Annotated in this window: 30 protein-coding genes and 1 rRNA gene; 12 read left to right on the top strand and 19 right to left on the bottom strand. The window is 69.5% G+C overall.

Annotated elements, in window-relative coordinates:
• The 3 genes from rrf to ABT304_RS29450 all read left to right on the top strand — a co-directional run.
• A 5S ribosomal RNA gene (gene rrf, locus ABT304_RS29460) occupies positions 1–94 on the top strand; the annotation flags it as partial.
• A 127-nt stretch (positions 95–221) separates the two neighbouring features.
• Positions 222–1,328 (top strand): tetratricopeptide repeat protein, encoded by a 1,107-nt coding sequence (locus tag ABT304_RS29455; RefSeq protein WP_350720810.1) that lies wholly within the window; start codon positions 222–224, stop codon positions 1,326–1,328.
• A 203-nt stretch (positions 1,329–1,531) separates the two neighbouring features.
• Positions 1,532–2,062 (top strand): DUF3145 domain-containing protein, encoded by a 531-nt coding sequence (locus tag ABT304_RS29450; RefSeq protein WP_160028558.1) that lies wholly within the window; start codon positions 1,532–1,534, stop codon positions 2,060–2,062.
• A gap of 112 nt (positions 2,063–2,174) precedes the next feature.
• On the opposite strand, the gene ABT304_RS29445 is transcribed toward ABT304_RS29450, so the two are convergent.
• The 7 genes from ABT304_RS29445 to aceE all read right to left on the bottom strand — a co-directional run bounded on the left by ABT304_RS29445 (position 2,175) and on the right by aceE (position 11,596).
• Positions 2,175–3,623 carry an acyl-CoA carboxylase subunit beta gene (locus tag ABT304_RS29445; RefSeq protein ID WP_350720808.1) on the bottom strand — a complete coding sequence of 483 codons (1,449 nt, stop codon included), beginning with the start codon at positions 3,621–3,623 and terminating at the stop codon, positions 2,175–2,177.
• Positions 3,623–4,891: a beta-ketoacyl-[acyl-carrier-protein] synthase family protein gene (locus tag ABT304_RS29440; protein ID WP_160028562.1), complete on the bottom strand. Its 1,269-nt coding sequence runs from the start codon at positions 4,889–4,891 to the stop codon at positions 3,623–3,625. Before ABT304_RS29440 ends, ABT304_RS29445 begins: the two co-directional genes overlap by 1 nt.
• Before the next feature lie 91 nt (positions 4,892–4,982).
• On the bottom strand, positions 4,983–5,234 hold the full coding sequence (locus ABT304_RS29435; RefSeq protein ID WP_091051955.1) for an acyl carrier protein: 252 nt from the start codon (positions 5,232–5,234) through the stop codon (positions 4,983–4,985).
• A 52-nt stretch (positions 5,235–5,286) separates the two neighbouring features.
• A complete protein-coding gene (locus tag ABT304_RS29430) occupies positions 5,287–6,273 on the bottom strand; it encodes a beta-ketoacyl-ACP synthase III (protein ID WP_350720806.1) in 987 nt (328 codons plus the stop codon).
• Positions 6,270–7,460, bottom strand: a complete 1,191-nt coding sequence (locus tag ABT304_RS29425) for an acyltransferase domain-containing protein (RefSeq protein WP_160028566.1) — start codon at positions 7,458–7,460, stop codon at positions 6,270–6,272. Before ABT304_RS29425 ends, ABT304_RS29430 begins: the two co-directional genes overlap by 4 nt.
• 103 nt (positions 7,461–7,563) lie before the next feature.
• Positions 7,564–8,751 (bottom strand): PucR family transcriptional regulator, encoded by a 1,188-nt coding sequence (locus ABT304_RS29420; RefSeq protein WP_160028568.1) that lies wholly within the window; start codon positions 8,749–8,751, stop codon positions 7,564–7,566.
• Positions 8,752–8,860: 109 nt separating this feature from the next.
• The gene (gene aceE, locus ABT304_RS29415; RefSeq protein WP_502890455.1) at positions 8,861–11,596 is read right to left on the bottom strand and encodes a pyruvate dehydrogenase (acetyl-transferring), homodimeric type; all 2,736 of its coding nucleotides are present in this window, start codon (positions 11,594–11,596) and stop codon (positions 8,861–8,863) included.
• 190 nt (positions 11,597–11,786) lie between these two features.
• Here aceE and ABT304_RS29410 point away from each other — a divergent pair, with 190 nt between their 5' ends.
• A complete protein-coding gene (locus ABT304_RS29410; protein ID WP_350720802.1) occupies positions 11,787–12,680 on the top strand; it encodes a carbohydrate kinase family protein in 894 nt (297 codons plus the stop codon).
• Here ABT304_RS29410 and ABT304_RS29405 read toward each other — a convergent pair.
• The 4 genes from ABT304_RS29405 to ABT304_RS29390 all read right to left on the bottom strand — a co-directional run bounded on the left by ABT304_RS29405 (position 12,677) and on the right by ABT304_RS29390 (position 15,862).
• On the bottom strand, positions 12,677–13,234 hold the full coding sequence (locus ABT304_RS29405; protein WP_160028570.1) for an RNA polymerase sigma factor: 558 nt from the start codon (positions 13,232–13,234) through the stop codon (positions 12,677–12,679). The two genes, ABT304_RS29410 and ABT304_RS29405, sit on opposite strands and share 4 nt — an antisense overlap.
• A 2-nt stretch (positions 13,235–13,236) precedes the next feature.
• Complete coding sequence (locus tag ABT304_RS29400) at positions 13,237–13,692, bottom strand: peroxiredoxin family protein (protein WP_350720800.1); 456 nt, start codon at positions 13,690–13,692, stop codon at positions 13,237–13,239.
• 92 nt (positions 13,693–13,784) lie between these two features.
• Positions 13,785–14,741, bottom strand: coding sequence for an NAD(P)/FAD-dependent oxidoreductase (locus ABT304_RS29395; RefSeq protein WP_350720798.1), 957 nt, complete (start codon positions 14,739–14,741; stop codon positions 13,785–13,787).
• Entirely contained in the window at positions 14,738–15,862 is a 1,125-nt protein-coding gene (locus ABT304_RS29390; protein WP_350720796.1) for a glutamate-cysteine ligase family protein, read from the bottom strand. The genes ABT304_RS29395 and ABT304_RS29390 overlap by 4 nt, the downstream gene beginning before the upstream one ends.
• Positions 15,863–15,942: 80 nt before the next feature.
• On the opposite strand from ABT304_RS29390, the gene ABT304_RS29385 reads away from it, so the two are divergent.
• Positions 15,943–16,707, top strand: coding sequence for a siderophore-interacting protein (locus ABT304_RS29385; protein ID WP_350720794.1), 765 nt, complete (start codon positions 15,943–15,945; stop codon positions 16,705–16,707).
• 40 nt (positions 16,708–16,747) lie between these two features.
• Here the strand turns inward: ABT304_RS29385 and ABT304_RS29380 are convergent, their stop codons facing one another.
• The 8 genes from ABT304_RS29380 to ABT304_RS29345 all read right to left on the bottom strand — a co-directional run bounded on the left by ABT304_RS29380 (position 16,748) and on the right by ABT304_RS29345 (position 28,699).
• Positions 16,748–20,383, bottom strand: a complete 3,636-nt coding sequence (locus tag ABT304_RS29380) for a LamG-like jellyroll fold domain-containing protein (protein WP_350720792.1) — start codon at positions 20,381–20,383, stop codon at positions 16,748–16,750.
• A 23-nt stretch (positions 20,384–20,406) separates the two neighbouring features.
• Positions 20,407–22,125: an amylo-alpha-1,6-glucosidase gene (locus tag ABT304_RS29375; protein ID WP_350720790.1), complete on the bottom strand. Its 1,719-nt coding sequence runs from the start codon at positions 22,123–22,125 to the stop codon at positions 20,407–20,409.
• 14 nt (positions 22,126–22,139) lie between these two features.
• Positions 22,140–22,994: a carbohydrate ABC transporter permease gene (locus ABT304_RS29370; protein WP_350720788.1), complete on the bottom strand. Its 855-nt coding sequence runs from the start codon at positions 22,992–22,994 to the stop codon at positions 22,140–22,142.
• A 1-nt stretch (position 22,995) separates the two neighbouring features.
• On the bottom strand, positions 22,996–23,961 hold the full coding sequence (locus tag ABT304_RS29365; protein WP_350720787.1) for a carbohydrate ABC transporter permease: 966 nt from the start codon (positions 23,959–23,961) through the stop codon (positions 22,996–22,998).
• A gap of 35 nt (positions 23,962–23,996) precedes the next feature.
• Complete coding sequence (locus tag ABT304_RS29360; RefSeq protein WP_350720785.1) at positions 23,997–25,253, bottom strand: ABC transporter substrate-binding protein; 1,257 nt, start codon at positions 25,251–25,253, stop codon at positions 23,997–23,999.
• A gap of 89 nt (positions 25,254–25,342) precedes the next feature.
• Positions 25,343–26,347, bottom strand: coding sequence for a LacI family DNA-binding transcriptional regulator (locus ABT304_RS29355; RefSeq protein WP_160028586.1), 1,005 nt, complete (start codon positions 26,345–26,347; stop codon positions 25,343–25,345).
• 102 nt (positions 26,348–26,449) lie between these two features.
• On the bottom strand, positions 26,450–27,640 hold the full coding sequence (locus tag ABT304_RS29350) for a glycoside hydrolase 5 family protein (protein ID WP_350720783.1): 1,191 nt from the start codon (positions 27,638–27,640) through the stop codon (positions 26,450–26,452).
• Positions 27,641–27,676: 36 nt separating this feature from the next.
• Positions 27,677–28,699 carry a LacI family DNA-binding transcriptional regulator gene (locus ABT304_RS29345; protein WP_350720781.1) on the bottom strand — a complete coding sequence of 341 codons (1,023 nt, stop codon included), beginning with the start codon at positions 28,697–28,699 and terminating at the stop codon, positions 27,677–27,679.
• A gap of 138 nt (positions 28,700–28,837) precedes the next feature.
• Here ABT304_RS29345 and ABT304_RS29340 point away from each other — a divergent pair, with 138 nt between their 5' ends.
• The 7 genes from ABT304_RS29340 to ABT304_RS29310 are packed head-to-tail and all read left to right on the top strand — an operon-like array spanning position 28,838 to position 40,145.
• Positions 28,838–30,109 carry an ABC transporter substrate-binding protein gene (locus ABT304_RS29340; protein WP_350720779.1) on the top strand — a complete coding sequence of 424 codons (1,272 nt, stop codon included), beginning with the start codon at positions 28,838–28,840 and terminating at the stop codon, positions 30,107–30,109.
• A complete protein-coding gene (locus ABT304_RS29335; protein ID WP_350720777.1) occupies positions 30,106–31,023 on the top strand; it encodes a carbohydrate ABC transporter permease in 918 nt (305 codons plus the stop codon). The genes ABT304_RS29340 and ABT304_RS29335 overlap by 4 nt, the downstream gene beginning before the upstream one ends.
• Positions 31,023–31,886 (top strand): carbohydrate ABC transporter permease, encoded by an 864-nt coding sequence (locus tag ABT304_RS29330; RefSeq protein WP_350720775.1) that lies wholly within the window; start codon positions 31,023–31,025, stop codon positions 31,884–31,886. Before ABT304_RS29335 ends, ABT304_RS29330 begins: the two co-directional genes overlap by 1 nt.
• The gene (locus ABT304_RS29325) at positions 31,883–33,121 is read left to right on the top strand and encodes an AGE family epimerase/isomerase (protein WP_350720773.1); all 1,239 of its coding nucleotides are present in this window, start codon (positions 31,883–31,885) and stop codon (positions 33,119–33,121) included. The genes ABT304_RS29330 and ABT304_RS29325 overlap by 4 nt, the downstream gene beginning before the upstream one ends.
• The gene (locus tag ABT304_RS29320; protein WP_350720771.1) at positions 33,118–36,246 is read left to right on the top strand and encodes a GH92 family glycosyl hydrolase; all 3,129 of its coding nucleotides are present in this window, start codon (positions 33,118–33,120) and stop codon (positions 36,244–36,246) included. The genes ABT304_RS29325 and ABT304_RS29320 overlap by 4 nt, the downstream gene beginning before the upstream one ends.
• Complete coding sequence (locus tag ABT304_RS29315; RefSeq protein WP_350720769.1) at positions 36,246–39,221, top strand: alpha-mannosidase; 2,976 nt, start codon at positions 36,246–36,248, stop codon at positions 39,219–39,221. The genes ABT304_RS29320 and ABT304_RS29315 overlap by 1 nt, the downstream gene beginning before the upstream one ends.
• Before the next feature lie 12 nt (positions 39,222–39,233).
• Positions 39,234–40,145 (top strand): endo-beta-N-acetylglucosaminidase H, encoded by a 912-nt coding sequence (locus ABT304_RS29310; protein WP_350720767.1) that lies wholly within the window; start codon positions 39,234–39,236, stop codon positions 40,143–40,145.
• The last annotated feature ends 236 nt before the right edge of the window (positions 40,146–40,381 follow it).

The raw sequence follows: 40,381 nt of genomic DNA, 5'->3' as shown, positions 1-40,381 counted from the left end.
AATACCCGGTCCCATCCCGAACCCGGAAGTCAAGCCCTTCAGCGCCGATGGTACTGCAACCGAGAGGCTGTGGGAGAGTAGGACGCCGCCGGACAAAATTTCAGGTAGAGGCCGCCCTTTGGGGCGGCCTCTACTGCTTTTACTGGCACTGAGTTTGTCAACGCGATGGTCCTCGGATCGTTCGAAGTCGGCTGCGGGAAGCAGCAGTGAGGAAGGCAGCTATGGCTGACGAGCGCCGTAGCAACAGAGGCGGTAAGCCCGCCGGACGCCCCGGGCGTCCGAAGAGCTCGAATTCATCGACCGGTGGCCGTGGCGGCCGATCGGGTGACGGCAAGCCGGGCGCTGGTCGACCGAGCGGTGGTCGGCCCGGCGCTGGACGGAGCAGCGATCGCCGTGATGGCGCCGCTGGCGGTCGCGGAGGCGATCAGCGCCGTGACGGTGGCCGCGGAGGCGACGAGCGTCGCGACGGCAAGCCGTCGACCGGACGCAGCGGCCCCCGCAGCGGCGGCCGCTCGGACGGCCCGAAGCGTGGCGGCAGCAGCGACCGCAAGGGTGGCTACTCCAAGGATCGTGGCGGTAAGCCCGCTGGCAAGCCGCAGCGCCGGTTCGACGAGCCGCGTGAGGAGCGCACGGCGGATCAGCGGATCTACGACGGTCCGGAGCTGCCGGAGGAGGTCACCGGCAAGGAGCTGGACCGTGCGATCTCGGCTCAGCTGCGAGGCCTGCCCGAGAAGCTGGCGGCGCGGATCGCCCGCCACCTGGTTGCTGCCGACATGTTCATCGACTCCGACCCCGAGCTCGCCTACCAGCACGCCAAGGCGGCGAAGTCGCGTACGCAGCGGATCGCTGTGATTCGCGAGGCGTTGGGCGAGGCTGCGTACGCTGCCGGCCACTACTCCGAGGCGCTCGCCGAGCTGCGTGCGGCGAAGCGGATGAACGGCGCGACGGCGTACCTGCCGATCATGGCGGACTGCCACCGCGCGCTCGGCCAGCCCGAACAGGCGATCAAGCTCGCGCACAGCCCGTCTGTGGCGAACTTCGAGGCGCCGGCGAAGGCCGAGATGACGATCGTCGAGGCCGGCGCTCGCCGGGACATGGGCCAGTTCGACGCGGCCCTGCGGATCCTCGAGCAGTCGCCGCTCAACAACAAGAGCCGTGAGGCCTGGGTCGTGCGGCTGCGCTATGCGTACGCAGACACGCTCCAGGACGCGGGCCGGGACAAGGACGCGCTGACCTGGTTCCACCGCACCTACGCGATCGACTCCGACGAGATCACCGACGCCGCGGCGCGCGCCGAGGCCCTCGAGAAGACGGTCGAGAGGGACTGAGGTCCGTCTCAAACGCGCAACCAGTGGCGATCGGCAGCTATGCCGGTCGCCACTGGCCGTTTTGCTCCGATACTGGAGATCCTGGGCGCGGTAGGTAAGAATAGATGTACAACTACATCAGTGTGATCACCGAAAAGTTCCTTCACGCATGATCGAGCCCGCTGGGGAAGGCGTAGCTCGCGCCGCAACGAAGGAGATAATCGGTGACCACTCAGATCAAGGACCCGAGCGCCTCGCGTGGCATCGCACGAGGCGTTGTGTTCGTGCATTCGGCTCCCTCCGCGCTCTGCCCTCACATCGAATGGGCCGTCGCGGGGGTGCTAGGCGCGCCGGTGAACTTCGACTGGACGGCGCAGCCCGCCCAGGCCGGCACTTACCGAGCCGAGCTCTTCTGGTCCGGTGCGGTCGGTTCCGCGGCGGCGATCGCGTCGGCGCTGAAGGGGTGGACCCACCTGCGCTTCGAGGTCACCGAGGACGGGACGTCGACCTCCGAGGGTGCGCGCTACTCCTTCACGCCCGACCTCGGCGTCTTCCACGCCGTCACCGGGATGCACGGTGACATCATGATCCCCGAGGACCGGCTCAAGGCCGCAGTGGTCAAGGCCGCCCTCGGTGACACCACGCTCGAGCTCGAGGTCGACAAGCTCCTCGGCAAGCCGTGGGACGACGAGCTGGAGACGTTCCGTCACGCGGGGGAGGGCGCGCCCGTACGCTGGCTGCACCAGGTCGTCTGAGCGACCGTCGTCGGCCGCAGAGCACGGCCACGAAAACGCCGAGTCGGCGCGTCCTGACGCGCCGACTCGGCGTTGTTTTCGGTCAGGACGCGCCGACTCGGCGTGAATCGGGTCAGAGCGGGATGTTGCCGTGAGCACCGCGGCGTACGCCGACGGTCTGGATCGCTTCCTCGAAGGCGGCCGCGATCGCGCTGCGGGTCGCAGACGGCTCGATGACCTCGTCCACGACACCGATCTCGACAGCCTTGTCGACACCACCGGCGAGACGCTCGTGCTCGGCCGCGAGCTCCGCCTCGACCTGGGCACGGAGGTCGGGCGCGACCTCGGCGAGCTTACGGCGGTGCAGGATGCGGATCGCGGCGACCGGGCCCATGACCGCGACCTCCGCGCCCGGCCAGGCGAAGACCTTGGTCGCACCGAGGGATCGGGCGTTCATGGCGATGTAGGCGCCGCCGTAGGTCTTGCGGGTCACCAGGGTGACCCGAGGGACCACGCACTCGCCGAAGGCGTGCAGGAGCTTGGCGCCACGGCGGACGACGCCGTCCCACTCCTGGCCGACGCCCGGCAGGTAGCCGGGGACGTCGACGACGACGATCAGGGGGACGCCGAGGGCGTCACAGAGGCGTACGAACCGGGATGCCTTCTCCGCGGAGAGGGAGTCGAGGCAGCCGCCTAGCCGCAGCGGGTTGTTGGCGACGACGCCGACGGTGCGGCCGCCGAAGCGACCGAGCGCGGTGACGATGTTGGGGGCCCAGCGAGCGTGCAGCTCCTGTGCGGTGCCCTCGTCGAGGATGTTCTCGACCAGGGGGTGCACGTCGTAGGCGCGCTTCTTCGACTCGGGCAGCTGCTCGGCGAGGTCCTTGTCCTCGACCGCGGCGACGTCGAGGCCACCCTGGGAGCCGAGGAGAGCGGTGACCGTGCGGGCCTTGTCGAGCGCCTCGCGCTCGGACTCGGTGAGGATGTGCACGACGCCGGATCGGCGGCCGTGCGGCTCGGGACCACCGAGGCGGAGCATGTCGACGTCCTCACCGGTGACGGAGCGTACGACGTCCGGACCGGTCACGAAGATGCGGCCCTCGGGGCCGAGGATGACGACGTCGGTGAGGGCGGGACCGTAGGCAGCGCCACCGGCGGCCGGGCCGAGGACGACCGAGATCTGCGGGATCTTGCCGCTGGCCTGCGTCATCGCGTGGAAGATGCGGCCGACCGCGTGCAGGGAGAGTACGCCCTCGGCCAGCCGGGCGCCGCCGGAGTGCCACAGGCCGATGATCGGGATGCCGTCGGTCATCGCGCGGTGGTACGCGTCGACGACCACGCGGCAGCCGAGGTCGCCCATCGCGCCACCCATGACGGTGGCGTCCGAGCAGAAGGCGACCGCCCGGGTGCCGTCCACCTCGCCGACGGCGGCCAGCATGCCGGAGTCGTCGTCGGGGGAGATGAGCTGGACGGTGCCCTCGTCGAAGAGCGCCCGGAGCCGGGTCAGCGGGTTTCGGGGGTCCTGGTCGCGAGGAAGCTTCTGCTGCTTCCTCGCGGCAACAGCCGCGGGGGCTGTGATGGTCATCAGATGCTTCCGTAGACGACCGCTACGTTCGCGCCACCGAAACCGAAGGAGTTGTTGAGGGCCGCGATGTCGCCGACCGGCAGGTCGCGTGCCTTGGTGGCGATGTCGAGCTCGACCGCGGGGTCGAGGTTGTCGAGGTTGATCGTCGGCGGCGACTGGCGGTGGTGGATCGCCAGGACGGTCGCGACTGTCTCGAGGGCGCCGGCGCCACCGAGCAGGTGGCCGGTCATCGACTTGGTCGAGGTGACCACGACGTTCTCGACCTGCTTGCCGAGGGTGGCGTGGAGCATCAGGCCCTCGGCGATGTCGCCCTGAGGGGTCGAGGTCGCGTGGGCGTTGACGTGGACGATGGTGTTCGGGTCGATGTCGCCGTCCTCGAGCGCGCGCTTGATGGCTCGGCTACCGCCGCGACCCTCGGGGTCGGGCTGGGCGATGTCGTGGGCGTCGGCGGTCACGCCGGCGCCGAGGACCTCGGCGTAGATCCGGGCGCCACGGGCCTGGGCGTGCTCGAGCGTCTCGAGCACGACGATGCCGGCGCCCTCACCGAGCACGAAGCCGTCGCGGGCGGTGTCCCAGGGGCGGCTGACCGCGGTCGGGTCGCCACCATCGGGGCCGGAGGCGGTCTTGGACAGTGCCATCATGTTGGCGAACGCGGCCATCGGCAGCGGGTGGATCGCTGCCTCGGTGCCACCGGCGAGGACGACGTCGGCGCGGCCCAGACGGATCTGGTCGGCGGCCAGGGCGATCGCCTCGGAGCCGGAGGCACAGGCAGAGATCGGGGTCTGAGCCGCGGCGCGGGCGCCGTAGATCAACGAGATGTTGGCTGCCGAGGCGTTGGCCATCAGCATCGGGACGGCCAGCGGGCTGACCCGACGCGGCCCCTTGGCCAGAAGCGTGTCGTAGTTGTCGAGCAGGGTGGTGACGCCGCCGATGCCGGTGGCGACAGCGACACCCAGGCGCTCGCCGTCGAGGCCGGCCTCGGTGGCCGTACCCTCGAAGCCGGCGTCCTTCCAGGCCTCGGCCGCGGCGACCACGGCGAACTGCGCGGAGCGGTCCAGGCGTCGCGCCTTGACCCTCTCCAGGACCTCGGACGGCTCGACGGCGACACGGCCGGCGATGCGTACGGGAAGGTCCTGGGCCCACTCCTCGGTGAGCTCGCGGATGCCGGAGCGGCCGGCGATCAAGGCATCCCAGGTGGTGGCTACATCTCCGCCTACCGGGTTGGTGGTGCCCAATCCAGTGACGACGACTCGGGTGCGGCTGCTCATGTGGTCTCCGTGTGAGGTGTTGGCGCGTTGGGTCAGGTGAAGCAGGTCCGGCGGCTCGGCCTGGGAGGGTTGGCCGAGCCGCCGGGGCGCGTCAGGCGTTCGCGGAAGCCTTCTCGATGAAGCTCACCGCGTCGCCAACGGTCTTGAGGTTCTTGACCTGCTCGTCGGGGATGGATACGCCGAACTTCTCCTCGGCAGCGACGACGACCTCGACCATGGACAGCGAGTCGACGTCGAGGTCATCGACGAAGGACTTGTCGAGCTGAACGTCGGCGACATCGATGCCGGCGACCTCGTTGACGATCTCGGCGAGGTCGGAGCGGATCTCTTCGGTGGTGGCCATATGTGGTGCTTCCTCTCGGATTTTGTGTGGTGAAACTCTGGGTGGTGCGAGACTACGGAACGACGACGACCTGGGCTGCGTAGACCAGTCCGGCACCGAACGCGATGAGCAGGGCGGTGTCGCCCGACTCAGCCTGACCCTCCTCGATCATCCGCTCAAGAGCAAGCGGGACCGAGGCGGCCGACGTGTTGCCCATGGTGGCGATGTCGCGGGCGATCTTGACCGACTCCGGAAGCTTCATGGAGCGGGCCAGGGCGTCGACGATGCGCATGTTGGCCTGGTGCGGGACGAAGCAGTCGAGCTCGTCGGCGGTGATGCCGGCCTTCTCGAGCGCCTCCTGACCGACCTTGGCCATGGCGTAGGAGGCCCAGCGGAAGACGGGGTTGCCCTCCATCGTCAGCCAGGGAGTCTCCTTCGCCTCGACCGCGTCGAACCAGTCGGGAGTCTGGATGTGGTCGGCCTTGTCGCCCGAGGAACCCCAGACGACCGGGCCGATCCCGGGCTCGTCGCTCGGGCCGACGACCGCGGCGCCGGCGCCGTCGGCGAAGATGAACGCGGTGCCACGATCGTGCGGGTTGGTGATGTCGGAGAGGCGCTCGACACCGATGACGAGTACGTTGCGGGCGCTGCCGCCGCGGATGAAGTCGCTCGCCATCGCGATGCCGTGACAGAAGCCGGCACAGGCCGCCGAGATGTCGAAGGCGGCCGGGTGGTCGGCACCGAGCTCGTCGGCGATCAGCGCGGCTACTGCGGGCGTCTGGCGCATGTGGCTGACGGTGGCGACGATGACGCAGTCGATCTGGTCGATGCCGATCTTGGCGTGCTCGAGCGCCTTGCGGGAGGCGGTGACCGACATCATCTGTACGGTCTCCTCCTCACCCGCCCAGCGACGCTCGGTGATGCCGGAGCGGGTGCGGATCCACTCGTCGGAGGAGTCGATCAGATCGACGATCTCGCTGTTGGGGACCACCCGGGTGGGGCGATAGCCGCCTACGCCGAGGATGCGGGCGTGCGGGGAACCTGTCGGGGCAGAGATCACGAGTGCTGGACTCCTGTCGGGTGCAGCCGGAGCAGCGGCTGACCGGGGGATACGAGGTCGCCGTCCTCGACGAGCCATTCGATGACCTCGCCGCCGTGGGCGGACGTGATCGCGATCGTGTCGCGGAGGCTGGCGATGGCGCCGATCTCGGCGCCGGCCGGAATCACATCGACCCCGGACACGGTCTCGGAGAGCTTGAAGGTGCCCTTGGACGGGGAGACGACCATGCGCCAGGTCGGCGTGGTCTCGATCGGGTTGGCCTCTCCGTGCTTCTCGACGAACGCGCGGGCGTCGTCGAGCTGGTCGGGAGTCTTCAGGGCGAAGGTCTCGACGCCCTTGAGGGCGCGCTTGGCGATCCCCGTCAGGGTGCCGGCCGGCGGCATCTCCAGGATGCCGGTCACGCCGATGTCGGACATGGTGTCGAGGCAGAGGTCCCAGCGCACCGGGTTGGCGATCTGGCCGACGATCCGGTCCAGCGCCTTGGCGCCGTCGTGGACGATCTGGCCGTCCTTGTTGCTGATCAGGCGCGTACGCGGGTCGTGGGTCGAGACGCTCTGGGCCAGCCGGCGGAGGTGGCCGACGGCGGGCTCCATGTGCTTGGTGTGGAAGGCGCCGGCGACGCTGAGCGGCATCAGCCGGGCCTTGGCGGGAGGATCGGCGGCGAAGGCCTCGAGCTGCTCGAGGGTGCCCGCGGCGACGATCTGGCCGGGGCCGTTGTCGTTGGCGGGGGTGAGGCCGTGCTTCTCGATCGCGGCCAGCACCTCCTCGCGTACGCCGCCGAGGACCGCGGTCATGCCGGTCGGCGTCTTCGCGGCGGCCTCGGCCATGGCCTTGCCCCGCTCGCGGACGAGCACCATCGCCTGCTCGGCGCTAATCGCGCGTGCGCCCGCGGCGGCGGTGATCTCACCGACGCTGTGGCCGGCGACCGCTCCGATCTTGCCGAAGGCGTCCGCGGGCTGCGGGAAGAGCTCGAGCGCCGCGACCAGGCCGGTGGCGACCAGCAGCGGCTGGGCGATCTCGGTGGCGCGGATGGTCTCGGCGTCGGCATTGGTGCCGTAGTCGATCAGGTCGATGCCTGCGACGGTTGAGAGCCACTCCATACGAGCGGCGAAAGCGGGGTCCTCCAGCCACGGGGTGAGGAATCCTGGTGTCTGAGCACCTTGTCCTGGGGCGACAATGACGAGCACGCAAGAATAGTCCCGTCTGGAGGGGTGTCAGTTCACCTTCAGCGGCAACGAATATCCCTCCCGCAATCTTGTAGGGGTTCTACAACTTGCGTCCCTGCCAGCGCTAATGGTCCTGTTGCCGGCCGAGAATCAGGGCGACCTGCAGGGCGAGAGCGTCGCGCGAGTCGGTCGGGAGGAACCCGGTGAGCTCCGCGACCTGCTTGAGCCGGTAGCGCACCGTGTTGGGGTGCACGAACAGTGTGCGCCCGGTGGCCTCGAGGCCGCCTCCGGCGGCGAAGTACGCCGCCAGCGTCTCGATCAGCGTGCTGCGGGCCTCCACCAGCGGCCGGTAGAGATTCTCGATCAGGTAGCGGTGGGCCCACGCGTCGCCGGCCAGGGCACGCTCGGGCAGGAACGACTGGCTGCGTGCGGGGCGAGGCGCATCGGGCCAGCCGGGCGCGGCCCGGTAGGCGGAGAGCGCGGCCCGGGCGGACTCGGCGGCGGTGGCGAGCCCGGCCGCCATCGGTCCGACGACGACGGGCCCGTCGGCGAAGAGGTCGGCGATGCGCTCGGCGGCCTCCAGCGGGTCCTCGATGCCGCCGAGCAGGGCGACGAGGCGGTCACCCTGGACCGCGCACAGGGTGTGCAGGTCGTGGGCGCGGGCGCGGCGGCGTACCTCCTCCATGGCGGCGTCGAGGCGGACGCCGTCGGGGGCGTGGCCCAGCACCGCGCACAGCGGCAGGTCGGCGTCCCAGCCGAGCGCGCTGGCCCGGGAGAGGACGACCTCGTCGGTCTCGGCACGCAGGACCGCGTCGACCACGAGGGCCTCGAGCCGGGCGTCCCAGGCGCCGCGCTGCTCGGCGGCGCGGGCGTAGACCTCGGCGGTGGCGAAGGCGACCTCGCGGGCGTAGCGGCCGATCGCCTCGTGGACGTCGGCGGCGTCCTCGGGCCCGAGCAGGTGGTCGATGTTGGCCTCGACCACCTCGATGGAGAGGCGTACGAGATCCACGGTCTGCTGGAGCGTGATGATGCCGGTCAGCGCACGGGGCGCGACGCCGAACATCGACGCGGCCAGGTCGGGCTTGGCGGTGTCGGCGGAGGCGCCGCCGCCGTACCAGCCGACGAACTCCTTGATTCCGGCCTGCACGATCAGGCCGACGAGGGAGCGGTTCTTCGCGGAGAGGTCCTTGAACCACGGCATCGCGTCGTCCATGCGTGAGGTGGCGGCCGTCGCCAGCCGGCCGGTCGCGCGCCGCAGCGCCTGCGCGGTGCGCCGGCGGGTAGGAGGAATCACTGCGGTCACGTTGTCCATTCTTGCGCTTAGTACATCTGATGACATGCCGAGTCGGCGCATCCGACCCCTCTGGCTCTCTTCGCTTCGCCAGACACGGGGTCAGATGCGCCGACTCGGCGCCACGAGCTCAGGCGTCTCCGCCCTCCTGCATGATGCCCTTCGTCGCCGTCGGGTCGTCGATGCGGTAGGTGTCGAAGGCCTTCTTCACCAACGCGGCGTCGATCTCGCCGGCCTCGGCCAAGGCCTGGAGGGCCTGGACGACGACGGACTGGGCGTCGATCTGGAAGAAGCGACGCGCGGCCGGGCGGGTGTCGGCGAAGCCGAACCCGTCGGCACCGAGGACGCGGTAGTCGTCGGGCACCCAGCGGGCGATCTGCAGCGGGACGGCCCGCATGTAGTCGGAGACCGCGACGACGGGGCCGTTGGACGCCGAGAGCTTCTCGGTGACGTACGGCGTGCGCGGGGTCTCGCCGGGGTGGTTGAGGCTCCACTGCTCGGCCTCGATGGCGTCGCGGGCGAGCTCGTTCCACGAGGTGACCGACCACGTGTCGGCCTTGACGCCCCAGTCCTCCTCGAGGATGCGGGCAGCCTCCTCGATCCACGGGAACCCGACGCCGGAGGCGAGCAGACGGACCTTGGGGCCGTCTCCCTCGGCGGTCGAGACCTGGTGGATGCCTTTCAGGATCCCCTCGAGGTCGACGTTGTCGGGCTCCTTGGGCTGGCTGACCGGCTCGTTGTAGACGGTCAGGTAGAAGATGACGTCCTCGCCGTTCGGGTGCTCCTCGGTCGAGCCGTACATCCGCTCGAGGCCGCTCTGCATGATGTGCGAGACCTCGTAGGCGAACGCGGGGTCGTAGTGCACGACCGCCGGGTTCGTCGCCGCCAGCAGCGGCGAGTGACCGTCGGCGTGCTGGAGACCCTCACCGGTCAGCGTGGTGCGACCGGCGGTGGCGCCGACCAGGAAGCCGCGGCCCATCATGTCGGCCATCGCCCAGATCGAGTCGCCGGTGCGCTGGAACCCGAACATCGAGTAGAAGATGTAGAACGGGATCATCGGCTCGCCGTGAGTGGCGTACGCCGTGCCGGCAGCGGTCGCCGAAGCCAGCGCCCCTGCCTCGGAGATACCCTCGTGCAGGAGCTGGCCCTGCGCGGACTCCTTGTAGGAGAGCAACAACTTCCGGTCGACGCTCTCGTACTGCTGGCCGCCGGGGTTGTAGACCTTCGCGCTCGGGAACATCGCGTCCATGCCGAAGGTGCGGTACTCGTCGGGCGCGATCGGCACGATGCGCTTGCCGATCTCCGGGTCACGCATCCAGTCCTTGAGGAGCCGGACGGTGGCCATCGTGGAGGCGATCTTGTTCTTGCCGGAACCCTGCTTGAGCTCGGCGTAGACCTTCTCGCCCGGCAGGGTGAGCGGCTTGAACTCGACCCGGCGCTGGGGGAGCGGACCACCGAGCTGCTTGCGGCGCTCCATCATGTATTCGATCTCGGCCGACTCGGGACCCGGGTTGAAGAACGGCGCCGCGCCGGTCTGCTCGTAGGTCGCCTCGAGCTCCTTGTCGGAGATCGGCAGGAGCAGACGGTCGCGGAACTTCTTCAGGTCCGCCATGGTCAGCTTCTTCATCTGGTGGGTGGCGTTCTTGCCCTCCAGAGCGTCGATCGTCCAGCCCTTGATGGTGTGGGCCAGGATGACGGTCGGCTGCCCGACGGTCTTGGTGGCCGCGTCGAAGGCCGCGTAGACCTTGCGGTAGTCGTGACCACCGCGCGGAAGCTTGCGGATCTGCTCGTCGCTCATCTGCTCGACCATCTTGCGCAGGCGCGGGTCGGAGCCGAAGAAGTTCTCCCGGACGTAGGCACCGGTCTCGACCGAGTAGGTCTGGAACTGGCCGTCGGGGGTCGAGTTCATCTTGTTGACCAGGGCGCCGTCGACGTCCTTGGCGAGCAGCTGGTCCCACTCGCGGCCCCAGATGACCTTGATGACGTTCCAGCCGGCGCCGCGGAAGTTGGACTCCAGCTCCTGGATGACCTTGCCGTTGCCGGTCACCGGGCCGTCGAGCTGCTGCAGGTTGCAGTTGATCACCCAGACCAGGTTGTCGAGCTCCTCGCGGGCGGCGACCCGGATGGCGCCGAGCGACTCGGGCTCACCCATCTCGCCGTCGCCGAGGAAGGCCCACACGCGCTGGTCGGAGGTGTCCTTGATGCCGCGGTTCTGCAGGTAGCGGTTGAACCGCGCCTGGTAGATCGAGTTGATCCCGGTCAGGCCCATCGAGACCGTCGGGAACTCCCAGAAGTCGGGCATCAGGCGCGGGTGCGGGTAGGAGGAGATGCCCTGGCCGACCCCGTGCTGCACCTCCTGGCGGAAGCGGAAGAGCTGCTCTTCCTTGAGTCGGCCCTCGAGGAAGGCACGCGCGTAGATGCCGGGGGAGGCGTGGCCCTGGATGAAGACCTGGTCGCCGCCGCCGGGGTGGTCCTTGCCGCGGAAGAAGTGGTTGAAGCCGACCTCGTAGAGGCTCGCGGAGGACTGGTAGGTGGCGATGTGGCCGCCCACCTCCAGGCCCTTGCGGTTGGCGGAGGAGACCATGACGGCGGCGTTCCACCGGATGAAGGCCCGGATGCGTCGCTCGATGTCCTCATCGCCCGGGAACCACGGCTCGCGGTCGGAGGGGATGGTGTTGATGTAGTCGGTGCTGCGCAGTGCGGGGACGCCGACGGACTTCTCTCGGGCTCGCTCCAGCAGACGCAGCATCATGTAGCGGGCTCGCTCGCGTCCGCTCGACTCGAGCATCGCGTCGAACGAGCCGAGCCACTCACTGGTCTCTTCGGGATCGATGTCCGGAAGCTGGGTCGGTAGACCCTCGTGGATTACGGTCGGCTGGGCGGGGGTCGGGCCCTGCGGACCACCAGTCGTCTCGGTGGATTGTTCGGTCACATCCTCAATGGTCGCACGCGGTCGAGAGCGGACGCCCACCCGCGGTGGGTTACTGGACAGTAGGCGGTTTCTGCTGGTCAACCCCGGAAAAATCGTTCGTACGCCGAGTTGCTAATCTGCCGCCGTGACTAGCCTGGATCGTGACAATGCCGTTGCCGACGTCTTGGTGGTAGGTGAGGCGCTGGTCGACGTGGTCACGACCGCTGATGGCGTGACCCGGGACCACCCCGGCGGGAGCGGCGCCAACGTCGCCGTGGCGCTCGGCCGGCTCGGCCGACCGGTGCGGTATGCGGCCTCGTTCGCCGATGATGCTCGGGGGCGCTCCTTGGCTGCTCATCTGGCTGATTCGGGTGTGGTGATGGCATGCGACCCGCACGTGCTGGCCCGCACCTCGACCGCGCAGGCCACCATCACGGCCGACGGCTCGGCGACGTACGTCTTCGACCTGGAGTGGAAGCTCGGCGAGATCGCGGTGGGGACGCCGCGGTTCGTCCACGTCGGATCGCTCGCGCCGGTGCTCTCGCCGGGTGCCGAGACGGTCTTCGAGCTGCTCGACGGGCTCCCCGACTCCGTCCGGGTCCTCTACGACATCAACATGCGGCCCACGCTGACCGGAACCGGGCAGGACGTCGTCGCGCGGATCGAGCGGGCGGCGGCGTACGCCGATGTGGTCAAGGCGAGCGACGAGGACCTGGAGACCCTCTACCCCGGGATCGGGCTCGACAAGGCGGCCGCGCGGCTGCTCGAGCTGGGTGCCGGTGCGGTCGCGGTGACCCGCGGCGGCGACGGCGCCAGCTGGATCACCGCGTCCGAGCGGATCGACGTCGAGGCCGAGAAGGTGACGGTCGTGGACACCATCGGCGCCGGTGACACCTTCTCCGCGGGCCTCGTCGACGCGCTCTGGCACGACTTCGAGCGCGACCGTCGCGAGGTGCTCGCCCATGGCGTACGGGCGGCGGCGGTCACCGTCTCGCGTGCCGGTGCCAACCCGCCGACCCGTGCCGAGTTGAACGGCTAGGCCACCTCTTCGAGGCCGGCCCGGAGCGCTGCTCGGGCTCGATGCAGGCGTGACTTCATCGCCGGCAGGCTCAGCCCCAGGTGCCGCGCGACCGATCTGCCGCTGTAGCCGTGCACGTCGCGCAGCAGCAGCACCTGCCGTTGGTCGGCCGGAAGCCTCGCGATGGCCGCGGAGACCTGACGAGCCTCGATCTCCGCCAAGGCGGCTTCCTCCGCCGACGAGCTCGCTCGAAGGGGCAGATCGGTCACCTCGGCGAGGACGTGCCTCCTGCTGATGGTCCAGCGACGAACGCATTCGTTGCGCACGATGGTGAACATCCATGACGCCAACGCTCCGGTCGCTCGCAGCGTCCCGATCTTGCGATAGAGGATGACCAGCGCCTCCTGCGTGGCATCCTCTGCGTCCTGCTCGCTCATGCACAGCGACGTGGCGAACCGCCGCACGTGTGGATGGGCCCCTTCGATGAGCACCGAGATCGAGGCCACGTCGCCGGCCTGCGCCGACCGGATGACGTCCGTGTCTGGCCACGGACGGCGCGTCTGCTGGTTCGGCACGATCACCCCGCGCGTTGAGGCAGGGCGTCGAGCGCGGCGAGTACGTCGCGGTGACGGTAGCCGCCGGTGGGTATCGTGACGATGTCCGCGTACGTGACCCGGCCGGCAGCGTCCATGACGATGGTTCCGGACTGCATCATCGAGCCGAGCAGGCGGCGGGCGAGGCCGAGGTCACCGTGGAGGCCCGGGACGACGGGGAACGGGATCTGCCGCCGGTCCGCCCACGCCTGGGCGGTGGTGGCTTCCTCGGGGACGGCGATCAGGACCCGTACGCCCCGGTCGCGGAAGTCCGTGGCGTTGGACGTGAGGGTGCGTACGTGGGCGTTGCACATCATGCAGGTCGTGGCTCGCATGAAGTAGACGAGCGTGCCCCTGTGGCTCTCCCCGAGGAGATCGGCCGCCGTGCCGTCGCTCAGCCGCACGGAGGTGTCCTCGATCGTGCTTCCTGCCTCGATCACGTGTGTTCCTCTCTGTTCTGCCCGCGGCGCGGGCTATCGCAGACAGGAGTGGTCGAGCGGGCAAAAGGATTCACCTCGGCCGTGGCCGATGATCAGGTGGTCTCGAGCGCGAGCCGCTCGGCGAGCGTACGTCCCAGCCAGGCCGCGGAGCGGATGGCGCTGCCGCAGTTGGCGACGAGAACGCCTGGGCTGGGCTCGTCGACCACCAGCGTCTTCTGTGCGGTGTCGACACCCCAGAGGATGTCGTCGACGCGGGCGTCGCGGAGCCAGGGGAGCGTCGTGGCGAGCCCGCTGTCGAGGATCTCCTTCCAGTGGTCGACGGGGCCCGAGGTGTCCTCGTCCTCGACGATGTCCTCCTGCCCGACGACGACGCGCAGCCGGCCGTCGATGAGCTTCACGAAGACGTAGCCGAAGCCGTCGCCGATCGGCACGATCGTGTGGGGCAGTTGCTCCCGTTCGGGCGGAACCGGGAGGTCGAGCACGAACAGCTGGCGCTTCTCGGCCTCCGCGCTGACCTGCGGGAACACCGAGACGTTCGCCGCGCCCATGGCGCCCAGGACCCGGCGGGCACGGATCGCGCCGCGCGAGGTCTCGACCACATGACCGCTGCCGTCAGGGCGTACGCCGGTGACGAGCGCGTCGACCGACGTCGCCCCCGCTTCCTGCGCCTGGTCGCGGAGCATGCCGACGAGCCCGGTCGCGGAGACGTTGAGCGCCGGGATGTGCTCTCCGGTGTGCAGCAGGTGGTAGGTGTTCTCGATCATGTCCAGCTCCGCGCCGTCCGCGGCGCCGCGGATGAACTGCTCGGTCTGGGTCGTCATCTCCCGCTTGACCGGGTCGGGCCACGTCCACCGGATGCTGCCGCCCGCATAACGGTAGGTCGCGACATGGGCGGGGTCGTCGGCGGGGTCGTGGTCGATGAGGACCACCCGCAGGCCGGGCCGGGCCAGGAAGATGGCCGTCGCGGCGCCGATCGGGCCTGCTCCGCAGATCGCCACGTCGGCCTCTGCGAGATGTCCAGCGGTCAGGTCGGCGGGCAGGTCAGTCAACGAAGTCCTTCCGGGTGGTACATCAGGCCGGTGCGCGAATATGCGTCCAGAAGGCTATCGGCTGGCGTCCGTTCCTGGCTGAGCAACTGGTCCAGACAGGCGAGGTGGCCGACTTCGTGCCGCATGCCAGCACGTTCGGTGAGTGCCCGGCGGGCCGCGGTGAGCACCTCACGGGCACCGGCGGCGATCTCCGGGTCGGTGAACCCCGCGGTCGCGGCCCGCTGGTGGAGGTCGCGACTGGGCTTGTCGGCCAGCCCGGGAAGGTCGTCGGCGAGGCATACGCCGAGCGTCAGTGCCGCGCCGGCGAGCAGCAGGTCGCGGGAGAGGAAGGCGTCGTAGGCCTTGAACTCGATGCGTCCCTCCTCCCGCGGGATCCGCGGCGGCTGGACCATGGTGGGCTCAGCGCCGGCGGGCGGCTCGACGAAGCAGCGCGCCGCCACGCGTCGCCAGGTGCGCTCGTAGGTGCGCTTGCTGGGGCCGCGCCACGCCCGGCCGGCGTGGAAGGGCGAGCTGAAGCTGAACGGCACCATGAAGGGGCTGTAGTGGGTCAGCCGGTGGGTGACCTCGACGACCTGCTCCGCGGAGAACCCGGGAAAGGAGAGGTTGATGTCGGGGCCGTAGCTCAGGTTGGAGACCTCGGCGTGGTCGTACTCACGATGCTCGGCCCGCATCGTCCGCTCCCACTCGTTGAGCGGCGGGTCGAGGACGTACGCCTCCCGGACCGGGTTGAAGCCGACGATGCCCAGCTGCATGCCGATGGGAGCGAGGCGCTTGGAGATGTCGTCCTGGAGATCGATCAGCCGGTCGGCGGCCTCGGTGGTGCTCGAGCAGACCGGAGTGCGGATCTCCACCCCCTTGACCAGCATCGTCGTGAAGGTGCCGTCGGCGTCGAACCGCTCGTCGCCCTCGAGGTACCAGTAGCCGCTCTTGATCCCCAGGTCACCGCGGACGAGGTCCTCGTCGGTGGTCCCGGAGCCGTCGGCAAGGGCGCGTTGGAGGGTGTCGAAGTCGAGATCCACGAAGTCGTGGAAGGTGCCCATGTCGCGAAACGTGTCCGCGCCTACGTCGGGTGACTCCGTCACCAGGGCATACTCGAACTCGAACCCGGCGGAGTAGAGCACGGCGCAAACTCTAGGGCAGTGCGTGGGCCATCATCCGCATTTCTCGGAAATTAGGTTAGGCTCCCCTCATGTTTCGCGCGGTGAAGCCGGAGACAAAGCCGGAGACGAGGGTCGTGGTCACCTCGACCCGGCGTCTCAGTGCTGGGATGACCCGCGTCCATCTCCGCGCCGAGGACCTCTCCGCGTTCGAGGGCAGCGTCTGCACCGACCGGTTCGTGCGTCTCGAGATTCCGGTCGGCGACGGCTCGACCGTCTGCCGCACCTACACGGCGCTGGACCCCTCGGTCGCCGAGGGCACCCTGGCCATCGACTTCGTGCACCACGGCGACGAGGGCGTCGCCGGGCGGTGGGCCGCCACCGCCGGCCCCGGTGACGTGCTCACCGTGCGAGGGCCGGGCGGGACGTACGCTCCGGACCCGGCCGCCGATTGGCACCTGCTCGTCGGCGACGAGTCCGGTCTGCCTGCGATCCGCGCGGCGCTGGCGGCGCTGCCGGCCGACGCCGTCGGCTATGCCGTGATCGAGGTGCCCTCCGCGGAGCATCTCCAGCAGGTCGAGGCACCGGCCGGGGTCGAGGTGCGCTGGCTGGACGCCACCGTCGACCCGCCTCTGGAGGTCGTCGTCCGCGAGCTGCCCTGGCTGCTCGGCCGGGTGCACGCCTTCGTGCACGGCGAGGCCGAGGTCACGATGCAGCAGATCCGCCCCTACCTGCTGCGCGATCGCGGAGTGCCGCGCGGCGACCTGTCGATCTCCGGCTACTGGCGCCGAGGGAACAACGAGGACAGCTTCCGTACGTGGAAGCGCAGCCAGGCTGTTGACCGCGAGGTCGCACACTCAGCGCACTGAGACGGAGCCGCGGCCGCCCGGAGGGGCGGCCGCGGCGTACTCATTCCGCGGCCAGCGGTGTCACCGTGATCCGGTCGAGGTTCGGGGCCCACGGTGACCGAAGACCCAGCTCCGGATAGCGGTCGGAGATGTAGGTCTCACCGTTCCAGTCCGGCAGCTCCTCGGAGCGGAAGGACAGCGTGTTCTCGCCCGCCTTCAGCTCTGCGTAGAACGTCAACGTCCAGAAGCCGTTGTCGTGGAAGCTGTGCGGGAACCAGACCCGGCGGGCCTTGTCGCCGTTGACGCTGACGTCGGCGTGCCGGGCCAGCGGGTCCGGGTTGTAGTGCGAGGCGGGTGACTGCTCGCCGTTGGAGTAGCGCACCGTGATCGCGTACGTCCCGGCCCGAGGTGCCGTGGTGGCCAGCGTCAGCGTGTTGCCGTTGCCCGGGTCGCCACCGACACCGGTGACCGCCTTGCCGCCGTCGGCGAGCGAGTAGGACGCGACCTTCGCCGAGCCGTTCAGCGCCCCGTCCTCGGCCTGGGTGGTCACCGATCTCAGCGCGCCCGCCGACGGACCGACACGGAACCGGTCGACCAGCAGCCGGCCCTGCTCCGCGGTCAGGGTGATCTTGTTGATGCCGCCGGAGAGGAACACGTCTCGCGACACCGGCCGGGTGACGACGCCGAGGTTCTGTCCGTTCAGGGCCAGCCGGATGCGCCCGGACCCGAGGGTGTCGAACCGTAGGCGGTGCTCGCCGTCGTCGGGCGAGTAGACCCAGAACGTCGCGGTGCCGCGGGCGAGGTCGGCGGCGCCGGAACCGGACACCCCGGCCTTCGAGTAGTCGGCCCGTGCTCCGTCGGTGAGCGTCGCGTCCTCGCCCTCGTAGGTGCGTTGCGTGGCGGCAGGGTTCGACAAGGAGAGGTCGATCTTGTCGATGAGCGCGTCTCCTCGGGTGCGTCCGGTCCCGTCGAGGCTCCGGGCCGCGATCGAGATCGTGTGCTTCCCGGCGGTCAGGTCGACCGTCGTGTCGGCGTGGTCCCACACCACCCACTTGTAGCCGAGCGGCAGACGGATCTCCTGCTCCTGCTTGCCGTCGACCGTGATGAAGGCGTTGGTCGGACCCTCGTCCTTGACCAGGCCGTAGGTGTTCAGAGAGTTCGCGAACACGCTCAGGTCGTAGGTCCCGTCCTTCGGCACGTCTACGGCGAAGTCGAGCTTCACGTTCGAGTCGGTGCGGATGCCGCCGACGTTGTACGAGTTGGACGTGTAGAAGCCGCTCAGGTTGGAGGGGCTGCCCTCGGGCCCGTTGCGGGTGTAGCCCGAGCCCGAGTGCGCGGCGTCCTCGGCCTCGTACGTCGCTCGCCACAGCTGCGGCGGCGTGGCCTCGGCCGTCGCGTTGGCGCCGGGCGTGACGATGATCTGGTAGGCGGACTCGGCCGAGAGGGCGGGGACGCCGTCCTTGCCGAACCAGAACCCGACACCGCCGTCACTGACCGGGAGGTTCATCTCCGCGACCTCGGCAGGGCCGCTGTTGTCGCCGAGCTGACCCGACCAGCCGATCTCCTTGACGGCGACGTGCACGCTGGACCCGAACGTCGTCGGGTCGACCCCGTCGAAGTCGACGTAGGACGCACCGTCGGCGCCCCCGATGATCGCCTCTGCCCGTCGTCGATCGCGATCGAGGGCCGCGACGCCCTGCAGCGTGTAGCTCTCGTTCGGGCGGGGCGGAGTGAGCTTGACCGTCTGGCCTGTCATCTGGCTGTAGGCGTTCAGCAGCCACCACTGCCCGTTGGCCTTGTTGGCCTCGACGGCGGAGTCGGAAAGGTTCCCGTCGATGTTCCAGTAGGCGATGTCGCCGTCGACCTTGCTGTCCTCGAGCGCCGAGACCCACTGGATCATCTGACCCGGGACCGACGTGTGGTAGTTGAACGCGTACTCGTTGATGTTGATCGGCAGATGCTTCCCCGCGTACGGGGTGCCCTGGTAGATCGTGTCCTCCCACCCGCGGAACCTCGCCACGTTGGTCCGGATCGAGGCCGGGTTGCTCAGCTCGTGCCAGGTGATCACGTCCGGCATCGTGTCGTTGGCCAGCGCGTGCTTCATGAAGCCCTGCACCTGGTCGTAGAGGATGCTCGTGTTCGGACCGGCGATCCGGGCGTCGGGGAGCTCGCTCCTGATGAGGGCGTGGACCTCGTCCCAGGCCTTGAAGTAGTGCTGTGGGTCGTTGAGCCAGCTGACCCTGTTGTAGCTCCACTCGCCGGTGCCGAACATGTTGCCCTCGGGCTCGTTGAACGGCACGAAGACGACGTGGCTGCGGTACTTCTCCGGCAGCGCCTTGACCTGCTCGACCTGGGTCCTGATCTTGGCCTTGAAGTCGTCCAGCTTGGCCTGCGGGGTGTTGCCCGGCCACTGGTAGGGGAACCCGCGGTAGATGTCGGTCATGTAGATGTAGACGTCGCCGCCGGAGCCGTCCACAAGCGGCTCGAGCACCTCGAGGGCGTCCGCGCCCGGGTGCTGCGGACCGTCCTGGGCCTTGGTCGACACCGTACGCAGGTTGATCCCGTCGATCAGGTTGCTCGAGGGAAGATCCTTGCCGTAGACCCCGTAGAGCGTCCCGGACGCGCCACCCATGACGTCGCCGGTGGGCTCGGCCAGGTCGATGTCGACCTGGTTCTCGTAGCGGACGGTCACCTCGGCCGAGACCGGCCTCCCGGCGGCGGTCCCGGCCACCGTGAACGTGCCGCGGTCCGCGTACTTCGCCGGATCCACCTCCTCCCAGGTGATCGGTACGTCGCGGTCGTAGCCGTCACTGAACGAGGCCCGTACCGAGGCCGGCAGCTCCGGCTCCTTTCCGACGTCGGTGTAGACGTCGAAGGACGTCTTGGTCGGCTCGACGATCGTCGGAGGGGTGACTCCGGTGGCCTGGCCGAGCTGCTCCGGGGTGAGTGCCGCCCCGTAGACGGTCACGTCGTCGATCGAGCCGCCGAACAGGTCGTCGGCGGGGAACATCGATCTGCCGAGGAACCCGCTCGTCGACGCGCCTACGACGAGATCGGAGGCGGTGATCTTCGTGGTGGTGGCTGCCACGGCCGCGCCGTCGAGGTAGGTGGTGAGCCGGTCCGACTCGGTGTCCAGGGTGACGGCGACGGTGTGCCAGGACTTCTCCGGGAGCGGGGCGTAACCCGAGTTGGTCGCCTCGGCGCCGGTTCCCGCCACGGCCGCCGTACGCAGCACCGACCCGTTCGACGGGGTGAGGAACAGGTAGCGACTGGTGTCCTTGCCCAGGTCGAGGATCCGCTGCCAGGAGCCGCCGCCTCCGTCCCAGCTCACCCGTGCGGTGACCGTGAGGTCGGTGCGTCCTTCGAGGACGCCCTTGGGGAGAGTGACGTAGGCGCCGTCCGACGAGGACGGCCCGCCAGGCAGGTGCAGCGCCTGGCCGCCGCCGTCTCCGGGGACGGTGTCGGCGGTGCCGCCGTTCACCAAGGTGCCGTCGAGCCCGTTGCCGGAGTCATCGGCGACCGTCCCGCTGGCCGGGTCGTCGCCGAAGGCGTAGTGGACGACCGGGTCGGGCACGGCGACCTCGGCGGCACCGGCGCGTGGGACCACTCCGGGTGCGGCCAGCGCGACGGCGGCGACCGCGGCGGCCGCGGCCGCGGTGGCCGTCCTGGGTGGTGTGGACGTGAAGGGTGATCTCATCGGTAGCTCCTTCTGTTGTGGGGTCACGACCGCCGAACGTGATCGGCGGCGAAGAGGAGGTAGACCGCGGCGGTCCAGGTGTAGGCACGGTCACGCAGCCCCGCGCCGGTGCGAGCGTCGAAGTTCTCGGCGAAGCCGGACTTCTCGCACAGTGCCCGGAACCGCTCGCTGACGACGTCGGCGACGGCCGGGAACCCGCTTCGGCGCAGACCGTCCTCGATGAGCGCGGTCGACGGCGCCCAGATCGGGCCTCGCCAGTAGCCGTCGTCCTGGTAGCTGGGCGAGGAGACCGGCTCGGTGGCAGGTCCGTAGTCGGTCAGGTGATCGCCGAGCCGGTCCGCCATCGTCGTACGGACGTCGGACGGGAGCCGGTCGCCGAGCACCAGCGGCAGCAGGTTCAGCAGGCTGGACCCCGTGCTCCGGCGGCCCGAGAGCGCGCCCACGGCGACGAACTCGGCACCCGTCCAGAGCTGGTCGACCAGCGTACGGACGAGCTCGTCGCCGACCTTGCGCCAGCTGGCCGAGGGATGCCCGAGCTCGTCGGCGAGGTCGGCGAGGACCTCGAGCTGGACCGCGAGGAACGCGGCGAGGTCGGGTGACTCGACGACCCGGTCGAGGTCGAACGTCGTGGAGTTGTCCCACCCGCTGTCGTTGCCGTGCTGGTAGTAGGGGAGGTCGTGGCCCGGCCGTCGCCGGGAGTCGAGCCAGAACCTGCTCCAGCGGACCAACCCGTCGTGGATGCGCTCGAGCTCGTCGGTGTCGAGGGCCCGTGCCGAGGTCGCGCGCAGCCGGCTCAGCGCCCAGCCGTGGATCGGGGGCTTCACGTAGTTGTAGAGGACCTCGGTGTGCGTCACCGAGTCGGGCAGCGCACCGTGGTCGTCCTGGTGGTCGAACGGGGCGAGGAACTGGTCGAGCGCGGCGTCCGGACGGCCTGGGGCGAGCGCCATCGCGTTGAAGCAGTGGTCCCAGCTCCACAGCTTGTCCATCCAGTGCTTGGACATCAGCACCGACTCCCGACCCAGCAGACCGCTGGGGGCGACCGTCGCCGACCACAGGACGTACGCCGCCAGTGCGGCCGCCGGAGTGCGCGCGTCACGCCACGGGGCGAGGTCGTCGAGGTAGCAGCCGAAGTCGGCGGCCGCGTCCGCGACGACGTCCTCGAAGGTGGCTGCCTCCGCCGGCGCCGTCTGCTGGGAGGTCGCCTCGCGCACCTCGGCCTCCCAGTCGTCGCCGTCGCTTCCGAGCAGGATCGACCTCGTCGCCTCGCCCAGTGCCTCGGAGCCCTCGACCGAGTGCTCCCCGCGCAGCACGGTGACGCGGTAGCGGTGGCCGGTCTCGTAGCTGGTGAAGACCGCAGCGCCGTCGCTCGGGTCGGTGAACAGGTAGGTCCCGGTGAACGGGGTGAGCCCGGCGGCCGCGTCGCCGAGCCGCAGCGCGAGGCCGGAGCCGCGGAGGCGTACGGCGTCGATGTCGGTGAAGGCGGCCTCGACCCTGCCGTCGTCGCCGTCCCAGGCGAGGACGGCAGGGGTTGCCGACCAGGTCGTCTCGACCGGCAGGCCGTCGCGCTCCGGGCGCAGCGCGAGCACGCCGTGGAACCCGTTGCGGTGGGAGACGAGGTGGATCGTGTCGGTGCGGGTGTGCAGGGCGACCACGGGGGAGAGGTCGAGCCAGGAACCGCGCCGGGAGAACGGGATCTCCCGGACGTCGAAGGCGGCCTCGGTCGAGGTGTCGTGCAGCGGCATGCGTGGGGTGTCCTTCAGTCCTTGACGGCGCCCGCCGTCACGCCGGCGGCGACGTACCGCTGGGCGACGACGAGCAGGATGGCGGTGGGGATCGAGGCGACGACGGCGGTCGCCATCAGCGGGCCCCACTCCTGGTTCTGGGAGCCGATGTAGTCGTAGAGCCCCATCGTGATCGGGCGCAGCGAGCCGCCCTCGCGGTTGAGGGTGGAGGCGAAGATGAAGTCCGACCACGCCCACAGGAAGGCGAACAGCGAGACGGTCACCGCCGAGTTGCGCGAGATCGGCAGGACGACCTGGGTGAAGGTCTTCCACGGGCTCGCGCCGTCGATGGCCGCGGCGTGGAGGAGGTCCCGTGGGATGCCGGCCATGAACGCGGAGAACAGCATGACGCCGAACGGGATCGCGATCGTGGAGTCGGCGACGATCAGGCCGGGGACGGTGTCGAGGATCCCGAGGTCGGTGTAGACGGTGTAGAAGCCCAGCGCCATCACGACGCCGGGGACCATCTGCGCCACGATGAGGCAGAAGTTGAGCACCCGCGGGCCCGGGACGAACAGCGACGACATCGCGTAGCCCGCCGGGGCTGAGACGAGCAGCGTGAGCGCGACCGTCCCGATGCCGATGATCAGGCTCGTCCCGAGATACGGCAGCTGATCCTGCAGCACCACCCGGTAGTGGTCGAGGGTGAACGACTTCGGGAACAGGCCGCCGCTGCGGATGGCGTCGCGCTGGGTCAGCGAGACGTTGACCATCCAGTAGAGCGGGAACAGCATCAGCGCGGTGAGGACGAGGCCGATGCCGGTCTTCACCCAGGCCGAAGCGGTCCGTGCTGTCGGTGTGGTCGGTGTGGTCGGTGTCGAGGTGTGCATCTCAGGCCTCCTCCTTGCGCTGCACGGCGAGATAGACGAGACCCATGAGCAGGGCGACGAGCAGCAGGATCGTGCCGACGACGGACGCCTGGGAGTACTCGATGACTGCCGAGGTGCCCTTCCCGAACGCCATCCCGTACGCCCAGGTCGCCAGCGTCTGGGACGACCCGGCGCCGGCGGTCATGATCCAGATGATGTCGACGACCTTGAGCGTGTAGACGAAGCCGAGAAGCAGCGTGATCGCGCTGACCGGCCGCAGCAGCGGGAACGTGATCGACCAGAACCGGCGCCACGGGCCGGCGCCGTCGAGAGCCGCCGCCTCGTAGAGCTCGGCCGAGATGTTCTGCAGCCCGGAGTAGAGGATGACCAGGTTGAACGGGATCCCGAGCCAGATGTTCGCGATCATCACGGCCCACAGCGAGTTGTCGGCGCTCAGCCACCAGACCGAGTCGACGCCGAAAGCACCGAGGAACCGGTTGACGATGCCCGAGTCCGCGTCCATCATCCACTGCCACGTCGTCGCCGAGACGATGATCGGGAGCAGCCACGGGACCAGGAAGAGCCCACGCAGGAGCACCGAGAGTGGGAAGTGGCGGTGGAAGTACGTCGCGAGCGCCAGCCCGATGACGTACTGGAAGACCAGGGAGCCGACCACGAAGATCGCGGTCTGCTGCATGATCGGCCAGAACTGCGGCGCGGTGAGCACCTCGCGGTAGATGTCGGTCCCGGCGAAGGGCGCTTCGCCGGTGACGTACGTCGCCCGGGTGAAGCGGTGCAGGCTCATCGACACGTTCTCGACCAGCGGGTAGGCGTAGAAGACCACGAGGTAGGTCACCAGCGGCGCGACGAACGCCACGCCGGCCCAGCGGCTGCGGTGATGTCGGCGCCGGGGCGGGGGCGCCGCGGCCGGCACCGTCTCCGGTGCCGTCCGCCGCTCCAACGTCGAGACTGCGGGAATCCTGGTCACTGTTCTCTGTCCGTTCTCCGGGATCCGGGCGCGGGTCAGTTGCCCTGGGCTTCCTGTGCCGCGGTCTCGAACGCGGCCTCGACCTCACCGGCGTCGCCGGCGGCGTTGAGCGCGGCCTGCTCGGCCTTCGACAACGCGGCCGAGGTCGCGAGATAGCCGGTGCCGAGGTCGGTGGTCCGGCCCTGGGCGCTGGAGATGGCATCCGCCCACGGCTGGTAGTGCTCCGTGGAGGCGATCTGCTGCGTGCGAGTGGATTCGGCGGCGGTGAAGTAGCCGAGCATGTCGTCGGTCTCGACCTGTGTCTCCGAGCTGAGCAGGCAGTCGAGCACCTCCTTCGCGGCGGCGTAGTGCGCGTCGCTGTTCTCCTTGTGCAGCGGCACCACGCCGAACTCGCCGCCGGTCGGCACCGGCGCTGCGCCGCCGTCCTGGCTCGGGATGGGCATCATCTTGACGGGGAACTTCTGCTCGGTCGCGGCCTGGGCGAACCAGGAGCCGTTCTCGGCGAACGCGTAGTCGCCGGTGAGGAACAGGTCCCAGGACGCGGACTGGTTGTCGGTGATGGCCGACTTGGGGGCGTACCCCTGGCCGATCCAGTCCGAGACGAGCTGGCCCGCCTCGATGGCGTCGGCAGAGCCGAGGTCGGACAGGTCGGCGCCGGATCCCCAGAACCAGGGCAGGAACTGGAAGGTGCCCTCCTCGCCGGGGACGCCCGCGAACGTGATGCCCTGGTGACCGGCCCCGGTCACCTTCTTCAGCGCGGCGTTCAGGCTCGCCCAGTCGGTGATGCTCGCCGGGTCGACGCCGGCGTCGGCGAGGACCTTCTCGTTGTAGTAGAGGCCGAGGGTGTTGGCGCCGACGGGGACGCCGTACGTCTCGCCGTCGACGGTGCCGGGGCCGGCGAGGTTGGCATCGGCGTCGGTCGCCTCGAGGCCGACCTCGTCGATGGGGACCAGCAGGCCGGAGGCCGAGGCCTCGGGCATCGCCGGGTTGTCGAGGAACACCACGTTGGGTGCGTTGTCCTCGCGGACAGCCGTCGTGAGGTTGTTGATCAGGTCGGTGTTCGGCGCGGCAGTGCGCTTGATGGTGGTGCCCTCCGGCGCGCACGACTGGACGTACTTGGCCCAGTCCGAGCTGTCGTCGTACTGCGGGTAGGGGTCCCAGAACCCGATCTCGGTGACCTCGCCCGACTCGTCCGAGGAGCCGCACGCCGCCAGAGACATGGTCAGGGCAGCCGCGGTGAGGAGGGCGGCCGTACGACCGTGGGGGCGGCCTTGGTGGGGGGTGCTGTTCATCTCGTGTCCTTTCGCATCATTGCGTGGAGTTGTTGAACCGGTTCGACAGTGGGCGTGACGAGGCGCTCCGTACGATCCCGGCGGTGGTGTCAGCTGGTGCTGCCGCGGTCGCGGAGCACCGGGGTGACGAACCGGACGATCGGCGGTCCGGCCGTGGCCGGGTCGGTGACCCGGCCGATCAGCCGGGAGACCGCCTGGCGTCCGAGCTCGTCCGCGGCCGAGTCCACGGCTGTATAGGGGAGCGAGAACTCCTCGCCGAAGTCCCGCGAGTAGAGGCTGACCACGCTGAGGTCCTCGGGGACCCGGACCCCGCGGTCGCTCAGGATCGAGGGCAGCGCGGCGACCGTCGCGTCGTTGTGGACGATCAGGCCGGTTGCGGTTGGGTGTGCGTCGAGGATGCGGTTGACCGATTCGCCGATCGCGGGCTGACGCGACTCGCCGTGGTAGCAGTGGATCTGGATGCCGTGTCGCGCCGCGCGCTCGACGGCCGCGTCGCGGAACCGCCAGGCGTACGTCCCACCGCGTTCGACCACGTGGTGTGGCGGCGCGATCAGGATCAGCTCGCGGTGATCGCGCTCGTGCAGATGGTCGACGAGCATCCTGGCCGCCTCGCCGAAGTCGAGGTCGACGAAGTCCAGGCCGGCGGTGTCGCGGGCGAGGCCGAGCAGCACGCCGGGCTTGCGGACCGCTCTCAGCGCCTCGAGGCGGGGGTCCTCGGCGGTCACGTCGAGGAGCACGATGCCGTCGACCATGCGGGAGTCCGCGATCCGGTGGATCGCGGCGGGGCCGTCGGGGTCGGTCACCATCAGGATGTCGTAGCCGAGCTCGCGGGCTCGCATGGAGATCGGCAGGACGTACTGCAGCATGGCCGGCGCGAACTCGTCCTCGTGGAACTGGAGCAGCAGCCCGAGCACCATCGTCTGCGAGGTGGCCAGCGCGCGGGCGCCGGCGTTCGGCGTGAAGCCGAGCTCGCGGATGGCCTGCTCGATCCGCTCTCGCGTCTCGGTCGAGATCGTGCGCTTGCCGGAGAGGGCGTAGGAGACGGTGCTCCGCGAGACGCCCGCGTGCCGCGCTACGTCTTGGATGGTGGCCAACTCGCTACCTGACTTTCGAACCGGTTCGACACTGGAGTGACTAGAGTGTGATCAATGTCACGCGCCGTGTCAAGAGGTCTCGACGAAGACCGCCGACGAAGGTCAGAAGGAGGGGGTCGGTGGGACGATCTCGACCGGGCCGTCGACCCGGGCGGCGACCCAGGCGCGGTGGAAGTCGCTGCCGGGAGCGACCTCGGCGCGGCGCTCGGGTTCGCGGATCAGGTCGACTGGGCACTCGATCCGCTGACGGGTGACCGGCTCGGCGCGGGGGCCGCTGTGCGCCGCGATCGCCTCCGCCAGCGCCTCGGCGACAGGCTTGCGGCGGTGGTCGACGGTGAAGAGCCCGAGGTCGTACTCACGATCGGGAAAGTCGACCAGCGATCGGTCCAGGTCGTGGGAGCACCACCAGGTGATGCCGTACAGGGCCGGGTTCTGGACGACGTGGTCGACGGTGCCGGTGACGAACTCGCGCACGCTGTCAGGACCGATCTCCGGCAGGGGAGCGCCGATCTCCTGGAGCCAGACCGGGCGCCCGGGCTCGGCGTACGCCGCGGCGAGCTCGACCAGGTAGTCGGCATGCGTGAGCGTGGCCGGACCCAGGGGCGCGTCGATCGCGCCGACGCCGTTGAAGACCCAGGAGTGCACGGTGCTGAGGTCGCCGAGCGTGGTGACGTCCGCGGGTCCGAACGGGTGGTCGGACGCGTAGAAGGCGTCGTCGAAGAGCGAGTGGAGGCAGAGCAGGCCGGGGGCGGCCGTGCGTGCGGTCTCGAGGAGCTCCTGGGCCCAGGAGCGGGACTCGGCGATGGTGGTCGGGTTGGACGGCCACAGGTTGTTGACCTCGTTGCCGAGGGTCAGTGCGAAGACGTTGTCCCGGGTGGCGACCGCGCCGGCGAGGGCGTCGACGTAGGTGCGCAGGCCAGCGCGCACCTCGGGGTGGCCGAAGAGCGAGCGCTGGTGGTGGGTGAGCACCCACGAGGGCAGGAAGTCGAAGCTGGACAGATGGCCCTGGATCAGGTCGACGCAGACGTCGAGCCCGCGGGCGGCGGCCAGGTCGATGGTGGTGAGCACGTCGTCGACCGCCGCGGACCGGATCAGCGAGCGGTTGGGCTGGATCCACGGCCAGACCGGGAAGATGCGTACGTGGTCGAGGCCGAGACCTGCGAGGTCGTCGAAGTCGCGGGCGATCTGGTCGGCGTCGAAGTCGAGCCAGGAGTAGAACCAGCCGGATGAGGGCACGTGGTTGGCGCCGAAGCGCAACGGGGCAGGGGCGGAAGGCGTCGGGAGAGCTGGCACCCGCGCAATATAAACCGATTAAGTAAACCGGAGCAATCAGTGTCCGGCGGGCGGAGCCGTGCTCTCCCGCGGGACGAGCACCGGGGTGCTCGACTGGTGCCGGACGGCGAGGGTCGGGTCGGCGATCAGCCGGAGCAGCCCGCGGGCGGCCTCGGCGGCCCATCCCTGGGTGTCGCGCGTCAGCGCGGTCAGCGAGGGGTGGGTGAGCCGGGCCAGCAGCGAGTCGTCGAAGGAGAGGATGGAGAGGTCCTGCGGCACCCGTACGCCCATCTCCAGGGCGACGCCCAGGCCGGCCACGGCCATCACGTCGCTGTCGTAGACGATCGCGGTCGGCCGATCCCGCCGGGACAGCACGCGGCGGGTGATGACCGCCCCCTCGGAGTCGCTGTAGTCGGTCGGGATCGAGACCACCTCGGCCAGCTCGTGACGTTCCTTGGCCTCGGTGAGCACGTCCATCCGGCGCTTGGTGTGCAGGAACTGCGGCATGCCGGCGACGTGGACGACGTGGCGGTGGCCGAGCGCGGCGAGGTAGTCGACCGCCTCGTGCATGGCCTCGGTGTCGTCGGCCCAGGTGAAGCTCAGCGACGTGTCTTCGAGCGGCCCGCCGAGCACCATCACCGGGACCTCGAGCGCCTCCAGCGCCGCGAACCGGGGATCGTCGATGAGCGGGTCGAGGAGCACGAAGCCGTCGACGCGCCTCTCGGCGGTCCAGTTCCGGTAGGCGGCCATCTCGGCCTCCGGGTCCTCGACCACGAGCAGCTGCAGCGCGGTGCCGTCCTCGGCCAGGCCGGCCTGCAGACCGGAGACGATCTGGCCGAAGAACGGCTCGAGGCCGAGCGTACGTGCGGGGCGGGACAGGATCAGGCCGACCGCCCCGGCGCGCGCGTTGCCGAGGGACCTGGCCGCGCGATGGGGGCGCCAGTTCATCTCGTCGGCGACGGCGAGGATGCGTCGCCGGGTCTCCTCGCTGACCCCCGGCCGCCCGTTGAGTGCGAACGAGACCGCGCCTTTGGAGACGCCGGCGCGCTCGGCGATGTCCGCGATCGTGGGTCGTGCCATCGACAAGTCCTTCCTGGGACGAGGCCGGAGGCGATTGTGGCGCCCCTCACACGGATGCCTTGACGGCACACCTCGTTCGGTGAATAGTACGGCCCGAACTTAACCGCTTTATCTAAAGCTTTCAGCAAGGAGCCAGAAATGAGCGTACGCCGGTTGGTGGGGGTCGCCGCTGGGTTGGCCATGGGCATCACTGCGATGACGGGTTGCGGGGCCGGTGACGAGCCGTCCGCCGGTGACCTCGATGGCAAGATCGAGGGCAAGGTCTCGATCCAGACCTGGGCGCTGAAGCCCAAGTTCACCGACTACGTCGAAGGCGTGATCGCCGACTTCGAGAAGGAGAACCCCGGTGTCGAGGTCACCTGGCTCGATCAGCCCGGCGACGGCTACGACCAGAAGGTCCTGACCCAGGCGTCCTCCGGCGACCTTCCCGATGTCACCAACCTGCCACCGGACTTCGCTCTTCCGCTCGCCCAGCAGGACCAGCTCTTCGACCTGGAGAAGACCGACGTCGACCTGGAGGGGACCTTCGTCGAAGGTGGCCTCCAGGGTTATCGGTACGACGGCCTCGACGGCACCTATGGCTACCCGTGGTACCTCGGCACCGACGTGAACTACTGGAACAAGGACATGCTGGCCGAGAACGGGCTCGACCCGGCCGACCTGCCCACCGACCTCGACTCGCTGATCGAGCAGGCCAGGACGCTCAAGGAGAAGTCCGGCGGCAAGGTCTACCTGATGACCCGCAAGCCCGGCCTCAACGACCTGCAGCAGGCCGACGTACCGATCTTCAACGAGGACGGCACCGAGCTCACCTTCAACACCCCCGAGGCCGTCGAGCTCGTCCAGAAGTACGCCGATGCCTATGCGGACGGGCTGCTGCCGAAGGACATCCTCACCGACACCTTCCAGGGCAACGCGGAGCTCTACAACCAGGAGAAGGCCGCCTGGACCACGGGCAGCTCCAACATCTCCGGCCTCGAGGAGGCCAACCCGACCCTCGCGAAGGGCACCGAGATCTCGCCGGCCTTCGGCGACGGCCCGCTCTACGTCCAGGGCCTCTCCGTGAACGCCAACAGCAAGAACCTCGCCGCCGCGAACGCGCTGGCCCAGTTCGTGACCAACCCGGACAACCAGCGCGAGTTCGCCAAGCTGGCCCCGGGTGTCTACCCGAGCACGGTCGCCTCGCAGGAGGACCCCTACTTCAGCGAGGACGACGGCACCGTCGCCGCCAAGGCGAAGGTCACCGGCCTGAAGACCCTGACCACCGCCATCCCGAACAACCCGAAGGTCTCGCCGGCGATGGCGACCATCATCGACCAGCAGATCGGCCTCGCCATCAGCGGTGACGCGACGCCACAGGAAGCCCTCGACAACGCCGTCGAGGAGTGCAACAAGCTGCTGGCGCAGTGACGGTCTCCACCGTGCCCGGCTCCACCGGGATGAGCCGCCGGGTGCGTGAACACAAGTGGTTCACGCCCTGGTTGCTCGTCGCGCCCGCGACCCTGTGGCTGTGCGTGTTCAACCTCTATCCGGCGCTGAACACGGTCTACATGGCCTTCACCGACAAGAAGCCGCTCGGCGGAGGAGACTTCGTCGGGCTCGCCAACTTCGAGCGGATGCTTGACGACGACCAGCTCGTCTACGCCCTGACCAACTCGGTCCTCTACATGCTGGTCTGCGTACCTCTGCTCACCATGCTGCCGCTGCTGCTGGCGGTGCTGGTGGAGAAGAAGCTGCCCGGCCTGACCTTCTTCCGGGTGGCGTTCTACACGCCGGTCGTCGCCTCGGCGGTGGTCGTCGCGCTGATCTGGAACTGGATGCTCGACGACCGCGGCGCCATCAACGCGATCCTGCAGGCGCTGAAGGTGGTCCAGGAGCCGCTGCCGTTCCTCACCGACCGCTGGCTGCTGCTGTTCAGCGCGATCAGCCTGACGGTCTGGAAGGGCCTGGGCTACTACATGATCATCTACCTCTCCGCGCTCGGGAACGTGGGCCGTGAGCTGCACGAGGCGGCAGCGGTGGACGGCGCGGGACCGGTGCGCCGGTTCTGGAGCATCACGGTGCCCGGCGTACGCGGCACGATGCTGCTGATCACCATCCTGATCACGGTCTCCTCGCTGCGGGTCTTCTCCGAGCTCTACGTGATGACCGGCGGCACCGGCGGACCGGGAGGCCGGGTCAGCTCCGTGGTGATGCTGATCCAGATGTACTCCACCGGTTTCACCGGCCACCTCGGCTACGCCTCCGCGCTGAGCCTGCTGCTCTTCGTCCTCACCCTGGTCCCGATGGTGCTGCTGGTCCGTCTCAACAGGAAGGACGGCTGATGACGAAGAACAGGAAGCAGAGGTCGTACGCCTTCCACCGGATGTCCGCGGGCGAGGTCGTGCTGCGCTACGCGCTGCTGGCGGTCGTGCTCGTCATCACGATCCTGCCGTTCCTCTGGCAGCTGTCGACGTCGCTGAAGGGGATCGAGGAGAACATCTACACCGCGACCCCGCGGTTCATCCCGGAGGACCCGACGTTCGCCAACTACACCAAGGTCGCCGAGGTCGTCCCTGTCGTCGACTACGCGATGAACTCGATCATCGTCGCGATCCTGGTCGTGGGTGGCAACGTCGTCGGGGCCACGATGGCGGGCTATGCGCTGGCGAAGCTGCGCTTCCGCGGGAGCCGGCTGGTGCTCGGTGCGCTGCTGGCCACCCTGATCCTGCCGGGCGAGGCGACGATCATCGCCCAGTACGTCACGGTCCGCTCGCTCGGGCTCACCGACACCCTGCTGGGCGTCGCGCTGCCGGGCATGATCGGGATGATCAACGTCCTGCTGATGCGGGCGGCGTTCACCGCGATCCCCGACGAGCTCGAGATGGCCGCCAAGGTGGACGGTGCCAACGCCTGGCAGCGGCTGATCCACGTCAACCTCCCCGGCGTACGCGGCATGCTCAGCGTCATCTCGATCTTCGCGTTCATCGGGGCCTGGGACGACTTCCTGTGGCCGCTGATCGTGCTGACCGACCCGGAGAACCTCACGCTGACCGTCGGCCTGCAGTATCTGTCGGGCACATTCACCAACAACCCCCGCCTGATCGCGGCAGGCACGATGATCTCGTTCGTCCCGATCGTGATCGTCTTCGCGGTGCTGCAGCGCTACTTCTTCCGCGGGGTCGAGGAAGGGGCCATCAAGGGATGACCGACCTGCAACTGACCACCGCCGAGATCGCCCGCTTCGAGGAGGAGGCCTCGCGCCTGCTGACCTTCGCGCGGGGGTCCCGCCACGAGGGCGGCGGCTTCGGGTGGCTCGACGAGCACGGCCGGCTCTCTCCCGACCGGCCCGTCGAGACCTGGATCACCTGCCGGATGACGCACGTCTTCGGGCTCGCGCAGCTGCGCGGTGAGGGGTGGGCCTCGGCGTACGTTTCCCACGGGGTCGCCGCCCTGACCGGGCTTCTCCATGACGACGACAACGGCGGCTGGCACTCCGCGGTCTGCCCGGAGACCGGCGAGGTGATGAGCACCGTGAAGGAGGGTTACGCCCACGCCTTCGTCGTGCTCGCCGCCACCACCGCGTACGCCGCCGGGCACCCCGACGCGGAGGCGCTGCTCGACGACGCGCTGAGCGTGATGGAGGAGCGGTTCTGGCGCGAGGACGACGGCATGATCCTCGACGTGTGGAGCGCCGACTGGTCCACCTTGGACGGCTATCGCGGCGTGAACGCCAACATGCACGCGGTCGAGGCGTTCCTCGCGGTCGCCGAGGTCACCGGGCGCCGGGTCTGGCTCGAGCGTGCGCTGCGGATCCTGGAGCGGGTCGTGCACGGCTTCGCGCGCGAGCACGACTGGCGGCTGCCGGAGCACTTCTCCCCGGCATGGACCGTGGAGCTGGACTACAACGTCGATGAGCCGGGGCATCCGTTCCGGCCGTACGGGGTCACCATCGGGCACCTCTTCGAGTGGGCGCGGCTGGCGCTGCACGCGCGCACCCTGCTCGGGGCAGAGGCTCCGTCGTGGCTGCTCGGGGACGCGCAGTCGCTCCTCGCCGCGGCGGCCTCGCGCGGGTGGTCGGTCGATGGGGAGCCCGGCTTCGTCTACACGACCGACTTCGCCGACCAGCCCGTGGTGCGCGAGCGGATGCACTGGGTCGCCGCCGAGGCGGTCGCGGCGGCCTGGACGCTCTTCCGTGACACCGGTTCTGCTGATGCCTTGGCGGACGTACGTCGCTGGTGGGCCTACTGCGAGGAGCATCTGGTCGACAGGGAGGGTGGTTCGTGGCATCACGAGCTGGATCCGTCCAACCGGCCCTCCGCGACAGTCTGGCCGGGCAAGCCGGACGTCTACCACGCCTACCAGACCGTGATCCTGCCCCTCCTCTCCGCGAGCGGCAGCTTCGCCGGCGCCGTCGGCTCGACCAGCGGGAGGAGTGCGTGAGCCTGACTCTCGGGAACGGGCCGGTCGACCCTGTCAACGCGCGAGCGGGCGTCGGTCACTCGTCGCCTGACGCCTGGTGTCTCGAGGTGTCGCCTGGCGGAGGCGAGGTAGAGGCCGAGCTTCCGCTGGAGGCGCCGATCGAGGTGGCCGACGGGGACGAGCTGCGGTTCGTCGTGTTCCCGGAGTCGGCGTCGACGGATGAGCGGCGATGGGACTCGACGTATGTCTGTCTGGACGGGCTGCTCGACGACGGGCGGCGGCTCAGCGAGGTCGGGCTGGTCGACCAGTACAGGCAGGCGCTGACGCCTGCTGCGCAGGGGGAGGGGAAGCGGGCGTGGGTCGACCAGTGGAACCTGCGGCGAGTGGCGCTGACCGGGCTGGCCGGGCGGCGCATCGAAAGGCTCCTGGTCGTGGTCCGTGCCGCGGAGGTGCCGTTGCGGGTGTGGGTCGATGACGTCGGCGTACGTCCCGCCCGCCCCTTCTCTGCGGCGCCGCTCGACCAGGTCGACATCCGCCGGGGGACCCACTCCAGCGACCGCTTCTCGCGCGGCAACAACGCGCCGCTGGTCGGGCTGCCCCACGGAGGCGTCTTCGGGCTGCCGATGACGAACGCCGACATGGGCAACTGGCCCTACGCCTGGCACGCGCACAACCGCGACACCGCCGGCGGACCGAACCGGCCCGCGATCGAGGCGTTCGCGACCTCGCACATCCCGAGCCCGTGGATGGGCGACCACGGGGTCTTCCAGCTGATGCCGAGCCCGCTCACCGAGCCCGACGACGACCGGCGCGCGCGAGCGCTGGGGTTCGACCACGCCGACGAGGAGGCAGGGCCGCACCGCTACGCGGTGACGCTCGACGGCGGTGTCACCGCCGAGCTCGTCCCCGGTGACTTCGCGCTCGGGATGCGGTTCACCGGTGCCCGCTCGCTGGTGCTCGACCACCACGGCGAGATCCGGTCGCTGACCTGCGAGAACAATCGGGGAGAGGCGATCGTGCGCGCCCTCCTCACCGACCGCGAGGGCAAGCCTCCCCAGCACATCCACCTCCGCGTCGCCGGGACCTCCCAGCTGCGTCTGGGCACCGGTCGGCTCCGTGGCCACATCGCGCTGAACGGTGCCGGGGCGGTCGACGTACGTCTGGGGATCTCGACCGTCAGCGACGAGCAGGCGGCAGCCAACCTCGAGGCTGCCGGGAGCTTCGACGAGATGGCGGCGCGGGCGCGCGCGGCCTGGGAGCAGGCGCTGGCGACCGTCGAGGTCGAGGGGGCGAGCGAGGACCAGCTGGTCTCGATCCGTTCCGGCCTCTACCGGCTCTTCCTCTACCCGAACCGCTATGGCGAGGGGCCCACGCACGCGCACACCTCGCCCTACGACCTGACCACCGTCAGGCACGCACCGATGACGGTCACCCACGGCTTCTGGGACACCTACCGCACCGCCTGGCCGCTGCTCGCGCTGCTCGACCCGGCCGGCGCTGGCTCCCTCGCCGAAGGTTTCGTCGAGCACTTCCGCGACCGTGGCTGGACCCCGCGCTGGAGCGCTCCGGCCGCCGAGGACTGCATGACCGGCACCACCTTCGACACGGTCCTCGCCGACCTGGCGCTGCGGGGCGTCCCCGGGATCGACCTGGAGACCGCGTACGCCTCGGCGCTGAAGAACGCGACCGTGCCCGCCGATGACGCACGAGTCGGGCGCAAGGGTCTGCGGCGCGGGATCTTCACGGGTTACATCGACACCGACACCCACGAGGGAATGTCGTGGACCCTGGACAACGCGATCAACGACTGGTCGATCTCTCGGCTAGCCCGGACGTTGCGTGAGGTTGGGGTAGTCCAGGGAGATTCCGTCGATCTACCGGCCAGTAACGGTCGGAAACTCCCTGGACTACCCCGGACCTGGGAGGACCTTGCGGCGGAGGAGGAGTATTTCGCGCGGCGGGCGCTCGGATACCGCACGGTGTTCGACCGCGAGCGGGGGTTCTTCATCGGTCGCGGACCCGCGGGCGAGTGGCGCGAAGCCAGCAACGGGCACTGGGACCCCGACGAGTGGGGTCACGACTACACCGAGACCAACGCCTGGGGGACCGCGTTCACCGCGCCCCACGACGGCGCCGGGCTGGCCGAGCTGTACGGCGGCGAGGCGGCTCTCGGTGCGAAGCTGGAGGCCTTCTTCGCGCGTCCCGAGACCGGCGCGGCATCGCTCTCGGGTCACTACGGGTTCGCGATCCACGAGATGACGGAGGCCCGGGACGTACGGATGGGGATGCTCGGCCTCTCCAACCAGCCGGCCCACCACATCCCGTTCATGTACATGTTCGCCGGGCGCCACGACGACGCCCACCGGATCGTCCGCGAGTGCCTCGCCCGCCTCTTCGTCGGCTCCGACCTCGGCCAGGGCTATCCCGGTGACGAGGACAACGGCGAGATGTCGGCCTGGTACGTCTTCGCCACCATCGGCCTCTACCCGCTGGTGCCCGGCTCCGCGTCCTACGTCATCGTGCCGCCGTCGGTGCAGCGGACCGTGCTGCGGCCGGTCGGCGGCAAGGAGATCGTGATCGAGGCGGTCGGGACCGGTGGATACATCCGCTCGGTGATGCTCGACGGTGCGCCCTGGGACGAGATCTCCATTCCGCACGCCCGCCTGGTCACCGGCGCCCACCTGGTCACCGAGCTTTCCGAGGTGCCGTGCGGATGGGCGAAGGACTCCCGCCCACCCTCAGCCTCGCGGATCGCGCCCGGGCTGCCGGTGTCCGACACGACCGTCGTGGTTCCCGGCTCGCTGACCGATGACACGGGCGAGACCACGATCGCGCTGAGGGCGGGGGAGCAGGTGGAGGTCCCGCTCGTCGGCGAGCGGCGGCTCTCCCTCTATACCGTGACCTCCGCGGAGCCGGGCGACCTGGCCTGGGGACTGGAATTCCTCGATGCCGGCCGCGCGATTGTGGCCCGCGAAGAGCGGGTTACCGAGACGTACGTCTGGGCTGGTCAGACCAGGGTTTTCCGGATCAGGCGCGGCGACCCGGTCGTGGCGGGCGCCGTACGGTTCACCGCGTTGTCCGACTGCGTGCTCACGCAGCTGGAGCTCATCGAAGACGACCTCGAGAACAGACAGGACGAGCACTGATGCACGACGACGTACACCTCACCGAAGGCCGCGTGAGCCGGGTCCTCAAGGAGCGGCTGTGGCCGGCGGTCCACACCACGGCGGCGCCGGTGAGCGTCGAGTGGCACGAGCTTCCGGGCGAGCCGATCCCTCCCGCGGGCGGGTTGGCCCTGACCTACGAGCCCTTCGAGGTCGGTGGCGACTGGGGCCCGGCCTGGGGGACGACCTGGTTCCGGATCACCGGGACCGTGCCCGCGGAGTGGGCCGGCAGGCGGGTGGAGCTGGTCTGCGATCTCGGCTTCGACGTCAACATGCCCGGCTTCCAGTGCGAGGGGCTGGTCTACACACCCGACGCCCTCACCGGCGAACCCAGCCCGATCAAGAGCCTCAACCCGCGCAACCAGTGGGTGCTGGTGGCGTCGGAGGCCGTCGGCGGTGAGGAGGTCGAGCTCTTCCTGGAGGCCGCGGCCAACCCGGTGTTGCTCGACTACCACCCCTTCCTGCCCACCCAGGAAGGGGACATCCAGACCTCCTCGCCCAAGAAGCTCTACACGACCCGGCGGATCGAGCTGGCCGTCTTCGAGCAGGACGTATTCGAGCTCTGTCTCGACCTGGAGACGCTCCACGAGCTGCAGGTCGAGCTGCCCGAGGGGCCGCGTAAGTTCCGCATCCTGCAGGCCATCGACGACGCCCTCGACCGGGTCGACCTGCAGCGGATCGCGGCGACGGCGGCCTCGGCCCGCTCGGTGCTGACCGGGGTGCTCGAGGCGACCTCGCACGACTCCGCCCACCAGATCGCCGCGATCGGCCACGCCCACATCGACTCGGCCTGGTTGTGGCCGGTGCGCGAGACGATCCGCAAGGTCGCCCGGACCACCTCTTCGATGACCGAGCTGCTCGGCGAGGACCCCGACTTCCGTTACGGGATGTCGAGCGCCCAGCAGTATGCGTGGCTCAAGGAGCACCGCCCCGAGGTCTACGCCAAGGTCAAGGCCGCGGTCGCGGAGGGGCGCTTCATCCCGCTGGGTGGCATGTGGGTCGAGTCGGACACCACGATGCCGTCGGGGGAGTCGCTGGTGCGGCAGTTTCTCTACGGCCAGCGGTTCTTCGAGTCCGAGTTCGGGATCCGCTGCAAGGGCGTCTGGCTGCCGGACTCCTTCGGCTACTCGCCGGCCCTGCCGCAGCTGATGAAGCGGGCCGGGTTCGAATGGTTCTTCACCCAGAAGATCTCCTGGAACCAGGTGAACAAGTTCCCCCACCACACCTTCGAGTGGGAGGGCATCGACGGATCCCGCATCCTGAGCCACTTCCCGCCGATGGACACCTACAACTCCCGGCTCTCCGGCGAGGAGGTCGCCAAGGCGTCGCGCCAGTTCCGCGAGAACCGGCTCGCCACCGGGTCGATCGCCCCGGTCGGGTGGGGCGACGGCGGTGGCGGCACCACCCGCGAGATGGCCGGCAAGGCCCGCCGGCTCCGTGATCTGGAGGGCTCCGCCCAGGTGTCCTGGAGACACCCCGACGACTTCTTCGCGTCAGCCCGGGAGGAGCTGACCGACCCGCCGGTGTGGGTCGGCGAGCTCTACCTCGAGCTCCACCGCGCCACCCTCACCTCCCAGCACCTCACCAAGCAGGGCAACCGGCGCTGCGAGCACCTGCTTGTCGAGGCCGAGCTGTGGTCGGCCACCGCCGCTCTGCGTGGCCTGGCCGACTACCCCTACGACGAGCTGGACGCGCTGTGGCAGCAGATCCTGCTGCAGCAGTTCCACGACATCCTGCCGGGCACCTCGATCGCCTGGGTCCACCGCGAGGCAGCTGCCCACTATGCCCGGGTCGCGGAGGCCGCCACCGCCCTCATCGACCGGGCGGTCACCGCGCTCGCCGGCGAGGGTACGGTCGCGCTGCGTGCCGACGGGCGCTCGGGTGCGGTCACGGCGGCCGAGCCCGTGGCGGCGGTCTCCGTGGTCGAGCAGGACGGGACGTACGTCTTGGACAACGGCATCGTCCGGGTCACCGTCTCCGCCGAGGGTCTGATCACCTCGGCGCTCGATCTGGCGACCGGGCGCGACGCGATCCCGGCCGGGGCCGAGGCCAACCTGCTCCAGCTCCACCAGGACTTCCCGAACATGTGGGACGCCTGGGACGTGGACCGGTTCTACCGCAACCGGGTCACCGACCTGCGCGAGGTCACCTCGATCTCGGTGATGCCCGACGGGCTGGTCGTCGATCGGCCCATCTCGGCCGACTCCTCGACCACGCAGGTGCTGTCGCTGGCGCCGGCGTCGCGCGTGCTGGAGATCTCGCAGAGCACCGAGTGGCACGAGACCGAGAAGTTCCTCAAGGTCGCCTTCCCGCTCGACGTCAAGGCCGAGCAGACCCTCGCCGAGACGCAGTTCGGCTACCACCGCCGCCCGACCCACACCAACACCTCCTGGGAGGCGGCGAAGTTCGAGACCTCGATGCACCGCTGGGTGCTCGCCGAGGAGCCCGGCTTCGGGGTCGCGTTGGTCAACGACTCGACGTACGGCTTCGACGTCACCCGTCCTTCGGCCCTGACCACGGAGGTGCGGCTCTCGCTGCTGCGCGCGCCCCGCTTCCCCGACCCGGAGACCGACCAGGGCGTGCAGACCCACCGCTATGGCCTGGTCATCGGCGCCTCGGTCGAGACCGCGACCGAGGCGGGGGCGGCGCTCAACACGCCTGCCCGTCCGGTGTCGGGAGCCCGTGCGGTCGAGCCGCTGGTGACCGTCTCCGGGGAGGGCCTGGTGGTCTCAAGCGTCAAGCTCGCCGCCGACCGCTCCGGCGACCTGGTCGTGCGTGTCTACGAGTCGACTGGCGCGCGTACGCAGGGGGAGCTGCGCGTCGGAGAGAGCTTCGGGCGGGTCGAAGAGATCTCGCTCGTGGAGGACCCGATCGCGGAGGTGAGCGCCGACGGCGGTGTCGTCGCGCTCAGTCTCGGTGCCTTGGAGGTCCGCACCCTGAGGTTCCACCGCAACTAAAGGAGATCAGCCATGTCATTTCCCCACATCTCACGCAGACGCATGCTCCTCGGTGCCGGAGCGGCCGCCATCGGTGCCACCGGTGTGGTCACCGGTCTGGCCACGGCGGCGAACGCGGCGCGCCCGCTCGCGTCGCCGACGCTGATGACCGGCTATGTCGAGGTCAACAACTACAGCGTCGGCAACGTCGCCAAGTACGAGCTCGCCGGAGGCGGCAACGTCTTCGACATCGGCCTGATCTTCGCCGCGAACATCAACTACGACGGCCAGCGGGCCTACCTCTACAACAACCCGCAGGTGCAGGCGCAGCTCGACGCCGCCGACGTACACATCCGCCCGGCCCAGGCCAAGGGCATCAAGATCCTGCTCTCGGTGCTCGGCAACCACCAGGGCGCCGGGTTCGCCAACTTCCCCGACCGCGCCGCCGCCGAGGCGTTCGCCGACCAGCTCGCCGCGGTGGTGACCCGGTACGGCCTGGACGGGATCGACTTCGACGACGAGTGGTCCAACTACGGTGCCAACGGGACCGGCCAGCCCAACGACTTCTCCTTCGTCTACCTCCTCGAAGCACTGCGCTCGCGGATTCCGGACAAGCTGATCACGCTCTACTTCATCGGGCCGTCCGCTTCGCGGCTCTCGTACGGCGGGGTCAACGCCGGTGACCTGCTCGACTACGCCTGGAACCCCTACTACGGGACCTGGGGTGTGCCTGACGTTCCTGGTCTCGGCAAGGCGTCGCTGGCTCCGGCTGCCATCAACATTCAGGGCACGTCCGCCTCGACCGCCGCTTCGCTCGCCTCTCGTACGGTCTCTCAGGGTTACGGAGTCTTCAACACCTACAACCTCGGGTCTGCTGATGCGAGTGGGTATCTGTCTTCTGTGACTCGGGCGTTGTACGGCAAGGGGACTGTCTACACGGGGTGAGACTCGGATTTGGGCTTTCTCAAAGGGTTGGTGTTCCGCCGCTGCCGCAAGCTTGGCCGCCGACCCTTTCGGGAGGGTCTTCTCGATCGTCCCCGGAGTCAAGGACGGCCTTCGGCCGCCGGCTTCGCCGGCCGCTTCGCGGTCCCGTAGTGCCTCATGTCAAGATGCCCGCGAAAGGTGGTCGGTGCCTCAGTTAGGAATGCCCGCGAGGATCTAGCCGACGGCATCGACGCCCT

This window comes from Nocardioides sp. NPDC000445 (assembly GCF_040300245.1).
In the GTDB taxonomy this organism is placed as follows: Bacteria; Actinomycetota; Actinomycetes; order Propionibacteriales; family Nocardioidaceae; genus Nocardioides.
The sequence above is the reverse complement of the archived record's forward strand: the minus strand, read 5'-3'. Positions and strand labels throughout refer to the sequence as shown.

What these genes read in the sequence shown, in the direction of transcription:
- ABT304_RS29455 (WP_350720810.1), top strand. Translation starts at nt 222, where the DNA reads ATGGCTGACGAGCGCCGTAGCAACAGAGGCGGTAAGCCCGCCGGACGC.
- ABT304_RS29445 (WP_350720808.1), bottom strand. Translation starts at nt 3,623, where the DNA reads ATGACCATCACAGCCCCCGCGGCTGTTGCCGCGAGGAAGCAGCAGAAG.
- ABT304_RS29440 (WP_160028562.1), bottom strand. Translation starts at nt 4,891, where the DNA reads ATGAGCAGCCGCACCCGAGTCGTCGTCACTGGATTGGGCACCACCAAC.
- ABT304_RS29435 (WP_091051955.1), bottom strand. Translation starts at nt 5,234, where the DNA reads ATGGCCACCACCGAAGAGATCCGCTCCGACCTCGCCGAGATCGTCAAC.
- ABT304_RS29420 (WP_160028568.1), bottom strand. Translation starts at nt 8,751, where the DNA reads ATGGACAACGTGACCGCAGTGATTCCTCCTACCCGCCGGCGCACCGCG.
- ABT304_RS29380 (WP_350720792.1), bottom strand. Translation starts at nt 20,383, where the DNA reads ATGAGATCACCCTTCACGTCCACACCACCCAGGACGGCCACCGCGGCC.
- ABT304_RS29375 (WP_350720790.1), bottom strand. Translation starts at nt 22,125, where the DNA reads ATGCCGCTGCACGACACCTCGACCGAGGCCGCCTTCGACGTCCGGGAG.
- ABT304_RS29370 (WP_350720788.1), bottom strand. Translation starts at nt 22,994, where the DNA reads ATGCACACCTCGACACCGACCACACCGACCACACCGACAGCACGGACC.
- ABT304_RS29360 (WP_350720785.1), bottom strand. Translation starts at nt 25,253, where the DNA reads ATGAACAGCACCCCCCACCAAGGCCGCCCCCACGGTCGTACGGCCGCC.
- ABT304_RS29345 (WP_350720781.1), bottom strand. Translation starts at nt 28,699, where the DNA reads ATGGCACGACCCACGATCGCGGACATCGCCGAGCGCGCCGGCGTCTCC.
- ABT304_RS29340 (WP_350720779.1), top strand. Translation starts at nt 28,838, where the DNA reads ATGAGCGTACGCCGGTTGGTGGGGGTCGCCGCTGGGTTGGCCATGGGC.
- ABT304_RS29330 (WP_350720775.1), top strand. Translation starts at nt 31,023, where the DNA reads ATGACGAAGAACAGGAAGCAGAGGTCGTACGCCTTCCACCGGATGTCC.
- ABT304_RS29325 (WP_350720773.1), top strand. Translation starts at nt 31,883, where the DNA reads ATGACCGACCTGCAACTGACCACCGCCGAGATCGCCCGCTTCGAGGAG.
- ABT304_RS29315 (WP_350720769.1), top strand. Translation starts at nt 36,246, where the DNA reads ATGCACGACGACGTACACCTCACCGAAGGCCGCGTGAGCCGGGTCCTC.
- ABT304_RS29310 (WP_350720767.1), top strand. Translation starts at nt 39,234, where the DNA reads ATGTCATTTCCCCACATCTCACGCAGACGCATGCTCCTCGGTGCCGGA.